This is a genomic window from Mycobacterium sp. IDUB_37 (genome assembly GCF_055419245.1).
Genome location: NZ_JBVAXG010000015.1, coordinates 57,672 through 115,342, shown reverse-complemented (window position 1 = coordinate 115,342; position 57,671 = coordinate 57,672). Strand labels below are relative to the sequence as shown.

Here is a 57,671-nt window from a genome sequence, read left to right as displayed (position 1 = left end):
AATCGGTCGATGAAACGCTTCACAGTGACGGGTTGAACCCGCTCGGCACCGCTGATGATGGCGTGGATGCCGCTGAGATCCAGGCCTTCGAGATCCTCGTCCTTAGTCTTGCGCAGCGCCAAGTCGAAAGCGAAATTCGGGGCGGCGGAAAAGGCGAGTTCATTGCTTGCCAACATCTCTATCCACCGGGCCGGGCGCTGCATGAACCCGACAGGGCTGGTCAGCGTGGCCGGGATGCCTGCCAGAACCGGCAAGATGAGCCCCAGGATGAAGCCCATATCGTGGTAAAACGGCAGCCACGACACCACGGTTGATCCGGGCGGGGCAAGCTTGCCGTATACCCCGTAGTAGCTGGTCATGACCTGTTCGAAATTGGTGAACATGTTCTGATTCGAGATCATGACGCCGGCAGGCGTACGGGTGGACCCCGACGTGTACTGCAAGTACAGCGGGTCAGCCATTTCGTAGCTGGCCCGACCGGCCGCCCCAGGCCGCGCATCCAGGTCCAGCCGATCGACCTCGATGATTGCGGTGTCGCTCAGGCCGGGCCGCGGCGTCACATAGTCGCCGACGTTGCCCACCACCGACGACGCCGTGAGAACGACGGCAGGCCGGGTGTCGGCCATCACCGACGTGGTGCGCTCGTCGTGGGCGCCGCCTTGGGGAACCGAAAGCGGCACTGCGACAAACCCGGCGTGCAATGAGGCGAGAAACGCGACGACGTAGTCCAGGCTCTGCGGCGCCAGAATCAACGCCCGGTCGCCGGTCGTTCCGTGCTGCGCGATCTCCGCGGCGAGGTTGATCATTCGGCGGTACAACTGCGACCACGTCAGCGTGATTTCAACGCCATCCCAGGATTGCTCGTAGTCCAGGAAGGTGAGCGCAATATCGTTGGGCTGCAAACTCGCACGCTCGCGCACCACATTGGGAAGTGAGGTTTCAAGCACAGCAATCAGATTACCTTCACAATGGATTTTTCATTCGCGAAAACCCATGAATCGCTGCGGCTTTGGATCAGAACCGGTTCGCAGCATCACCCGCATTCGCGCCACGGTCGGCGCGGTTGGAACGGGTTAGATCGCAAGCATCCGAGAGGCCGGAGCTCAGAGGTGCGTGATGCCCTGGTACAGGAAGGAAACTGCCATGAAGATCATCATTCCGAGCATGATCTGACGGCGATAGGTGGTCAGCCACGCGTTCACTCGCGCCAGCAACGCTTCGGTCTCACGTGGCTTCACCAGCAGAGCGATCAGCGGGACCTCGATGACGGTCAGCACCAGCAGGATGAACACCACGAACGCGCTGACCTGAGTACCGAGCGCTGCTCCCGAAGCCATGATGACGGTCATCGCGGTGACGGTCTCGATGGGCGGTGCCGACGAGGTGAGGCCGACGATGAAGGCGGGCCAGACGAAGCCGGGGCGCTCGAGGATGCTCTTGCTGAAATCGCCCAGCTTGTAGATGAACCCTGAGAAGCGACCCATCGGCGCCGGTTCGAGCACGGCAACGCCACCGCCGGAATCGCCGGCACTCGAACCACCACTGGCGACGAGAGCCAATTCTCGGTTCATCGCGCGTGACCGGGCCCGCTGCTTGGTGATCATGTGGATCACGCTTCCCAGCGCAATCAGTCCGATAGTGACCTGGAGACGGGGGCCTTCGAGGATGATGACAGTGGAACGGAACTCAGTGATTGCCGCAGTGGACGTCTTGATGGCTACCAGGGCGAGGTCGCGCAGTACGACCAGCACCACGAACGCGAGACCGAGCGCCGCGACCATGCCTCCGAGCCAGAAGGCAAACAAGTTCACCAAGGGGCGACGCCGCGTCACGCATACCAGCGCGAGGCCGAGTCGAATAGGGTCGGTTGCCATAACCAATCCCAGGAATATCACCGTGTTCCACATCAAGATGGACGCTACCGGGCAGTGTTGTATTTCGTGGCGTTACTGGCGAATTGGTTAATTTTGGCCGCTGACCAGGCATTCGAATGCTGTTTCCAGCGCCCGGAGGCCCGCCACCGGCCATGCGATCATCGGGTGACCGCTGGCCGCAGGCTTTTGAACTGTGAGCTTCCTCGCAATATATCGATCCGTGATCGGCGACACCGAGCCCGGCCGGCGCGGGCTGCGCGACAGCTATGCTGGGGCGGCTTCGCCCAGCGGCAGAAAAGGTTGACGATTTGCCCTCGCCAATGGTTTCGGTGTGCGTCCCCATGTACAACAACAGTGGCTCGATCGCCCGTTGCCTGCAAAGCATCCTCGATCAGCAGGACATCGACTACGAGATCGTCGTCGTCGATGACGATTCTTCGGATGACTGCGCGGCCATCGCGGCAATCCTGCTGCGGGACCGCGACCGCCTGATCCGAAACGAGACCCGGCTGGGTCTCATCGGCAATCACAACAAGTGCATCGAACTGGCCCGCGGCAGCTACATCCAGTTCGTGCACGGTGACGACTGGCTGTTGCCCGGCGCGCTGCAGACGTTGGCGTCCCGTCTTGCCGATCCCGACGTCGGACTCGCCTTCGCGCCCCGACGCGTGCTGAACGCCGATATCCCCTGGTGGCTGCGGACGCTGAGCAAGCCGCACACCTTCTTTCTGAAACTCCGACCGCACAACTCAGGAACATCGCTGGTCACCCAGCTGATGCTGATGGGCGCCGGCAGTAACTGGATCGGCGAACCGACGTCGGTGATGTTCCGCCGCGAGCTGGCCGTGCAGGTGGGCTGCCTGCGCGACGACATCTATCAGCTCGTCGACCTGGATTTCTGGTTGCGGCTGATGCTGCGCTCGTCCGTCGACTTCGTTCCCCAAGAGCTCTCGGTGCGCAATCAAACCGCGGACACCGAATCAGCGCGCAACACCAGGAGCCGGCGCAGTTGGCTCGACCAACTACACGTACTCACCTGGTTGATCGTGGATCCGGCGTCAACTCCGGTGATCCGGATCAGCGCTTCGGCATGGTGGTTCGTTATTTGGCAGGTTCAGACGCTGATTGCCACGTTGTTCGGACCGGACCGGGCTTCGCGTCTGAAAATCCTTGCTCAGGCACCGGTTCGAGAATTCGCCCACGCCCGGCGATTACGTGCCGGATTGCCGTGACCGCCTGCGACCGCCCAGCCGCTTCTTGAAGTAGAGAATCTCGTCGACGATCCGATCCTGCAGGACGATCGTCCGCGACGGCGCTGACCAGGCGGGCTCGCCGCAGCCCAGCCTCTCCACGTTCGACTGGATGAGCTCATAGGGATAAGTGGTGTGCTGCTTGATGAATTCCGGCAGGTCAGCCATCGAGTGGTGCCACGGCGTGTTGTAGCGCGGCAGGATCGTCTTCAGCAGTGGGAACCGCAAATGCTCGATCAGCCCATCCCAGAAGTAGATGGTGTTGTTCAGTGGCGGCCCGGTGAACCTGATGGCCCACTGATGCTCCGGCGACAGCCCGTAGCTTTCGTTGATGTCGGCAGTGGAGATGAACGGTTTGAGGCGCAGGCCGGCCTTGCGGGCTCGCCTCGATATGCCTATCTCGTAACGCAGGATCAGGATCCGTTTGGGAATGATGTATTGGAACCGACCCCAGAAGTCATTGAGGAAGGGGCGGGTTCGCGCATTGAGATCCCACACCAGGAAAAACGACTGCAGGTGCGTACTCAGTTGCTCCTTGCTTTCGATGGCGCCGTACATGTCGGCACCCTGGAAGGAGCTCCACATCTCCTCGATCGGGAACAGCGGACCGTAGACGCTGTCGTTGGCAATGACGAAGCGGTCGAACTGATCCAATGACCAGCCGCGCTGCCGGAGGATGCTCCACGCCAGGTGCCACGAGCCGAAATCCAGCGAAAGCGTCTCGCGGGTGTAGATGCCGGCACAGTATTCGCGGATCGGTTCCACCGAATCCGGCGTCAGGCTGGGCGAACCGGACACAAAGATGGTGGTTGCGCCCAAGCCGTACAGTGCCTTGAGGTAGTAGACGACGTAGGGATCCACGATGCCCTGCGGATCGAAGTGCGCGAACAGGACCAGCGTGCGGCGACCTTCCGGCGGCTGCGCCGGCAACTCCTGGTGCGTCTCGCAGATGAATCCCAGCGCATCGCGGTCGCGGCGGTAACGCAGTGCTGCCCGCCAGCGGTCAGCATCGCTGTTCAAGCGCAACGTTGTACTCACGATGTCCTCATCACACTTGGTGGGCTTCGAGCCAGTTGCGGATTCGCAGCGTGGTGTCACCTGGCCTGGCCCAGCTGGCCGCACCGAGGCCGAGCCGGTCGACATTTCCCTGGATGAGACCGTACGGGTACGACGTGTGCTTCTCGATGAACTCCTGCATCTGCGGTACCGACTCCCGCCACGGGTTGTTGTGCCGCGGCAGACTCGCTTTCACGAACGGGAAGCGATGGTGCTCAATCAGGCCGTCCCAGAAGTAAATTGGATTGTTGATACCGCGACGCCTGGCGTAGTTCTTGGCCAGTTGCTTGGGCAGTGACAGCGCATACGTCGGTTTGACGGCGTCGACCGAGATGAACGGCTTGATACTCAGCCCGGCGGCCCGAGCTCGCACGGAGATCCCGACCTCACATCGCCGGACCAGTAGGGCCTTGTCGACGGTGTATTGGAAGCCGTCCCAGAAGTCGTTGAGGAAGGGCCGGGTCCGGGCGTTGAGATCCCAGGCCACGAAGAATGACTGCAGGTGGGAATGCTGGTGTGTGCTCTCGATGGCGCCGTACATGTCGGCGCCCTGGAACGTGTCCCACATCTCCTCGAGAGGAAACAACGGTCCGAACACACTGTCGTTGGCGATCACCAGGCGGTCGAACTGATCCAGTGACCAGCCGCGCCGGCGGAGAATGCTCCATGCCAGATGCCACGACCCGAAATCCAGCGAAAGCGTCTCCCGGGTGTAGATGCCGGCGCAGTATTCGCGGATCGGGGCGACCGAGTCCGGCGTCAGGCTCGGCGAGCCCGACACGAACACGATGGTTGCACCCAAGCCGTGCAGCGCCTTCAGGTAATAGACGACGTAGGGATCCACGATGCCCTGGGCATCGAAGTGCGCAAACAGAATCAGCGTCCGCCGATCCTGCGGCGGTTCGGCAGGCAGCTCCTGGTGGGTTTCGCAGATGAAGTCCAGCGCATCGCCACCATCGCGGTAACGCGCAGCTGTCCGGTAGTTGGCCCGTTCGGATTCGCTGCGCAACCGGGCGCGTAGCGCCCGGGTGATCTCGGACGCGCGGTCCGTGATCATTCGGAAGTGAGGCCGTTCTTGGCGTTCTTCGTCGCTAGTGCGAAGAAGTCGGACACCGTGGTCGTCAGATCCACCAGGTCGAAGCCGACATGATCCAACATCCTCTCGATCACCGGCTCATCGAACACGTGGTGGTGCAGACATCTGTTGTCGACGTTCTTCAGGCTCCGCGCCCGGAACTGCTCCAAAGTGCCCGACGCCGGATCCATCGATCTGTCGTGGAATTCCAGGATCTCGTCGAGGTGGGTGAGATCGTCCTCCCCCACATCCTTGGCATAGTCGTCGAGCAGGTGCTCGAACGCGGTGACAGCGCGTTTGTGGTCGAAGTTGCTCTCTTTCTTGGGCAGCACCAGCACGAACGCCCCGCCAGGTTTGATCACCCGCCGCCACTCGGTGAGCGCCTTCAGCGCGTTGGCGCAGTGCTCGAGGCAGTTTGACGAGAGCAGGAAGTCGTACTGGCCAGTCTGTACGCCACTCAGATCGGTGGCTTCGGAAATGTACTGGCGCCCATTGCGCCTGAAGTAGTAGGCGAAATTGTTGCCGTCCTCGATGCGGCCTTCCCAGACGGTGTCGGTACCGAAGTTCACTCCATCCAGTCCGCCGACCAGCGGGTAGACGGGCAGCTGTCGCTTGAAGATTGCACTCGGCCCACCGATCTCGATGCCATACCGATTCTTCAACAGCGGTTCGTACTTTTCGCGAAGCGGCAACTGCCACCGCGAATACTTCAGCATTCGATGCAGGTCAATCGGTGTCCTAGGGACAAATTCTTTCAACGCGTGCGGCATCTTCTTCCTTTTCGATCAGCAAGATAATGAGGGCGGTCACCTGGATATTGGCTGCACGGTCCTGAAACAATTTTGGTACGCACGCCGCTCCGGATACGCCCCCGAGACTCGTGAGGGGGCGCCAACGCATGCACCCCGACTCTCCCTGCCGCTCGATTTTTCCAGATTTCGCCGGTGATGTGGCCCAAATCCGGTGATTCGCGGTCACCACCTCGACGGGCGGCGGCCTCGGCCGGCATCGAACCTTCGAAGTCCCGGTGGGCTACACGTGAACCGTCTAGCATGACCCGTAGCCTCGCCGGGGGGCAGATCAACGGCATTTGATAGGGAGACAAGTGTTTCTGAGCGGTCCCTGCCCACATCGCGGCGCGGCATGATTTTTCGTGAGGCCCAGGAAGCAATCGGCTGGAAGCGGGCCAAGCTGCGACTGGGATTGAACGCCGTGTTGTCCCGGACCTACGCCCAGGACGGCCTGGTCAGCGTCCACACACACGGATTCATGGACGATCCGGCGTTCCTTGCCGCCTATGCCCGAGGCGTCAAGGCCATCGGCGGTGTCGACCACTATCGGATCCACTGGCGTGTTCACACCGCCCTGTGGGCCGCCTCGGTTGCCTCGCGTCTGGACGGCGATTTCGTCGAATGTGGTGTCAACAGAGGGTTCAACAGCAGCGCCATCATGCACTATCTGGACTGGAACTCACTCGATCGCGACTTCTATTTGCTGGACACTTTTGCCGGGATGGATGAGCGATTCGTGGCCGCCGACGAGCGTGAAGTCGCGCTGCAGCACAACACCGACAACCTGGCCACCGGCTTCTACGTCAGGGGCGCAGATTCGGTGCGGGCGAATTTCGCGGAATGGCCTCGGGCGCACATCGTCGAGGGCACGGTGCCAGAAACTCTGGCCGAGGTGCCGTCGGAGAAAGTCGCCTACCTGCACCTCGACATGAATTGCGCGCCACCCGAGATAGCGGCGCTCGAATACTTCTGGGATCGATTGGTTCCGGGTGCAACCATCCTGCTGGACGACTACGCCTACCGCGGCTATGAGCCCCAAGGTCTTGCGACGGACGAATTCGTGCGGACCCATGACGTCACCGTTCTTGCCCTGCCAACCGGCCAGGGCTTGATCCTCAAACCACCCACGTCGCGCGCGTAGGCAGGTTCTAAAGGCAGTGTCCGCACAACCGTTTCGGATCCTTGTCGCGATCACCTTCCATTTCCGGGAGTCGCGACTGCCCAATCTTTTTCAGATTATTCGGGCTTTATCGGAATTTCCGGTGGAGGCACTCGACGTCGTCATCGTCACCAATGTTGACGACGAGAGCGCGTTCGCAAAGGTGCGCGACCTCGCCGAGCCGGTGCTCAAGCCACTGCCATCGAACCCGTCATCGCAGAAGACGATAAGTTTTTACAGTGCAACCGATTTGGAAGACCCGTGGCTGCTGCCCTGGGCCCACAAGCCACTTATCGTCGACAAGTTCCTCGCCGATGACTCGGAATATACGCACTTCCTCTACGTCGAGGAAGACATCCTCGTCTCCTTTGATAATTTCCGCTACTTCGTGCATTACCGTGAAAAGCTGCAACCGATGGGCCTGCTGCCGTCGTTCCAACGCATCGAGTACAACGACGAAGATAACCACCTGTATTTGCTCGACCAGATCGGCCTCAGCGATTTCGGCACCCGGAAAAGCGTTGACATCGACGGCTATTCGTTCGTGAACCTGGACTGGCCTTACACAGCGATGTTCATCCTGGATCGCGAACTGGGCGAGGAATATGTCCGAACGCGCTCATTCGATCTCAAGCAGAGCAAGGAGAGCAACCCGGACTGGGCTGTCGCCGAGCGGGCCGCGATGGGGTTGGGCTTCGAAAGCATCCCGGAAGGCTTCTCGGTTCGGTACGTGTCACCGGTCGATCCCGCGACCCGCACCACGCCGCGCTGGTCCTGGGTCTATCACGTCGCGAACAACTACTCGAAGAATCGCATGCTCCCGTATGCGAAGGTCCGCGTCGAGCACTTGTTTGCTGTCGACAGCGGCATCGAAGTCTGGCGGCCGACTTGGAAAACCTACTGGCATGGGTTGCGGCAAAAAAGGAAAGTGGCATCGCAGTGGCGCCTGTAGTCATAGGAGAACGCAGATGAAGCGACCCCCCGAGTTGCTACGCGGTGCCGTCACGGCCACCCGGGAGCGGCGCAAGGCGGTCGCCGCACAATCCGAGCGCAACATCATGCTCAGCACCATCTTGATCGGGTCATTCGTATCGGCGGCAACCGGCTACATCCTCACGCAGTGTTACTCGGTCGACGTTCTCTCCTCGCTTCTGTATACGCCGCAGGACTGCTGGGGAGATTGGGGCATGAGCATTGGCCGGCACTGCTTCAGCGATTACACAGTTGTTGTAACTGCCGGCCTCCAACCAAACCCTTGGCTTTATCCTTTCTTCCTGCCTCCGAATTACCAACCAACTACAGTCGCTTACCCGGCCGCGGGGTGGATACCGCAGCTTCTTTTCGGGCTCCCCGCTCACTGGCTAGGTGTTCCACGACTAGGCCTAATTGCGTATCTGGCTGCACTAATGGCGGCAGTTTTGACGCCTGCTTTCTGGGCGGCTAGAGGCGCACAGGGGTTAGAGCGCGCCGTGGTCTTTGCAGCTCTCGGGGCTGCCGCCGTCCCAGCGTGGGCGGTGATTGACCGAGGTAATTCGGCCGGATTCCTGGTGCCCGTCGCGCTCGTATTCCTCATTTGTTTGCTCCGGCAGAGATGGGGGGTCGTCGTCATAATGGTGATCTTGGCCGCAATGGTGAAACCCCAATTCGCAGTCCTAGCGATCGTGCTCTTGGCCGCCCGACAGTACCGCTATACTGCCATAGCGGTCGCCGGTATAGGGGTCTCGAATCTTGGCGCATACTTGCTGTGGCCGCGCGATTTCCCGGGGACGATTTTTAAGTCGATCAGTGACATCTTGGTCTACAACCGGACGTTCGGCGGACTCCTCGACGCGCGCAACGTCTCATACGGTAGAGCGCTCTTACTTCTTCCCGACAGCATTAAGAGCAGTCAGACCGGCAAGGTTCCCGATGACTTTTTAGCTGGTCCACGTTCGATGATCGGCTATGTGGCAGTAGTGGTCATCGCCGTTGCCATTGTCGCACTCGGAAAGCGTATTCCACCCATAATGGCAGGATTTACACTTCTTGCAACTGCTACACTTTTTCCAGCTTATACAAGCTTCTACTACTTGGTTTTTGCATTACCCGTTGCGGCGTTAATCGTGCGCACTCCTAACGCGCGATCCGGCGCTGGATTATTCGACGAATTAGCAAACCGGGGGGACCCCCGTCGCGTGGTCGGAATCGCGGTCAGCCTCGCCGCAGCGTTTAGTATAGTGCAAATCGCGATACCCAAGCCGCCCGTACCAGTGCAAATCTTCGGACAATTTGGGACCCGGGGGGTAGTAGACACCGTCTTAACGGTGCCCACCACAGTTAGCTATTCTGGCTTGCTCTGGCTGATTGCATGCATTGTCATCATCGTCTCATATGCACGAAAGCCGTCTCAACTAGATGGAAACGGCTGCGACACGCATAACATTACTGACCCTGATCCTGCCCCCGAGACGACGGTGAAGGACCAAAAGGCAAGCAGTGAGGCTTAGCCCACATTCCCTTTTTGCCCGCACAAAATCTAGCCACAGACAAACGCGCCTAGGACAGTCCCGACTCCACCGAAACGCAGTCATAGTTAAAACCACCGATGATACCATAGTTGAACCGAGCTTGAGACAAATCCCGCGCGCTGGTATACCACTTGGGCAGGAATGTTCCGCCCCTGCGTGACGACTTGGGCGATAGTCAGCTCCTCGCTATGGAACCAGTCAACTGCCGAACGGACTAAAGCCAGACCCAGCCCGGCACCTCTGGCCGATTCACTCACCCCGAGCAAACCTATTTGACCAGTCGTCGCATCCACCTTTTCACATGTCACATACCCGGCCGGCCGCCCCTGCCATTCTGCAACCAACACCACACCAGCTTCATTCGAAAAACTCTTTTCCAGCCAGGTTTCGTATAACAGGTCGCATTTGTCGACATCAAATCCACCGTCAAAGTAGAACCGAGAATCGAGATAACTACTGCGCGCAATCGACCGCAGATGTTCGAAGTCAGGTAATTGACCAGAACGCACTTTGGGATCGGTCAGAGCTTGTGATGCACCTGCGCCGGAGGCAATCCGATTGGACAACGTCACACGGATATCCACGCAATTAAAGCCTGACTTCTCAGCTTGACGAATACTTTGGCGATCATTCGCATCAGCCAAGAAGTAAAGGCAATCGATCCTGTTGTCGTGACACCAGCGATCTGCCGCATCCATAATGTCCGTTGACAGGTGACTAGGCAGCAGTCTGGCTATCGCAACTCCAAAAAAATTGGAGTCCCATACCAGCCTCTCGCAGTTAGCGACTCTCGCTTGCTTCACTAACCCTCCTACCGGCGGACAGGCTCACCGCCTCGCAATATTGTGGTCCACTACTGGTGGCCGTTCACCTACCTACTGACGCTACACGGTTATCGCATCACTTCTTACTCACGTCGGACCCCACGACGATAGGTGGTTATGGCAGAATACAATTCGATGGGGAGGGTGCCGTGGTGTCTGTAAGTGTCGTTATACCGGTCTATCGTGGCGCGTTGACGCTGCGAACGCTACATGAGCAGCTTCGATCTGTGATGCCCAGCATCGCTCCCACATTCGAGATCATCTTTGTCGAGGATTGTGGTGGCGATGAGTCTTGGGATGTCATCGGTGAACTCGCTGCTTCCGACAGTCACGTGCGCGGAATTCGCATGAGCCGAAATTATGGTCAGCACAATGCTTTGCTCTGCGGCATTCGCGCAGCTCGCAACGATGTCATTGTCACGATGGACGATGATTTGCAGCATCCACCCGCCGAAATTGCGAAACTCTTGTCAGCACTTGGCGAAGATGTAGACGTAGTGTATGGCTCACCGCAAGATGAACAGCACGGTTTCCTGCGCAATGCCGCCTCCCGCCTGACGAAACTAGCGCTGACTAGCGCTATGGGTGCTGAGACAGCTCGAAGCGTGAGCGCGTTTCGCACGTTTCGCACGCGCTTGCGAGAGGGCTTCGATGACTATAAGAGCCCTACAGTGTCCATCGACGTTTTGCTCACCTGGTCGACATCACGGTTCACCGTGGTCAAGGTTCGCCACGAACCGCGAGCGGCGGGCGTCAGCGGCTATACAATCACGCGACTTATGCGGCACGCTATTGATCTGATGACTGGATTCAGTACCCTCCCGCTACAAATCTCCAGCTTCATCGGCTTCGCCCTAGTATTTTTCGGATTCGCAGTTCTCGCTTTTGTTGGAAGTAACCTTTTGATCAACGGAAGTGAGGTGCCTGGATTTGCATTTCTTGCGTCGATTATCGCGATCTTTGCGGGGGCACAGCTTTTCGCTCTAGGAGTGATTGGCGAGTACCTTGCTCGGATGCATTTCCGCACAATGGATCGACCGTCCTACTTGGTACGGGAGATAGCTGTAAGCGATGACGAAAGTGCTTAGGTTCCCTAATGCTGGCCGGCGACACAAAGTAGAAGTCGCTAACGTTCCGTTCGACCGTCACCGCGCAACTGAATTTGGATACATTCAACAATGAAAGCGCATTTAGTATCGCGCTTCGACAATGTCGCAAATTTGCAATTTATGCGCTATGTTTTCGTCGGGGCATGTTTGAACGCCATTTCTTATGCCGCGTACCTGCTGCTGACCTGGCGTCTTCTGAGTAGCGAGGCGGCTATGACAATCACGTTCAGTGTAGGCACTCTGCTCAGTTTCATCGCGAATCGTCGCCTCACTTTTCGGCATCGCGGCAAAAGCTCAGGCGCGCTTTTCCGATTCGTGGCGTCATATGCGATCCTTTACTTGTTCAACTTCACTGCTTTATGGTTTTTTGGCGACAAGCTGCAGATCCGGCACCAGTTCGTGCAGGCTGGCGCCATCTTAGTGATGACCGTGGCAGCTTTTCTTATGCAGAAGTTTTGGGTGTTTTCCGGCTCTGACGATACCTCTGAAAAGGATGATTTGAGGATTACTCGATGACTGTGCGCATACCGTTCAATAAGCCTGCTGTCGTGGGTCAGGAATTGACTTACGTCAGCCAGGCAGTCGCCGGCGGGCATGCTAGCGGTGACGGGCCATTTACGAAGCGCGCTCAGAAAATGCTTGAAGCGAGCTTCGAAACGCAACGTGTACTTCTAACCACGTCCTGCACCTCCGCCCTAGAACTCGCAGCTTTACTCTGCGATCTGCGGCCAGGTGACGAGGTGATCGTACCTTCTTATACCTTCGTCTCGACAGTTAACGCATTCGTACTTCGCGGTGCCGTACCGGTCTTTGTAGATGTGAGGCCCGACACGCTGAATATCGACGAGCGCTTGATCGAGCAAGCAATTACTCCCAAGACCCGCGCCATATTTCCCATACATTATGCCGGTGTTGCGTGCGAGATGGACGCGATTATGGAGATCGCTAATCGCCACAATTTGCTGGTCGTCGAGGACGCAGCGCAAGCCGTTTATTCGCGCTATCGTGGTCGCTGGCTAGGCACCATCGGCCACCTCGGCTGCTATAGCTTTCATGAAACGAAGAACTTCTCGTGCGGTGAGGGCGGTGCGCTTGTGATCAACGAACCGAACATGGAACGCCGAGCGGAGATTTTACGCGAGAAAGGAACCAACCGGAGTCAATTCATCCGCGGCCAGGCGGATAAATACACCTGGGTGGACTTGGGCTCCTCTTTTCTCCCCTCCGATATGTTGGCCGCTTTTTTAGTGGGTCAGTTAGAGAATATGGATAAGATTACTAAGCGTCGTGGTGAGATATTCTTTCGCTACACGGAGTTGCTGGCTCCGCTGGCGGACCGCGGCGTAATCCGGTTGCCCGTAATTCCCCCCCATTGCTCTGCGAACTACCATATGTTTTATCTATTGACAGCCAACATCGAAGAACGTACTGCACTTATCACACATCTCCGCACAGCCGGAGTCCTAGCGGTTTTTCATTACGTACCCCTACACAACGCCCCGTTTGCAGAAACGCTTGGTTTGCCCTCGCGCGCGTTGCCAAATACGGAAGAAATCAGTGCCCGCCTGGTGAGGTTACCGATGTATTTCGACCTAACAAACCATGAGGTCGAGGAAGTATCCCGTGCGGTCTTAGATTTCTATAGACACGTATAGATCAAACGCGTTTGATGTTTTATCCGCACGAGTAGATCATATCCGCCTATCTAGTGTGTCTCGCGCCATTGAGCCGAGGTCCGTCGGTTACTTGCCTACCGGAGTCCGCTAGAACGACGCGACCGTGGCGCTTCGAACCGCACTTCCAATATCTGAGACTCTGCTAGATTCGGGCACACTGCTACCAGGGCGGGCGAGCGAGCGCGCCACGCACTTGGCACGCCGCGTGGGGACTTAAGGTGTCCCGCCACGTTTTGGATCGATGACCAGCACAAAGGAAGAGCTTTGATGGCGGAACGCAGACGCGGCCTGTATGGCATCCTTCGCAATCCAGCCATGTACGAGAGTGTGCAACGCGTCATGGGTGCAGAGAAGCTGAGACGCGACTTCCAGTTGCACTTTGTTCGAGCACAATCAGGGGATCGCGTGCTTGACATTGGCTGCGGACCTGCGCAGTTGCGGGCTTACCTACCAGACGTAGAGTACATCGGCTTTGAGCCCAACGCAGACTACGTCGCGCAGGCTCGGACCACGTACGGCGCCAGCGCAACATTCCATGTCGGCTATTTCGGCCCCGAAGAGGCCGCCACGTTGCCTTTGGTTGATATAGCTATCGTTTCAGGCGTCTTGCATCATATGGACGACAGGCAGGCGAACGAATTATTTGGGCTGCTGCGCCGCGTCCTGAATCCTGGTGGTCGGGTCATTACGGTTGACCCCGTGTTGGCCAGAGGGCAAAACTCGATCGCACGGGCACTGATTAGGCTAGATCGGGGGAAGCACGTGCGCTCTCCGGAAACCTATCTTGCTCTCGCGCGAAGCACGTTCGCTCATGTCGACGGCGCGGTGCTTCCTCAGAAGTTTCCGCCCTACACTCGTTTCTACATGACCGCAAAGATCAGCTAGGCGCGCCGGCAACCTCCGCCGCAACTTACCTGGTGAAGGCCGAACATGGGTGAGAATGCGCTCGCTCTTCAGCAGGTTTACGGATGCAGCGCCGAGATTAGAGCATGCCGTCATCGGGGCTTCGCATCCACGGGAATCACCCCAGTAATCTTCGGCTGATAGAGATAAATATGATCTTGCTGATGGCTCGGCACCCAGTCTGTATTCAGGACCATATCGAAATCAATAATCAAACCATAATGCTCGCGATAAAAAGTCTGCAGCGGCTTAATCCATCGACTTTCCATAAGGAAGTATGTACCAGGGCGGGTTACTACCGACAGAGAATAAGGCTCCAGCTTATAGCGAGCGATAATTTGTTGAAATACCGGAGAATGAGTGATGAATCCGTAGGGCACTATGCCGAAAGGGATATTATCAGCGAACGGATGAAAAAACAATGATTGTTCTAGAACTGAGTCTGTAGGCAGTGGTATGAGTAGAGGTCGATGTCGCCCATCAAGAAGTGGCCGAATTGGTTCAAATATACTTTTGCTTATCTGTTTCATGTGTTCTTGACTGTCGTTGGCCTCCGATAGTCGGTTAGCCAATAATGACAAATTGAATATATACGATATCCCCCACAGTAATAGTGCAGCGACTTGCGCAGCCTGCCGGGCAGTCGGCACTACGCTACGCGGGGATGCAGAAACTTCTTGTTTTTCCATAAATTTGGAACTAAGTATACGCGGTGCAGACAAAGACGATGCTGACCAGTATAGAAAAACAACGTGCATAAAGAGCGGAAAATTATAGGCAACCCTCTCAGGTAGGCGTGCTGTTGAGAACAAATAATAACCGACTGAGAAGAATAGGACAAAATACACGATAATTGTCATCGCGATCCGCAATCGCAATGTGCCGGCGCAAGCCAAGCATAGTAGTGCGTTTAGTATGGCAATATTCATCAATATCCCGGAATCGCCGGCGAACATAATTCGGAAGAACTGGGTTACGGTCGGTACATCATGGCGAGATGCGTTTACCCGTTGTCGTTCCTTAAGCTCTAACAGGAACTGTTTCATGCGGGCCGTTCCCCCATAAACTTCGACATCAGCGAAATAGAAATCCGAAAACATTTGGCCGTCGTTGACGGACCAACCAACCGCAGGCGCAGCTTGAGGAATAAAGTCCGCGAGCGGCGTAATATGGATCTCTCCGCGCATGGAGTTATATTCGGCAAACTGCGCCCAGGCGACATCTCGCTGATATTCCCATTGGTTGACGATGTGAAAAGATACCAGTATCGCTCCGCAGCAAGCCGCTACTGCGGCAATCCGCCGCCATAGCCTTAAACCCAATCGTTCGAAGGCAAATGGAATCGAAAAGATAGCGAAGAGCAACGCGACCTGTTCTCGAATTAGACACATCAGGCTTATGAATGTCAGGCCGACGATGACTTGGCTCCATAGGAGCTTTTCGCGCGCGAGTCCGTCGATCAACAACAATAAACCCGCTGATCCAGCTACGAACGCGGTCGTAGTGAATTGCAGATGTAGCAGCACTCGTACTTCAACAATCAAGAAGAAACCAACGTAGATCAGCATAAATTTCGGATGGGGGCGGCGCCTTATAACCACGAAGGTTATCGCAGTCATTGCAGCGATGTGAGTAAAGATAAGGTACGTCAGATACCAATTAATACCGTTGTAATTCGTGTAGAGAAACGAAAGCAGCTTCCCGATCAACACGTTTGTGAATATCAGATGCGCTTCGGGTTTCCCTGTGTAGAAACCCGATGCGACGGACTGCAACATCAGATCATCGTTAGTCTCATACATCGGTGTTGCGATTGCGAAGAATGTTCCAAAAACGGTCGTATTTAGCGCCATCGCTCGAGCCAGCGATCGCACTGCAGATATCCGCGGCTTCGAAGGCCTCACCGTTGGTGCGACATAACTACCCAGACGCGACCGAAGGCAGTTGAATCGCCTTTTTCGTCGGGTTAGCATACGCATAAAACTCCCTCGGCAATGTCATGTGAATCAGAGACGCATGTATATCCACAACGTAAACCTGATGTCGCTGTTGGATCACGACCTACCCTCGTAGCGGCCCAGCGGCGCTTAGGTCTTGCCGCAAGGGGCCCGGGATCGCTGCTGACATCTGTAGGGCACAAGCGTATGAGATGCGGGTCCGATAACGCGCAATTTCGCAGAGATTTCCTTGACTGCCTGAGAGATGGCACAGTGCGACCGTGCGGGTGACCGTTACCAACGGAAGCACGACGACAATGCAAACATTGAGACATCGTCTCAGCGCCAAACCAGCGCCGTAGCATGGTATGCACGGGTATCCATCAGGTTTAGGACTCGGGCTGTTATGCGGGAGCGGACTATTGGGGCACTTCGAATTCCCCGGAAGCCCGCGTCGGTCCCAGGATTTCGATGGTCGGAGGCTAACCGTGCACTTTCTGGTCACCGGCCATACCGGTTTCAAGGGGCCCTGGCTCACGTTGCTCCTGCTCAGTCGCGGGCACCAGGTGTCAGGGCTGGCTCTCGACCCGCAACGAGGCAGCCTGTTCGAGCAGGCGGACCTGGCGCGACTGTTGGTTTCCGACCTGCGGGTAGATATTCGCGACGCCAAGGCCACAGCCGACGCGGTGCATTCGATCGCACCGGACGTCGTGGTGCACATGGCCGCTCAGTCGCTGGTCCGCGAGTCCTATCGCGCGCCGCGCTACACCTACGAGTCCAACGCCATGGGCACCCTGAACGTGCTGGAGGCAGTCGCGACCACGCCGTCGGTACGCGCGCATGTCGTCCTCACCACGGACAAGGTCTACCGCAATGTGAACCAGGAGGCCGGCTATGTCGAATCCGACCCGCTGGGCGGCGACGACCCCTACAGCGCGTCGAAGGCAATGGCCGACCTGCTGACCCAGTCCTGGATCCGTAGTTTTCCCGGCTCTCCCACCGCCATCGCCCGCGCCGGCAACGTGATCGGTGGCGGTGACGTCAGCTGTGACCGCCTGATGCCAGATCTGGTGTCCGCCTACGCCGCCGGGCGGGCTCCCCTGTTGCGGTTCCCCGGCGCGGTGCGGCCGTGGCAACACGTGCTCGACTGTCTCAACGGCTACCTCACCCTCGCCGATGCCCTGCTGGACGGTTCCGGCCTGGGCGAATGGAACTTCGGGCCGGGTCGCGACGCCTTCGTCGAGGTCAGCGAGGTGGCGACCATGTCGGCTGAACTGTGGGGCGGCGGCGCCCACTGGGACCGCCTACCCGGCGAACATCCGCACGAGGCGAACCTGCTGGCCCTCGACAGCACGAAGGCCCAGCGCGAATTGGGCTGGCGGAACCGACTCGGCTTCGGAGATGCTGTGACTTGGACTATCGACTGGGCCCGACGGGTACACGACGGTGCCGACCCACTCACGGTGACGCAGGAACAGATCGACGCCTTCGAAAACCTCTAACCGAAAGGCAATGCGATGAGCAATCACACCTATCGCGTGATCGAGATTGTCGGAACCTCACCTGACGGAGTCGACGCGGCCATCCGCAGCGGCTTGGATCGAGCGTCGCAGACCATGCGCAACCTGGACTGGTTCGAGGTGCAGTCCGTTCGGGGCCACCTGACGGACGGTGCTATCGCGCACTATCAGGTGACTTTGAAGGTCGGATTTCGACTGGATGAGTCGTAACCTTTACTTGTCCGACACGGCTTTCCAGCGGAAATCGGCCGGCGGGTGGCTGACCTTGCGCGCCAGAATCGTGCTGTTCAGGTAGCTGGGCGACGCGGCGCGGTGCAGCCTGCCGGCAGCGTTCGACAGGATCGAGGCGCGGTAGCCGTGCTCGCTGTTGATGAACTCGAAGCCGACCTGCTTGCCGAACAAGGTCTCCAGCCCTTCCTTGCTGAACCGCCAGTAGTCGTGCGGGTAGGCGTGCAGCGGAAACGTGTGATGTGTCTGGACGAACAGCAGTCCTCCGGTCTTGAGTGTTCGAGCGATCTCGACGGCAGCGACCCAGGGATATTGAATGTGCTCGAACGTCGAGCACGAAATGATGGCGTCGAAGCGTTCTTCGCCGAACACGCTGGATAGCTCTGATACGTCGGCAACGACGTCGACATCCAGGCCGTCAAAGAAATCGGTTCCCACGTATTCGGCGGCGTGCGGTACCCAGTCCCGGTGAATCGACGGACTCGCGTCGACCGACCGCTTCGTGCCGAGTTCGAGCACGGACGGCCGTTCGTAATCCCTGATCAGCTCCTGGAACTTAATGTGAGACACGACGAGCCATCCTAGTTGGCGCGGGCGGTCACACCCCTCCAGCTCAACCCACTGCGGCCCCGGGCTCGGAGAACGGCGCCCCGATGCCGTGCACTGGCCGGTACCCACGCTTGCGAGCCTTGACGGCGGCGTCGCGGATCAGCTTGTAGACACCCACGAATGCGGCGTGGTCGGTCAGTACCAACGGCGTCAGCAATCGGTTGTGCACCAAGGCGAATGCCACACCGGTCTCGGGATCGTTCCAGCCGACCGAGCCGCCCATGCCGACGTGGCCGAATCCGGGCATCACGTTGCCGAATGGCAGGCTGTGGTAGCCGAGGTGGAAAGGCAACGGCACGCCCAGATTTCGGTCCGGCCGGAAGAACCGCTCGCCGGTGAGTCCGGCCGTCAGACCGCGGGACAGGAATCGGGTTCCGTCGATCTCGCCTCCGTTGGCCAGCGCGCCGTACATCCGCGCCAGTGCGCGTGCCGTCACCACGCCGTTGGCGGCGGGAATCTCGCCATCCAGCAACGCATTTCGGCCCTGGACCGCGGCCAGGATGCCCGGGAAGTACATCGACCGGTACCCGCCGGAGAATTGATTGGCGACCTTTTGGACGGCGAAGGCCAGCACCGGATTGGCCGTGATGTCCTGCGGCATGATGATCTCGGTTTCCCGAGTCGGCGACTCGACGGGCGGGCGGCCCAGATGAAAGCCGTCGGTGCCCAGTGGTTCGGCGAGTTCCTCTCGGAACAGCGTCCGCATGTCTTTCCCGGTGACCGCCCGGGCGAGTCCGGACATCAGCCAGCCGAACGTCAACGCGTGGTACGCGGATTTGCCGAGCAGCCGTCCGGGTGACGCTGCGGCCAGCCGCTGCTCCATCAGCACGTGATCCAGCAAATTTTCCTGGGTCGCGCCACGCAGACCTGACAGCCCGGCCGTGTGCCTCATGACGTCACGAACCGTCATGTCGCCTTTGCCGTTGGCACCGAAGGCATGCCAGTACTCGGCCACCGGCGCGTCGTACTGGATCAGGCCCCGATCGGCCAACCGGTGGATGACCGTGGCGGCCATGCCCTTGGTGGCCGAGAAGACCATCGGTGCGTGGTTTTCCGACCACGGCACCTTTCCCTCGCGGTCAGCCCACCCCTTCCACACGTCGACGACTGGTTGGCCGTCGAGATAGACCGACAGCGCCCCGCCGCCGAGGCGACTGCCCCGGAACATGGAGGAGAAGGCGCGAACAACGCATGCGAATTGGGAGTCCGCGGCACCGAACACACCATGCCCTGCGTTGGGGGCATCGTGGGATGGAACAGCGCGGCGATTGACTCCGATGTCTACCGTCACGGGGAATGAATTTACTTCCTCTTCAAAGGGACAAGCTGGCAATGCAAAATTTATTTACCTAACCGTTAGGATGACGTGATCTCGAGGATTTGCTGAGCGGCTAGGGCGGGGGTCAGCTCGCCGTCCCGAACCTGACGCTCCACGTCTTTACGGACCCTGCGCACTTCCGGGTTCGACAGCACCTTGTCCAGCACCGCGTCGCGCACCATCTGCCAGGTCCAGTCAACCTGCTGGTCACGCCGGCGCGCCTCGAACTGTCCGGCCTCGGTGAGCACGTCGCGGTGTTTCTCGACGGTCTCCCACAGCTCGGATAGACCGGTGCCCTCCACCGCGCTCATGGTGAGAACCGGTGGCCGCCAGAGCGTTTCCCGTGGATAGATCAATCTGATCGCCCCGGACAGCTCGCGGGCGGCCATTTTCGCGTCCTTGAGATGCGGTCCATCGGCCTTGTTCACCACCACGATGTCGGCCAGTTCCAGCACACCTTTTTTGATGCCCTGCAACTGATCCCCGGTGCGCGCGAGAGTCAACAGAACGAACGTGTCGACCATGTTGGAAACCGCCACCTCGGACTGGCCTACGCCGACCGTCTCGATCAAAATCACGTCGAATCCAGCGGCCTCCAATAGGACAACAGTTTCCCGGGTGGCTTTTGCCACCCCGCCCAAAGTCCCCGAGGTGGGAGACGGCCGGATGTAGGCATCGGGGTGCACTGCCAGCCGTGCCATCCGGGTTTTGTCGCCCAGAATCGAGCCGCCGGTGCGGGTCGACGACGGGTCGACGGCCAGCACCGCCACCTTGTGTCCCTGGTCGATCAGGTGCATTCCCAGGGCCTCGATGCTGGTCGACTTGCCCACGCCCGGCACCCCGGTGATTCCCACCCGGTGGGCATTACCGGCATCCGGCAGCAGCGCCAGCAGCAGTTCCTGCGCCTGCTCGCGATGGTCCTTGCGGGTGGATTCGAGCATGGTGATGGCGCGCGGCAGCGCCGCGCGGTCACCCCCCCGGATGGCGTCAGCCAGGCTCGTCGATGTCATTTGACTCTGCGCTCAGGGCGCGATGCACCCGCACTTTGACGCCGTAGCCGCAGAATCAACGCTGTCCCCGTGCTCAGCACTAGTCCAGCGTGTATCCGAGCCGCTCGGCGAGCTTATTCAGCAAGCCGATCGCGGCGTCGGCGATCACAGTGCCGGGCGGGAAGATGGCGGCGGCGCCCGCCTCGTATAACTCGTCGAAGTCACCGGGCGGAATCACCCCGCCGACCACGACCATGATGTCGGACCGACCGACCTCGCCCAGGGCATCACGCAACGCGGGCACCAACGTCAAGTGGCCGGCGGCCAGCGAGGACACCCCGACAACATGGACGTCGTTGTCGGCGGCCTGACGGGCGACCTCTTCGGGCGTGGAGAACAGCGACCCGACGTCGACGTCGAAGCCGATGTCGGCGAACGCGGTCGCGATCACCTTCTGGCCGCGATCATGGCCGTCCTGACCCATCTTGGCGACCAGGATCCTGGGCCGGCGGCCGTCCGCCTCGGCGAACTTCTCGACCAACTCGGTGGCTTTGGAGAGCGCGGTGATGTTGTCGCCTCCCTGGATCTCGTCACGGTAGACGCCGGCGATCGTACGGATCTCGGCCTGGTGGCGTCCGTAGACCTTCTCCAACGCATCGGAGATCTCCCCGACGGTGGCCTTATGCCGGGCCGCGTTGATCGCCAACGCCATCAGGTTGTTGCCCAGCCCGTCCTCACCAGCCGGGCCCTTGGCTTCGGCCGCTCGGGTCAACTCGGCCAGCGCGGCTTCCACAGCGTCCTTGTCCCGGCTTTCCCGCAGGTCTTTGAGCTTGGCCAGTTGCTCGGCGCGCACCCGGCTGTTCTCGACCTTGAGCACCTCGATCTCTTGGTCCTCTTCAACCTGGTACTTGTTCACGCCGATCACGGGCTGCTGGCCGGAGTCGATGCGGGCCTGAGTGCGGGCAGCCGCCTCCTCGATGCGCAGCTTGGGGATGCCTTCGCCGATGGCCTGGGCCATGCCGCCGTGCTCGGCGACCTCGTCGATGTGCGCGCGAGCCTGCTGAGCGAGCTGATGGGTCAGCCACTCGACGTAGTACGAACCGGCCCACGGGTCGATCGGTCTGGTGGTGCCGGACTCCTGCTGCAGCACCAACTGGGTGTTGCGGGCGATGCGGGCCGAGAAGTCGGTGGGCAGCGCCAGCGCCTCGTCGAGAGCGTTGGTGTGCAACGACTGGGTGTGGCCTTGCGTCGCGGCCATCGCCTCGATGCAGGTGCGGGCGACGTTGTTGAAGACGTCCTGCGCTGTCAGCGACCAGCCCGAAGTCTGCGAATGTGTGCGCAGCGATAGCGATTTCGCACTCTTGGGATCGAACTTGGCCACCAACTCACTCCACAGCAGCCGACCGGCCCGCAGTTTGGCGACCTCCATGAAGAAGTTCATGCCGATCCCCCAGAAGAACGAAAGTCGGGGGGCGAACTTGTCGATGTCGAGGCCGGCGTCCAGACCCGCCTTGATGTACTCCACCCCGTCGGCCAGGGTGTAAGCCAATTCCAAATCGGCTGTGGCACCGGCTTCTTGGATGTGGTAACCGGAGATGGAGATGGAATTGAACTTCGGCATCTTGGCGCTGGTGTAGGCGAAGATGTCGGAGATGATCCGCATGGACGGCTTCGGCGGATAGATGTAGGTGTTGCGCACCATGAACTCTTTGAGGATGTCGTTCTGGATGGTGCCGGCCAGCTTCTCCGGCGGCACCCCCTGCTCCTCGGCCGCGACGACATACAAAGCGAGGATGGGCAGCACCGCGCCGTTCATCGTCATCGAGACCGACACCGTCGACAGGTCGATACCGTCGAACAGCTGGCGCATATCGAGAATGGAATCGATTGCCACACCGGCCATTCCGACGTCACCCGACACCCGGGGATGGTCAGAGTCGTAGCCGCGGTGAGTGGCCAGGTCGAAGGCCACCGACAGGCCCTTCTGGCCGGCGGCCAGATTACGACGGTAGAAGGCGTTGGACTCGGCGGCGGTGGAGAAACCGGCGTACTGCCGAATTGTCCACGGCTGGTTGACATACATCGTCGGGTAGGGACCGCGCACGAACGGCGGCTCACCGGGGAAGCTGTTGAGCGGGTAGCCGTCCTCCCCCGCGGCACGGCGGTCTTCGGCGATGTAGACCGGCTTGACGTCGATACCTTCCGGCGTCTGCCACTGCAGCTGCTCGGGGGTGTACCAGTGCGCCTTCGCAGCGGCGGCGACGTGCTCGTCGACCTGAGCCTCGGTGGGCGGCGCGGTGGTCTTGTCACCGCGCAATGGAACGTCGGCAAAACTCTCAACCGAGGGCTTAGTGGCCGTCATCTAGGCTCCCAACCTGGTGAGCAGATCCGAAAGCGCTTCGACTGCATTAATTTTGGCATTCAGATAGTCGTCGGGGCGGTCCTGTGCGTCGCCGAGCGCCTTCTCTGAACCCGCCAGATACACCCGCTCAATTCCCGCGGCACGGGCTTCGCGCACGATGTCGGGGACCTCGTCCGGATAGCGCTTGTCGATGCCACAGATCACCGCCACCTTCAACGATCCCGCGTCAGTTACGGCCTGACCTACACCGGCGGCAGCGACCGTCCCGGGGTTGACTGCCTCGATACCTCCCGAGGCCAATAGGTTCGTGGTGAAAGTGGTGCGAATGTTGTGCTCGGACAACGGGCCTAAGGGCAGCAGTAGCACCTGCGGACGCTTGTCGTTGTCGGCCAGGTAGACGTCGGAGCGATCGCGCAGTGCTTCGAACTCCGCGGCATAACGCACCACATTTCCAGCCCTGACCAGCGAATCACCTTGCGGTAGTGGAGGTTCGCCGAGGTTGGGAAACTCGTTGATGCCGGTGATCGCAATGCGTCGATGCGCGATGTCGTCTGCGCGCTTGGCGGCCAGGTCACCGATCTGACCGGCCAGGTATTCGTGGGCGTCGACGAATCCGCCATGGGATTCGATGGACTGGAAATGCTGCCATGCCCGTTCGGCCAGCTGGCTGGTGAGGTCCTCGACAAACCACGAGCCGCCGGCGGGGTCCAGTACACGGCCGACGTGCGACTCCTCCAGCAACAGCAGTTGGGTGTTGCGGGCGATCCGGCGGGCGAAGCTGGTTGCCGTGCCCGGCCAACCACCGGGGATCGACACGTCGAAGGCGTAAACCAGCACGGTGTCGGCGCCGCCGACGCCGGCGCCGAACGCGGCAAGTGTGCAGCGCAGCATGTTCACCCAGGGGTCGCGCTGGGTCATCATCGCCAGGGAGGTCTCCGCGTGCACGACGGCGGCGCCGCCGTCGGGATCGCCGGCGACCTCGGCGATCCGCGCCCACAGCTGACGCACCGCGCGCATCTTGGCCATGGTCATGAACTGGTCGTCGTCGGCGGCGAGCCGAAAGCTAATCTGCCGTAGCGCATCAGCCACCGGCATCCCGGACTCAGTGAGCACCCGAAGGTAGGAAACCGCCGCCGCGACCGTGGCCGCGAGTTCCCAGGCGGCGGTGGCACCGAGGTTATGGAAGGCGGGTCCGTCAACAGTGATCGCACGAACTCCGGGTTTTTCCGCCGCGCGTGCCGCGACCGAGACGACGTCCTCGACCGTTGGCGCCTTGCGTTCACTCAGCGTCGCGGTCAGCGGATCAGCACCGAGGTCGATCGATACCAGGGCACGCTGGTCGGCTTCGACTGTGTCGGCCAGCGCCAGCATCACGTCAGCGGCCTCGGCAAAGTCGGCACCAGCGTCGAGGACAACCGGGGCCATGCTCAGGTAGACGCCGTCGAGCAGCGCTCGCAGGTGCTCGACGGGTACGCCGGAATCCCCGACCCGGACCAACAGCGCGCTGACGCCGTCGCCGAGTGCGGCCAGCAACGCGGCGTTCGCCTCGCCCGGATCCGCACCGGGAGCGGGGAACGCCTCGGCGACCTTCCAGCCGGACTTGACGTCACGTACGGCGTCGCCGCCACGGACGAACGGCCACTGACCCGGTAGCGGGGGCTCCGGCAATTCATCAAAGGCGGTATACAGCGGGCGGATGGCGAATCCGTCATAAGTCTGCGCGTCCAGCCGCTGCTCAGGGTGATCGCCGAGCTCGGCGGGATCGCTTCGGGTGCTCTTGGACAACACACCGGCAACCGCACTGCGCCAGCGCCCACGAACCTGTTCTAGGTCCGCGCGTTCGGGTACGTCAATGGACACCGACTGCTCCTGTTTTCCCTGTACTTCGCAACGACGCCGGGGTTGGTTTCGGGATGCAACTTGCTAATCAGGCTAATTGATCAGGGCTTCGAGTCAGGCATCGAGGTGCGGTGCCGAGCCATCAGCTGTGAGGAATCGCCAGCCCGGAGAAACTCGATATTCACCTTCGACCCGTACCCTTAGCAGTCGTGCCTACTGCCGCGATCAGCAAAACCACCGATACGGTCCGTGGTATCGCGGCCGCGGTGGCCTCGGCCGCGCGTCAGACTTCGGTGCCGCGCTTGGTGGCCACCGTGGCGGGAATCACAGTGCTGGTAGCCGTCGCGATGCTGGTTCCGCTGCCCACTGCGATCGAAATGCGCGACTGGGCGCGATCGCTGGGGCCCTGGTTCCCGTTGGCGTTCTGGCTGGTGCACACCCTCGTCACCGTGCCGCCGTTTCCGCGGACGGCGTTCACTCTGGCCGCCGGACTGTTGTTCGGACCGATACTGGGCGTATTCATCGCGGTGACCGCCAGCACGGCCAGCGCGGTGATCGCGATGCTGCTGATCCGTGCGACCGGGTGGCGGCTGCACCGAATGAACAGTCGTGGCGCGATCGCGCGTCTCGACGAACGACTGCGTGAGCGGGGATGGCTTGCCATCCTGTCGCTGCGCTTCATCCCCGCCGTTCCGTTCTCTGCGATCAACTACGCCGCCGGCGCCTCCGCGGTTCGGGTCGTGCCCTACATGTGGGCCACGGTCGCCGGCCTGCTACCCGGTACCGCCTCCGTAGTGATTCTGGGCAACGCGTTCGCCGGCGACGGCAATCCGCTGATGATCGCGGTTTCGCTGAGTACCGCCGCGCTGGGTTTCGCTGGGCTGGTGTACGAGATTCGCCACTACCGGCTGGATCAGCGGGAGGCCGCCCAGCCCGAAGTAGTGGTCGAACCCGTCGCCGAGCCGGCCGTCACGCATTGACCGCTAGCTAACCGCGCGGCAGCTTGTAGACGTGACGTCCGCGCGAACCATCTTGCTGATGCTGGGCGCACTGCTGTGTCTGGCCGTGGCGGCCTGGCCACTGGTGGCAGCCCGGCGTGCGCCCGACAGCGCCTACCCGCCCGCATACAGCTGGCGGCTGTCGGCGTTCGCGCTGGTGAGTGCGGCAACGTTCGTGATAGTCGCGATCACGCCCGGCCCCCGCAAGGCGCCCGCGCCGCCACCCATCGCGTTGCCGGCAGCGGTTGCCATCGGCCCGGGCACTGCAATCGCCGTGAGCTACGCCGACGGTAGCGGCGGGATGGCCTGCACAGCAGGATTTTTGGTGCGAGATGCCAGCGGGAAGAGCGGAATACTCACTGCCGGGCACTGCAACAAGCCCGGCGAGGCGAGCAAAGTGAGCATGAACTCCGGTTCCGGCCCCTACCTGACTGTGGGCACATTCGCCCAGACGGTCAGCGAGGGTGCGCGGGGCGAGGCGCGCGACATCGGACTGATCAACCTTGATTCCGACAAGGTCCCGCGGACGCCGTCGATCACAGCGTCGATGCCAGTCAGCGGCGTTGCCGAGGATCTGCAGATCGGCCAGCAGCTGTGCAAGTTCGGCATGAAGTCCGCCCGGGTGGAGTGTGGGCAGATCACCGATATCACTGAGACCAAAGTGGTGTTCCTGGCCGTCAGCCAATGTGGTGATTCCGGCGGGCCGGTCTATCTGATCCGTCGCGACGGCGCGGCAGCGGTCGGGATCCACATCCGCGGCGGCAGGCAGAACGATCCCAACCCCGGCTGCTCAATCCCGGCAACGTTCTCGGTTGCCGAACTGGTGCGGCCGTGGCTGACTCAGTGGGGCTTGACGGTCGAGACCAGCTGAATCGCGGGCAGAGTCAACCGAAATTGCGCACCCCCGTCGTGCTGGACACATACCAGCTCACCGCCATGTGCGCGGGCAAGCGCCCGGGCGATCGGTAAGCCCAGTCCGGCACCGCCATGATCGCGGGCGCGCCCGGCATCCAGGCGCACCAGGCGCTCGAAGATGCGGAACCGCTCGTCGTCGGGAATGCCCGGGCCGGTGTCGGTGACGGTCACGACAGCTGCGGAACCCTCGGCGACCAGGTCGATGGTGATGGTCCCACCAACCGGCGTATACCTGCGGGCGTTGTCGAGCAGATTGGAAAGAACCTGCGCAATCCGCGTCGGGTCCGCGAGCACCCGCAGCTCGCTGCTTCCCGTCCTCGCGATCGACAGTTGCGGTGCGAGCATGGCGGCCCGCTGCGCCTCGGCATCGACAATCGCGGCCAGATCGGTGTCGTGCTGGTCCAGCGCCAGACCGGCGTCGATGCGACTCAGATCCAGCATGTCGGCGACCAGTCGGCCGGCGCGGCGGGCGTCGGACTGCAACAGGCTGGCTCGCCGATACTGTGCGCGGGCTTCCGGGTCGGCGTCCTGCTTGCCGGCGCTGGCGGCGAGTTGTTCGGCCGCGACCTGGATGCCCGCGATCGGGGTGCGCAACTCGTGTGCCGCATCCACCAGGAATTGACGGGTCGCGGCCTCGGCGCGCAGCGCGGCGTCGGCGGCCTGCTGAGCGCGCGACTCCGACTCCTCGAGCGCATCCAGCATCCCGTCGAAAGCGCTTGCTGCACGGCCTAACTCGGTATTGCTGCGCGACGGGCGCAGTCGTCGGCCCCGACCGCCGGTGGTGATGTCCCGTGCCAGCGCGGTCAGCCGGTCCAACGGCCGCAGCGCAGCCCGGCTCACCGCCAGCAGTAGAAGCGCCGCCGCCACCAGCGTCGCCAGCCCGGCGCCGATCATCAGCTGCCTCAGCTGGCGGGTCACCTGGGTGGTCTGGGTGGTATCGGCAACCAGAATGACGCGGGCGCCGTCGGGCAGTGGGTGCACGATCACCGTCGCGGTGCCGTCGGGCGGAATGCCGGGCGGCGGCGGTGGCGGCGGCGGCATCATCGGACCGACGGGCGGGCCCGACGGCGGGTTCGGCATCGAGCCCGGCGGATGACCGTGCCGCAGCGGAAACCTGGGCGGCGACACCATGGGACCCGCTTTGGTGTCGGGACTGATGCCCGGATCCCCGTAGGTTGCTCCGTCGGCGGTTACGACGAGTGCCCGGACGCTGCCGCCATTGAGTTGCGCGGCCAGCAGATCAGGCGCGGTATGTGCGGCGGCCAGGGCGTTGGCCCGGGATATCGACGCCACCAGCCGATCGTTCAGGTTGTGCCGTGCTTGCCTGCCGAGGGTGAAGTCGATTGTCACGCCGAGCACCACCAGCAGCACGGCCAACAGCGCGAGTACCAGCAACAGCACCCGACGCTGTAGCGACGGCGTCGCGGTGACCGGGTCGGGGGTCATGATCGCTGCGGTTGCAGTCGGTACCCGATACCTCGCACGGTGTGCAGGATTCGCGGCCCGTGCACCTCGAGCTTGCGCCGTAACCCACTGACGTGCACCTGCACCAGGTTGGGATCGTAAGAGTCGTAGCCCCACACCGCGTTGAGGATCTGACCCGCGCTGACAATCCGGCCGCGCTGTTCCACCAGGAACTCCAGCAGCCGCAGTTCGGTGGCGGTCAGGTCCAAGGCGCGCCCGTTTCGCGCAGCCACCCCGGCATCGACGTCCAGGATCACGTCGCCGATCTGCACCACCTTGGGCAACCGTCCCCGCCGTCGCATCACCGCGCCCACCCGCGACACCAGTTCGGCCAGTTCGAACGGCTTGACCACGTAGTCGTCGGCTCCGCCGTCCAGGCCGCGCAATCGGTCCGGTAGCCCGTCGCGGGCGGTGATCAACACGATGCCAATGTCGCCCCACTCACGGATGACGTCGATGAGCTCGAATCCGTCCCGGCCCGGCAACATCACGTCGAGCACCACCAGATCGGGCCGGACACCGTCCAGCACCGCTTCCAATCCGTCTCCGTCACAACGGGTATCGGTGTGATATCCCACATCGGTCAGCGCCTCGCTGACCATCTCACGAATGGTCTCGGAGTCCTCGACGACCAGCACCCGCGGAGTGCCCACACTGAAGCGAGGACCATCCGTCATAGCCCCATTGTTCACGCGCCATGAAAGAAGCCGTCCGTCCATGCACCGTGTCAGCGAATTCCCGGTTCGATCCTCGGGCCGGCGTTACGCTCGGCGCGCAGATCTCGACGACTTGGAGGCGACATGACCGCCGACCGCAGCAACCGGCATTCCACCGCAGTAGTGATCGGCACCGGTGTGGCAGGTCTGCTAATCGGTGCCGCTGCCGCTTTCGCGATCACGGGCTTGGTCTTCACAGTTCGCGTCGAGCTACCTCCGCCTCCGTATCCACAGCTTTCGTCGGTGCCGTCGGTGAGTGTTCCGGCACCACCCTCGCCCATCGCGACGACATCAGCGACGACACCGACCCGCTTCACGCCTTTACCGCCACCTCCGGAACCCGTGCCGCCCCCACCGGGCTGACTTCTTCAGATTCACTTCAAGTTCGGCTCCTACCGTCGCGAACACCACCAGTTCCGACGACATGAGGAGCGGCATGACCTCCGACGATCTTCCGAAAGCGGCCGACCAGACAGCCGCATTGCCCGTTGCACCCGTCGCAGCCGCTGATTCCGCAGCGCCGGTAGCGCCCGTTGCGCCCGTCGCGGCGAAGAAGCGCCAGCACTCCACCGGCGTCGTGCTCGGCGCCGGGTTGCTGGGCGGGCTCTTCGGCGCCGTATTCACCGGTGGCGCCGCTGCCGCGCTGATTGCGTTCGCGCCTCCCCCGCCGCCTCCCGGATTCGGCCCCCCGGGGACCTCGCATTTTGGGTTCCACCACCCCGGTGGCCCGGGTGGACCCGGCGGGCCGGGTGGACCCATGGCGGGACCCAGAGGACCGTTGGGCATGGCGCCGCCGCCGATGGGACCCCCGGGAATGCGGCCGCCGTTCCCCGGCGGCCCGCCTCCGATGGGCCCGGGCGGCCCCGGCGGCCCCGGTGCCCAGGGCGGCCCCGGCGCCCAGGGCGGTCCCGGCGCCCAGGGCGGCCCAGGCGGCCAGCAACTGCCCGGCCCCGGTCAGCCGCCTGCCGCTCCGCCGTCGGCAGGGCCAAGCGCGTCGCCGACTCCCCCGCGATAAAACCTGGCGGTCGCGAGGGTCGAATGTGCCCTCGCGACCGGCTAGGCGGATTCAGCCGGGTCTGGCCCCTTGGCCGTCATCACCGCGAACAGCGCCAGGAATAACACCGACGGCAGTGCATTGGTTACCTTGTCCCGCACCCGGACGTGCGCACCGACGGCCAGCACGAAATACACCGTCAGCATCGCCGTAGTCAGTCTTGCCAATGCGGGAAACCGGGTGACGGACGCCAACCCGACTGCTGACGCGGCCTTGACCACGGGCAGGACCGGTCGGATGTTTTCCGGAAGTCCCACCGTGTCCAGCGCCTGGGTGATGGGTGGCAACGGAATCGCGCACGCGACCGCGTCGCCGGCCTGCAGAGCCGCCAGCGCCGCATAGGCTCTTGGTGATGTCAAGCTGCTCATCCGGCCATCCTATTGACGCAATTCGGGGGGAGCACCGCGTGGCCGTTCCACCGCGGGCTTGGGAATGAAGTCCGTCTTGGCCGGCTGGGGTATCGCCGGATCGGCGGGGTTGGAAAACCACCCGGCCACCTCGGCGTCGTCATCGTCTGCCGCGTGCCTGGCCGCCTCATCGACTGGTGACGGCTCGAACCGGAACACCCCGTCCTCGCCCTGCTTACCCAGCAGCCGGGTGAACCCTTGCAGGGCCGCATTGAAATCGCTGGGCACCACCCATACCTTGTTCGCGTCGCCGCGAGCCATCTCCGGCAGGGTCTGCAAGTACTGGTAGGCCAGCATCTCCGGAGTCGGCCTGCCGGCCTTGATCGCGGCGAACGTCTTCTCGATGGCCTTAGCCTCGCCTTGGGCTCGCAAGTAGGCGGCCGCCCGTTCACCCTGAGCGCGCAGCACCCGGGACTGCCGGTCGGCTTCGGCGGCGAGAATCACCGCTTGCTTCGCCCCTTCGGCCGCCAGGATCTGGGACGTCTTCTGACCCTCGGCCTGCATGATCGCGGCTTGCCGGGTGCCCTCGGCGGTCAGGATCATCGCGCGCTTTTCGCGGTCGGCCTTCATCTGCTTCTCCATGGAAGCCTGAATCGACGGCGGCGGGTCGATGCTGCGCAACTCCACCCGGGCCACCCGCAAACCCCAGCGGCCGGTCGCCTCGTCCAGCACGCCGCGCAACTGCGCATTGATCTGGTCCCGCGAGGTCAACGTCTGCTCGAGCGTCATGCCGCCGACGACATTGCGCAGCGTGGTGGTGGCCAACTGCTCGACACCGACTATGTAGTTGCTGATCTCGTAGACCGCGGCTTGGGGCACCGTGACCTGGAAGTAGACGACCGTGTCGATGTTCAGCGTCAGGTTGTCCTCGGTGATGACGGGCTGCGGCGGGAACGACACCACCCGCTCGCGCAGATCGATCCGGGCCCGGATGCGGTCGATGAACGGCACCAACAATGTGAGCTGCCCGCTGACCGTGCGGCTATACCGACCCAGCCGCTCGATCACCGCCGCTTCGGCCTGCGGTATCAGGGCGACCGACTTGGCCACGATGATCACCGCGAATATCACCAGAACGGCCAGGAGCACCAGGCCGGTAACCGCACCTTCCACAAGCTTCCTTTCTCGAAGCGCTATCCGTTCTTGAAGACCACCGCGGTCGCACCGTCGATGTGCACGACGGTGACTGATTGGCCGGGTTCGTAGACGTCGCCGTCGTTGAGCGGGCGCGCGGTCCACACCTGACCGTCGAGCTTCACCTGTCCGGCATCGTGGGCCACCCGGTCGAGCACCAGGGCGTTCTTGCCTTCCAGCGCCTTGATACCCATCACTTGGCCTTTGGCGGGCGTCAGCCGACGCCGCAAGGTCGGCCGAACCACCGCCAGCAGCAGGATCGAGACGATCATGAACACCAGTCCGTCGACCCACACGGGCCAGTCGGCCAGCCAACTGGTGCCGGACGCCGCCAACGCGCCGCCGCCGAGCATCAGCAGGAACATGTCTCCGGTGAGCGCTTCCGCACCGACCAGCACCAGGGCTGCGATCAGCCAAATCAGTGCCATCGACATGGGCACAGAATACGCGTGATCTCCGACAATCCACCCTGACGGCGACGAACAACTACACTGCCAGATCATGTGGTGCCCCAGTGTTTCGCTGTCGATGTGGGCCAATGCCTGGCTCGCAGGCAAGGCCGCGCCCGACGATGTCCTGGATGCGTTATCACTATGGGCGCCAAGACAATCGGTGGCGGCATATGACGCCGTCGCTGCGGGCCACACCGGATTGTCGTGGCCCGATGTGAACGATGCAGGCACCGTCTGCCTGCTGCAGACGCTGCGTGCCGCGGTGGGCCGTCGGGCACCGGGGGCACCTGACCGCCTGCACGGGACGATCAACGTGGTCTTGCCAGTGCCGGGTGACGTGCGCGGACTGGCCCCGGGAACCCAGTTCGAGCGTGACGCGATGGCCGTTGGCGAGGCGGTTATCATCACTAATCCCGAGGGCCGGGGAACCACGATAGGCCTCGTCCCCGAATACACCTATACCGATCTCGATGATTGCTCCGACGACTCGGCGGAGTCGAGTCCCGAATTGGGCGCGCTGACATGGATGGTCTACTCGCTGCCCGGTGCACCGGTGTTCGAACAACACGACCTCGGTGATGCCGAATACGCGCTCCGGTCAGCGGTGCGATCGGCCGCCGATGCGTTGAGCACCATGGGCCTGGGGTCGGCCAATAGTGACATCGAAAATCCGCGCGGCCTCGTCGAGCAGTTGTTGGAATCCGGTCGGCAGCATCGGGTTCCGGAGCACGCCCCGACCCGCGCGTTACGAGTGCTGGAGAATGCGGCGCACGTCGATGCCATCATCGCGGTCAGCGCGGGCCTGAGCCGCCCTGCTGCGGACCGGATGGCGCCACGGCTGTCCTCTGTGCCGGAACCGCTTGGGACACAATCCTCGTCAGAAGGTCAGATCGCGACGAATGCGTTGCGACCGTTGACCGCCGTGGTGCGTTCGGCGCGCATGGCAGCGGTCAACGCGATCCTGCACTCGGCGTGGACTGACTAATTCATCAGTCGGCGGCGCAGTGCGGCGGACGGCACGGCTCACCGTTGTTACTGGCCAAACACCCCAGGATAGGTTCGGGGCCGCTAACGCGGGTCGGCTCGCGCCCGCACCGAAGTTCATCGATCAAATCCGCTGCCAGCCGGGCGAATCGGCGATCGGAATTGGGCGTTCCGGCACGCGCGAGCGCCACACCGAGTGCGTCGGCTTGCAAGAGCAACTCGTTGTCGAGATCCCAGACCACCTCTATGTGGTCGGCGACAAAGCCGATGGGACAGACGATTACGGCCTTGGTGCCGCTATTCGCCAGCGTCGCAAGATGGTCGCCGACGTCGGGCTCGAGCCACGGAACCTGCGGCGGGCCCGAGCGGGACTGCCAGACCAGGTCGTACTCGTCGTAACCCGCGGCGGAGGCGACAAGCCTTGCGGCATAAGCGACCTGACGGCTGTACAGGTTGGGCCCGCAGCGCTGGTCGGCAGCGATCGGAACGGAGTGCGCGGTGAAAACCAGTCGTGCGCCGGATGGCACCGTGCCGGCAGCCTTTGCGATTGCCTCGGCGAACATTTCGACAAACAGCGGGTGGTCGAAATAGGTTCGCAGCTTGATCAATTCGGGCGCCTCGGGACCGGCCGCAAGGCGCGCGCGGGCTATGTCTTCGACATACTGCGTGCAGCCGGAATAGCCACTCCACGCTGACGTGGTGAATACGGCTGCGCGCCCAACACCGTTGTCGCGCATGGCTTCAACGGTGTCTTCTATGTACGGTTCCCAGTTGCGGTTGCCGAAGTAGACAGGCAAGGGCTGCTCGTCTTGCAACTCGCGGATCAGTGCACGGTTGATGCCGTTGATCGGTGATACGCCACCGAAATGCAGGTAGTGTTCGGCGACGACGTCGAGGCGTTCGGGGGGCACATTCCTGCCCCTTGTGACGTTTTCCAGGAACGGCCGTACCTGCTCGGGGCCTTCCGGCCCGCCGAAGGACAGCAGCAGGACAGCGTCAAACTCCATTTGCTTCGCCGAACATTTCTAGAGTAATTGCGTGCTGGCGCCGCCGTCGGCGTAGATGATGGTGCCGGTCGTGGCAGGCAGCCACTCGGACAGCAGAGCGCATACCGTCTTGGCAACGGGCGTCGGGTCCTTCATGTTCCAGCCGAGCGGGGCACGCTGGTCCCAACCGTCTTCGAGTAACTGGATCTGAGCACCGGCCTCGTCACCGAGCGCGCCACCGACGATGGCGCTCATCGCGAGCGTCCGGATCGGCCCGGCGGCAACGAGATTGGAACGGACGCCGACCTTACCGGCCTCGCGCGCCACGAACCGGTTCACCGATTCCAGTGCGCTCTTGGCGACCGTCATCCAGTTGTAGGCGGGCATCGCGCGGGTAGGGTCGAAGTCCATGCCGACGATGCCGCCACCGGAGTTCATGATCGGCAGTAGCGCTTTGGCCAGCGAGGCATACGAGTACGCGGAGATGTGGATGCCCTTGGCGATGTCCTCGTAGGGGGCATCGAAGAACGGGTTGATGCCCATTCCGGTCTGCGGCATGAAACCGATCGAGTGCACCACGCCATCGAGCCTGTTGCCCTCGCCGATCACCTCGGTCACCCGGCCGGCCAGGCTGGCCAGGTGCTCCTCGTTCTGCACGTCGAGCTCGATCAGCGGAGCCTTCTCCGGCAGTCGGTCTGCGATGCGCTGAATCAGCCGCAACCGGTCGAAGCCGGTGAGCACCAGCTGAGCGCCTTGCTCCTGGGCGACTTTGGCGATGTGGAACGCGATCGACGAGTCAGTGATGATGCCGCTGACCAGAATCCGTTTGCCTTCGAGCAGTCCTGTCATACTTCGTCCGTTCTCGTCCGTCTTGATCTTCGTGGCTGTCTCAGTGACCCATACCCATGCCGCCGTCGACCGGGATGACCGCGCCGGCGATATAGCTCGCGTCCTCCGACGCGAGGAAGCTGACCGCGCCGGCCACCTCTTCGGCCGTGCCGACCCGTTTGGCCGGGATGAAATCGAGTGCGCCGGCCTGGATCCGCTCATCTAGTGAGCGGGTCATCTCGGTGTCGATGTAGCCGGGGGCGACAACGTTGGCGGTGACGCCGGCCTTGGACAGTTCCCGGGAGATCGAGCGAGCCATGCCGATCAGGCCGGCTTTGGCGGCCGCGTAGTTGGACTGGTTGCCGATGCCCCAGCTACCGGAGACAGAGCCGATGTAGATGATCCGGCCGAACCGCTTTTTCTGCATGCTGCGCGCCGCGCGCTGGGTCACCCGGAAGGCCCCGGTGAGGTTAGCGTTGATGACTTCTTCGAACCGCTCCTCGGTCATCCGGATCAGGAACGCGTCCTTGGAAATGCCGGCGTTGGACACCAGCACCTCGACGGCACCCTGGTGCGCCTCGACCTCTTTGAACGCGCGATCGACGGCGTCGCTGTCGGTGACGTCACACTCGACGCCGAACAACCCCTCGGGCGCGCCGGACCCGCGGTGGGTGACGGCCACCTTGTGGCCGTCGGCGGCCAGTCGCTGTGCGATCGCCAGCCCGATCCCCCGGTTTCCGCCGGTGACCAGGACTGAACGGGACACGAATGATGGCTTGCCGGCGCGCGGAGCGGCCTCGTTTTCTGTATCGGTGGCTGTGTCAGTCACCCCGTCAACCTATCGCCTCACCGTGGTTGGGCCGAAATTGGGCCAGCGACACACAGTTCGACCACGGACAAGTGGACTGATGAACCACAAGATCAGAATTGTATTGATAATTCACTAATGAACTAATAATTCAGTAGCGTACTGTTTGAACTGTGCACCCCTGTCCCGCCGACTTCGAGGTACGACGATGATTCGCGAGAAACTGAGCCTGGGACATCAAGCCGATGAGATCGATACTCGGTATCACCCCTCGGCGGCGGTGCGGCGCCAGCTGAACAAGGTCTTTCCGACGCACTGGTCGTTTCTGCTCGGCGAGGTAGCGCTCTACAGCTTCATCGTGCTGCTGATCACCGGAGTGTGGCTGACGCTGTTCTTCGACCCATCGATGGCCGAGGTCACCTACAACGGTGTCTACCAGCCGTTGCGGGGCATCGAGATGTCGCGCGCCTACGAAACGGCGCTGAACATCTCGTTCGAGGTGCGGGGCGGGTTATTCGTCCGCCAGATCCACCATTGGGCCGCGTTGATGTTTGCCGCTTCGATCATGGTGCACATGGCTCGGGTGTTCTTCACCGGCGCGTTCCGCCGGCCCCGGGAAGCCAACTGGGTGATCGGGGCACTGCTGCTGATCCTGGCCATGTTCGAGGGCTTTTTCGGATACTCCCTGCCCGACGACCTGCTGTCTGGCACAGGTGTGCGGGCCGCGTTGTCCTCGATCACCCTGGGAATCCCGGTGATGGGCACTTGGCTGCACTGGCTGTTGTTCGGTGGGGATTTTCCCGGCGACATCCTCATCCCCCGCCTGTACGCCATCCACATTCTGATCTTCCCGGGCATCATGCTGGCACTCATCGGGGTGCACCTTGCTTTGGTTTGGTTCCAGAAGCACACCCAGTTCCCCGGGCCCGGACGTACCGAACACAATGTCGTCGGCGTGCGGGTGATGCCGGTGTTCGCCGTGAAATCCGGCGCCTTCTTCGCTGCGATCGTCGGAGTGCTCGGCCTGATGGGTGGGCTGCTGCAGATCAACCCGATCTGGAATCTGGGTCCCTACAAGCCTTCTCAGGTCGCCGCGGGCTCGCAACCTGACTTCTACATGATGTGGACCGACGGACTGGTCCGGCTGTGGCCGGCGTGGGAGTTCTACATCGGGCACCACACGATTCCGGCCGCCGTTGCCGTCGCGCTGCTGATGGGCCTGATCTTGGGCCTTCTGGTCGTGTATCCATTCCTGGAGAGGCGGGTCACCGGCGATCGCGCCCACCACAACCTTTTGCAGCGGCCCCGTGACGTCCCGGTACGCACGTCAATCGGGGCGATGGCGATCGCGTTCTATATCGTGCTCACCTTCTCGTCGTTCAACGACATCATCGCCTATCTGTTCCATATTTCCCTGAACGCGACGACGTGGATAGGCCGCATCGGGATGGTGGTGCTCCCACCGTTCGTCTACTTCGTCACCTACCGCTGGTGTGTCAGTTTGCAGCGCAGTGACCGTGCTGTGCTGGAACACGGCGTCGAAACCGGCATCATCCGACGACTGCCGCATGGCGCCTACATCGAAATGCACCAACCGCTGGGTTCGGTCGACGACGACGGCCACGCCATCCCATTGCGGTACCAGGGCACCCCGGTTCCCAAGCGGGCTAACAAACTTGGCCTGGGTGGGCGCCCCGGCCTGGGCAGCTTCCTGTCGGCCGATCCGCCGTCAGAAGCGGCAGAGCTGCGCGAGGCGGCCCACGCCAGCGAACAGCGCGCGCTGACGGCGATACGCGAACGCCAGAACGGCAACGGAGCCGAGCGCTAAGTAGGCAACCGGCGGTTGATCAGCAGCGCGGCGATCCCGGCGATCGCCAGCACCAACGCACCCAGGCGGAGCCAGCCCACGCTCGCGTCACCCTTGATGGTCTCGTAGCCGATCTGCTGCTGCAGTGAGGAGTAGACCGCCTTCAACTCGGCCAGAGTGGCGGCGCTGTAGAAGTTTCCGCCGGAGAGTTGTGCGACCTTTTTCATCGTCTCGTCATCGACGGGCACCGGCTGACGCTGGTCGTTGATCTCCACGAATCCGTACGGGGTGCCGAACGAGATCGTCGAGATCGGTACGCCCTGGTCCTTGGCGGTACGCGCGGCGGTGAAGGCGCCCTTGGGGTTGTCCGGGTTGGTCGGCATCGTCTCTTTGCCGTCGGAGAACAACACGACGCGCGCCGGCGGAGGCGTGTCACCGCCGCCGATTACCGCGCCGACGGTGGCGATGGCCTGCAGGGCGGTGAAGATCGCCTCCCCGGTGGCGGTGCGGTCGGCGAACTGCAGCTTGTCCAGGGCCGCCTTGGTCGCGTCGCGGTTGGTCGTCGGCGACACCAGCACGGTCGCGGTGCCTGCATAGGCGATCAGGCCGAGGTTGATCCCGGGGGTGAGTTCGTCGGCGAACTGCTTGGCGGCTTCCTGCGCGGCCGCCATCCGGTTGGGTTCGACGTCGGTGGCGCGCATCGACTGCGACACGTCGATCACCAGCATCACCACCGCGCGGTTACGCGGAATCCGCACATCGTTGGTCGGCCCGGCCATCGCGATGGTGAACAACACCAGCGCGGAAACCAATAGGATCGCCGGGATGTGCCGCCATTTCGAAGGCCGTTTGGGCGCAACGCTTTCCAGCAACTCCATGTTGGCGAATCGCAGCATCCGCCGCTGGCGCGCGAGCTGCAGCACCACGTACAGCGCGATCAGGGCCGCGACGACGAGCAAGAACAGGAAGAACCACGAATGTTCGAAGCCGGACAGCGTCATCGGCCCGAGTAAGGGCAGCGTCATATCAAACCTGTCTTGAAAATATGAGCGTTGGTGTCATCGCGTGAGTGCCGGTCACCGACGCCCCATTGCCCCACGCCGGCGAGACGCGACAAAACGGACGATGTCGGCAATCCAGTCGCGGTCGGTGCGAAGACACATGAGTTGGGCGCCGCAACCACGAACGGTGCGGGCCACTTCGGCACGATGAGCCGCCGCCGCCCTCGCGAAGTCGGTTTGCAGCTGGGCATCGATGGTGAACTCGCGGGTCCGTCCGGATTCAGCGTCCTGCAGAATGACGTCACCGATGTCCGGCAGTTCGACGTCGCGGGGATCGAGTACCTCGATGGCCAGCACCTCATGACGAGCCGCGATCGCGCGCATCTGACGCATCCAGTTGATCGGACCCAGGAAGTCGCTGATGATCACCGCCATCCCGCGGCGGCGCTCCGGCCGGCGCAGCGCGTCGATGGTTTCGGCCAGGTCCCCGCGGACGCCGGCGGGAGCCTTGGGCGTGGTTGCAATCGAGCGCAGCATCGTGTGCACGTGCTCCCGGCCGGAGCGCGCGGGTACGCGAATCGTGTTGCTGCCGTTGGAAACCAGCGCACCGAGCCGGTTACCGCCACCGACGTTGAGATACGAGATGGCCGCCGCGGCCGCCACGGCGAGATCTCGCTTCTCGCAGACGGCCGTGCCGAAGTCGAGGCTGGCAGAAAGGTCGATGACCAGCCAAGTCTCCAGTTCACGGTCGGCGATCATCTGCCGCACGTGCGGATGCGTGGTCCGCGCCGTGACCGCCCAGTCCATCCGGCGCACGTCGTCGCCCGGCTGGTACATCCGCGACTCGCCCGGCTCGGATCCCGGCCCCGGGATCAGACCCAAGTGGTCACCGTGCAAGATGCCGTCGAGCTTCCGGCTGACGGTCAGCTCGAGGGTACGCAGCGCCGCCGACAGCTTCGGGTCGTCGAGGTTGCCGCGCTGGAATGACGGCGGATGGACGACCGCCGGCGTTTTAGAGTCGGTCACCGACCGCCCGCCGCGGCACCCTGCATCACCGGGCCCACCGAATGTCCTTGCTGAGGAACGGCATTGACTTGCGGCAACGCGACGGTCTGCATGATGCGGTTGATCACGATCTCCGACGTGATCTCGTCGGCGAGGGCGTCGTAGGTGAGAACCAACCGGTGCCGGAGCACGTCGGGAATGACGTCGATGATGTCCTGCGGGATCACGTAGTCACGTCCGCGCACCAGGCCCAGAGCCCGGGACGCGGCGATGATGCCGAGCGAGGCACGAGGCGAAGCGCCGAATGCGATCCAGGTCTTGACGTCGTTCATCCCCAACTGCTCGGGGTGCCGGGTGGCGGTCACGATCCGGACCACATAGTCGACCAGCGCGTGGTGGACGAAGCTGTTGGCCGCGACGCCCTGCAGTCGCAGCAGGTCGCCGGTGTTGAGGATCTGCTTGGCCTGCGGCGGCGTGACACCCATCCGGTAGATGATCTCGCGTTCTTCTTCGGGCGTCGGGTAGCCGACGTTGATCTTGAACAGGAAGCGGTCGCGCTGCGCTTCAGGCAGCGGGTAGACGCCCTCTTGCTCGATCGGGTTCTGGGTCGCCATCACCAGGAAGGGGTTGGGCAGCGGGAACCGCTTGCCACCGATCGACACCTGACGTTCGGCCATGACCTCCAGTAGGGCGGACTGGACCTTCGCCGGCGCACGGTTGATCTCGTCAGCGAGCAGGAAGTTGACCACCACCGGGCCGAGTTCGGTGTCGAACTCTTCCTTGCCCTGCCGATAGATGCGGGTACCGACGATGTCGGTGGGCACCAGGTCAGGTGTGAACTGAATACGCGCGAACGTCCCGCCCACAACCCGGGCAAAGGTCTCGACGGCCAGCGTCTTGGCGACGCCGGGAACACCTTCCAGCAGCACGTGGCCCTTGGCCAGCAGGCCGACCAGCATCCGCTCCACCAGCTGGTCCTGGCCGACAATGATCCGCTTGACCTCGAAAATGGCCCGCTCGAGGGTGTGCACCTCGGCGGCCAGCCCATCGGCTCCACCGTGCGCACTCAACGGCGCCTCCTGGGTGGGTGGGGCCGAATGCCCACCGTGACCCGGGTAACCGCCACCTGCCGTTGTCATCAATAACCCTCCACAGCTCGTTCGGACACGACTGCTGTCGCGACCATCGTCACGGGGCCGCGACGTGCCCGCGTTCAACTATTCCAGGCGTCTGGAACTCCGTCGACATCGCCGGTTCGCTATCAGGCGACTCTCAGGCGCGCCCTACCGGCTCAGTACTCGATGATCCTAGTCAGATATTGAGTCATGCCGGGTTTGCGTACCGGGCTGATGGTGACTTTGCCCGCGAGGCTGGAGGCCTCGAGCATCTGGCCGTTACCGAGGTACATGGTGACGTGCTGGCGTCCGTTGGGGCCGTAGAAGATCAGGTCTCCGCGCCTGGCTTCGTTTTGCGGGATGTGCCGCCCGGCCGTGTACTGGTCGCCGGAGAAGCGTGGAATCAGCACGCCGACACCGGCGAATGCGTACCGCATCAGGCCCGAGCAGTCGAAGCCATTGATGTTTGCCCCGTCGTCGACCCCGTGGCTGGGCCCGTCCAGACTCCCGCCACCCCACGAGTACGGCACACCCATCTGCGACCCGGCGCGCTGGATCACGTGCTCGATGGCCTGCCTGCCGTTGGCCCGCGGAATTTTGCTTCCGCTGGTGTTGGCACCGGCTGGAGTGGAACCACCCAGGTTGATGCCGAGGCCGCTGAGGAACTGCTGACCCAGATTGAGGGTGGTCTGCGTGGCCTGGGCGGTGACTTGCAATCCCGCGTTGGCGGCGGCGACCGGGTCCCCCGGCGCACCGGCGCTGACCGCAGCCGGCAGCGTGGGATCCCACTCTCCCGGCTCGGCCGCGGCCGGCGCTGCCAAAGCGATCACAAGCCCGGCTACCAGCCCCATGATCAGGGGCGGTAGCCAGGCTATGGAACGACGAAATCGTTTGTGGCGCATAGGACCTCGTTAATATTCGATATAGCGGATCACGAAGGGCGTCATGCCGCTGGTACGCACCGGAGCAGTACGCACCTTCAAACCGATGTCGGGAGCCTCGAGCATCTGGCCCTGGCCGAGGTAGATCGTCACGTGCTGGCTTCCACCCGGTCCGTAGAAGATGACGTCGCCGCGGCGCATCTGAGAGGTCGGGATTTTGCGGCCCATGTTGTACTGCGAACCCGAGTAGTGCGGCAGCTTGATGCCGACCCCGGCGAACGAGTAGAGGACCAGGCCCGAACAGTCGAAGCCGGTAATGCTGGCGCCCGAGTCGATGCCGTGACTGGGGCCGGCCGCGTTGCCGCCGCCCCAGGAGTAGGGCACGCCGATCTGCGACATCCCGCGGCGGATGGCGTACTCGGAAGCCTGCCGCCCATAGACCCGTGGGATCCGACCGGACGTGGCGCCCGCGGGGGCGTTCGTAATGCCCGTGTCGTCAGGCTTGAGGATGCCCAGCCCCTGCAGGAATTGCTTGCCCATGCTGGCAGTGACCTGCGCCGACGTCGCCGAATAACCCAACACCTGGTTAACCACAGCGATCGGGTCGCCGGGGATGTTGGCGCTCGGAACCTGCGGCAGCGACGGGTCCCACCCGTCCCAACGACGGCCTCCGCCCGGCCCGTTGGCGGAGTCCCACATTCCTGCTGGTGGTTCACCCTGACTGCCGGACGCCTTCCACGCGACCAGTTGTGCCGTCTGCAGCTTGGCTTCAGCGGCCTCCCGCTCGGCGAAGACGCGGTTGACTTCCTCGCGTTGTTCTTCGAACTTGCGGTGGGTCTCTCCAAGCGCTGCCGCCGCGGCTTCCTGACTGGTCTTGGCATCGGCGACAGCCTGATCCGCCTTCTGCTTGGCTTGGCGGGCAGTCGATTCCTTGTTGACCTGTTCGGTGCGCGCCCGCTGCAGCTTGGCGATCACCGCCTGAGAGCTGGCGGTCATGGCTTGCGTCGCTGCCGCAGCCGCGATGAGATCCTCCGGGCTGCGGGCGGTCAGGTACCCGTCCGACGGACCCCTCATGTAGGTGGCCGCCGCAAAGTTGTTGAACCGGTGTTGCGCAGTGGCGATAGCAGCGTTGGCGTCCTTTACCGCCTGCTCGCTGGCGTCGACTTCGTGCCCGGCGTCCTCGGCTGCCTCGCGCGCATCCGCGACAGCAACCAGCGCCTTATTGACGCTCTCCTCTTCCATTTCGACCGTGGCGCTCAGGTCCTCCAGTCGCTGGTTGGCCTTGGCCACGTTGGCGATCAGCACCGCCATCGAGTCAGCAGCGGGATCGGCTTTCGCCGTGCCGCATGCCAAATCCTGCGCGCCGAATAGCAATGCCACACTCAGCACCGCCGGTACGGCAGGCCGCACCAACCTGGCGGCGGTTCGCGAAGCACAGCCACGGCGTGTCCGTCTCATTAGACTTGGTTCTCCTATGGCCTAAATCTGCTGAACGGCGCCGGTTTTCACGGAAAGCGCCTTCCAGGAATCACACGGATTCACAAGAGTGATCACAAGCATCAAACGCACCGTACGTCACGCTTGTCGCTAAAGAAACGTAAGTCACAAACTGCACTCTGGAAGTGCGTTTACTGTGACCGAACAGTGACCTCTGGGGTTTGCCGTATGCGCCTTTCGGCGGGCTGGATCACTGCGGGAACAGGTCGTTGACCAGGCGCGATAGGTTAGTCGTCGCCCTCTTGGGCGCCTTCGGCCGCAACGGCGGGCGTTGCTGACTGCCTGCTGCGCAGCTGCCTGAACCGAGTGCCTACCGCGGCCCCAAACACTCCGATCAGCAAAACAATCGTGAACGCCGTCCACGGAAACTCGGGGGTGTTCAGTTCGTTGAGGAAGTTCTGCGCGGACTGCACCGGATTGCCGGTCTTCGAATGGTCCTCGCCCGCCTCGAGGGTGACCCGCGGGTAGTGCGAGCTATAGCTGCCGACGTAGCTGGGACTGAGCACCAACACGGTCGCGTCCGGGTAGTCGGCGCCGACGACGGTGGCGATGTCGCGGAGCGGGGTGTCGTTCGGCGGGTTGTGGTCGAGCAGGACGATCTTGAGGTTGATGCCGTCACCGCGGGCTTGACTGACCACGTCCTGCAGACCCTGTTCCGCTGCCGGCGCGGCGGCGACGCCGTCCGCGGCGATCTGCGCCTTGACCGAGTTGATGTCGACGTCCTGCGGAATGTATTCGGGCAAGAACGGAATCGTCTGCGGCAATGGCAGCTCGGCGAATAGTTCACGCCCGGTCATTGGTATCGCTCCTCCCGCGGTGCTAGGTGCACCGTACCCGGCGCCGCGCCCCGGCAGTGGTAACTGGGGTCTTCCGCCAGGAACCTCACTGGACAAGACTGGTCAACTGGGGTGCCACTTCTTGTAGGACAAGCGTACTGTTAAAGTAGCACCGCACCGTCGACACGGCCCGTCGGCGGATAGAACTTAATCCTCGGGAGTTGATGTGACTAGCAAAGGTTCGGTGAATTCGTTCGAAGCCCGCGACACCCTCAAGGTCGGCGATAACAGTTACGAGATCTACCGCCTCGACGCTGTAGAGGGCGCCAAGAAACTCCCCTACAGCCTTAAGGTTCTTGCCGAAAATCTGCTCCGCACCGAAGACGGCGCCAACATCACCAAGGACCACATCGAGGCGATTGCCAACTGGGATCCCGAGGCAGATCCCAGCATCGAGATTCAGTTCACTCCCGCCCGGGTGATCATGCAGGACTTCACCGGCGTGCCGTGCGTGGTCGACCTGGCCACCATGCGCGAGGCCGTCGCCGATCTCGGCGGCGACCCGGAGAAGGTCAACCCCCTGGCACCCGCCGAGCTGGTGATCGACCACTCGGTGATTCTGGACGTATTCGGCACCGCCGACGCCTTCGAGCGCAACGTCGAACTCGAGTACGAGCGCAACGGCGAGCGCTACCAGTTCTTACGTTGGGGCCAAGGCGCTTTCGATGATTTCAAGGCCGTCCCGCCGGGCACCGGGATCGTGCACCAGGTCAACATCGAGTACCTGGCCCGCACCGTGATGGTCCGCGATGGCGTGGCCTACCCGGACACCTGTGTGGGCACCGACAGCCACACCACCATGGTCAACGGCCTCGGCGTCCTCGGCTGGGGCGTCGGCGGCATCGAGGCCGAGGCCGCCATGCTCGGCCAGCCCGTTTCGATGCTCATCCCGCGGGTCGTCGGATTCAAGCTGACCGGTGAGATCAAGCCCGGCGTCACCGCCACCGACGTTGTGTTGACCGTCACCGAGATGCTTCGCAAGCACGGCGTGGTCGGCAAGTTCGTCGAGTTCTACGGCAAGGGTGTGGCCGAGGTACCGCTGGCCAACCGCGCCACTTTGGGCAACATGAGCCCCGAATTCGGTTCGACCGCAGCGATTTTCCCGATCGACGAAGAGACGATCAAGTACCTGACGCTGACCGGCCGGTCCGAGGAGCAGCTCGCGCTGGTCGAGGCGTACGCCAAAGCTCAGGGCATGTGGCACGACCCCGACCACGAGGCGAAGTACTCCGAGTACCTCGAACTCGATCTGTCCACGGTGGTGCCCTCGATCGCCGGCCCGAAGCGTCCGCAGGACCGAATCCTGTTGTCGGAGGCCAAGGTCGCGTTCCGCAAGGACATCCACAACTACGTCGAGGAGAATCACCCGGCACCCGAGACGAAACTCGACGAAGCAGTCGGAGAGTCGTTCCCGGCCAGCGATTCGGTGAGTCTGTCGTTCGCCGACGACGGGGCTGTCGACGCGACACCTAGCGCCGCCAACGGCCACTCCGGCCGGCCGTCCAAGGCCGTCAAGGTGCGCTCGGCGGAGCGAGGTGACTTCGTGCTCGACCATGGCGCCGTCGTCGTCGCGGGAATCACCTCGTGCACCAACACTTCCAACCCGTCGGTGATGCTCGGAGCGGCCCTGCTGGCCCGCAACGCCGTCGAGAAGGGCCTGACCTCCAAGCCGTGGGTTAAGACCAACATGGCCCCGGGCTCGCAGGTGGTGACCGACTACTACAACAAGGCGGGCCTCTGGCCGTACCTGGAGAAGCTGGGCTACTACCTGGGTGGCTACGGCTGCACCACCTGCATCGGCAACACCGGACCGCTGCCCGACGAGATCTCCAAGGCGATCAACGACAACGACCTGTCGGTGACCGCGGTGCTCTCGGGCAACCGCAACTTCGAGGGCCGCATCTCCCCCGACGTCAAGATGAACTACCTGGCCTCACCGCCACTGGTGATCGCCTACGGCATCGCGGGCACCATGGACTTCGACTTCGAGTCGGACTCGTTGGGCAAGGACCACGACGGTAATGACGTGTTCCTGAAGGACATCTGGCCGAAGACCGAAGAGATCGAGGAGGTTATCGCCTCTTCCATCAACCGCGAGATGTTCGTCGATTCCTACGCCGACGTCTTCAAGGGCGACGATCGGTGGCGGTCGCTACCCACCCCGGAAGGCAATACCTTCGAGTGGGACGACAATTCCACCTACGTGCGCAAGGCACCGTACTTCGACGGGATGCCGGCCGAGCCGGAGCCGGTCGCAGACATCAAGGGCGCCAGAGTGCTTGCCCTGCTGGGCGATTCGGTGACCACCGACCACATCTCGCCAGCCGGCGCCATCAAGAAGGGCACCCCCGCCGCGCAGTACCTGGAAGAACACGGCGTCGAGCCAAAGGATTTCAACTCGCTCGGCTCGCGACGCGGCAACCACGAGGTGATGATTCGCGGCACCTTCGCCAACATCCGGTTGAAGAACCAGCTACTCGACGACGTTTCCGGCGGCTACACCCGCGACTTCACTCAGGACGGTGGGCCGCAGGCATTCATCTTCGACGCATCGAAAAACTATGCGGAGCAGAACATTCCGCTGGTGGTGTTGGGTGGTAAGGAATACGGCTCCGGCTCCTCGCGGGACTGGGCGGCCAAGGGCACGCTGCTGCTGGGCGTGCGCGCGGTGATCACCGAATCCTTCGAGCGCATCCACCGGTCAAACCTGATCGGTATGGGCGTCATCCCGTTGCAATTCCCGGAGGGTGAGTCGGCCAAGTCGCTCAAGCTGGACGGCACCGAGGTCTTCGACATCACCGGCATCGAGGCACTCAACGACGGGAAGACCCCGAAGACAGTCAAGGTGACAGCCACCAAGAGTGACGACTCGAAGGTCGAATTCGACGCGGTGGTGCGCATCGACACGCCTGGGGAAGCCGACTACTACCGAAACGGCGGCATCCTGCAATACGTGCTGCGCAACATGTTGAAGTCTGGCTAATCGGCACCAGGCTCGCAGGTGCCGAAAGTCAGCGAGGACCATCTGGAGGCCCGGCGCCGTCAGATCCTCGACGGTGCACGCCGCTGTTTCGCCGAATATGGCTACGACCAGGCCACGGTGCGACGGTTGGAACAAGAGATCGGCTTGTCGCGCGGCGCGATCTTCCACCACTTCCGGGATAAGGACGCCCTGTTCTTCGCGCTGGCGCGCGAGGACACCCAGAAGATGGCGGAAGTCGCGTCGCGCTCGGGGCTTATTCAGGTGATGCGTGACATGCTCGCCGCGCCTGACCAGTTCGATTGGCTGGCTACTCGCCTGGAGATCGCGCGCAAGCTGCGCCAGGACCCCGAGTTCAGCCGCGGCTGGGAGGAGCGTTCAGCGGAGTTGGCGGCGGCGACCACCGAGCGCCTGCGCCGCCAGAAGGAGGCGCACCGCGTCCGCGACGATGTGCCCAACGATGTGCTGCACTGCTATCTGGATCTGGTGCTGGACGGCCTGGTGGCCCGGCTGGCATCCGGCGAAGACCCCCAACGGCTAGCCGCGGTGCTGGACCTGGTGGAGAACTCGGTGCGGCGGCGCTAGAGCCGCTCGTCAGGCCAGCTCGATGAGGTCGCGGTAGTCCTCGGACCAGTAGTCCTCGGTACCGTCGGGCAGCAGCAGGACCCGCTGTGGGTCGAGTGCCTCTGCCGCGCCGGGGTCGTGCGTCACCAACACCACCGAACCCTTGTAGCTGCGCAAGGCGTCGAGTACCTGTTCGCGCGACGCCGGGTCCAGGTTGTTGGTCGGTTCATCGAGAAGCAACACATTGGCGGTCGATGCCACCAGGCCGGCGAGCGCCAGCCGAGTCTTCTCGCCGCCGGACAGGGTGCCGGCGGCCTGATCGAGTTGCGGGCCGCTGAACATGAAGGCCCCGAGCAGCCCGCGCAGGTCCTGTTCCCCGGTTTCCGGTGCGGCGTGCCGGATGTTCTCCCACACGGTCGCATCGTTGTCGAGCGTGTCGTGCTCCTGGGCGAAGTAACCCGTCCGCAAGCCGTAACCGGGCTCGAGACCGCCGGTATCGGGCGTCTCAACCCCGGCCAGTAGCCGAAGCAGCGTGGTCTTGCCGGCACCGTTGAGTCCGAGCACCACGACACGCGAGCCGCGGTCTATGGCCAGATCCAGTCCGGTGAATATCTCGAGTGACCCGTAGGTCTTGCTCAGTCCCTTGGCAATCAGCGGCGTACGGCCGCACGGGGCCGGGGTCGGGAACTTGATGCGGGCCACCTTGTCGGCGACGCGTTCGTCGTCCAGGGCAGCCATCATCCGATCCGCGCGACGCAACATATTCTGCGCAGCAACGGCTTTGGTGGCTTTGGCGCCCAGCTTGGCGGCCTGCGTCCGGAGTGCGGCGGCCTTGCGTTCGGCGTTGGAACGCTCGCGGCGACGACGCTGCTCGTCGGTGGCGCGGGCATCAAGATACTTCTGCCAGCCCATGTTGTAGACGTCGACTTCGCCGCGCACGGCGTCGAGGAACCACACCCGGTTGACGACGTCGGCCAGCAACTCGACGTTGTGGCTGATGATCACCAGTCCCCCGTTGTGGGACCGCAGGAAATCCCGAAGCCAGCCAACAGAATCCGCGTCCAGGTGGTTGGTCGGCTCGTCCAGCAGCAATGTCGTTGAGGATCCGGCGCCGCTGTCGGATGCGGCGAACAGAATGCGGGACAGTTCGACCCGGCGCCGCTGGCCCCCGGACAGCGTGCGCAGTTGCTGAGTCAGCACCCGGTCGGGCAGTCCGAGGCTGGCGCAGATTCGTCCCGCCTCGCTCTCGGCGCCGTAGCCACCGAGCGCGACGAAACGCTCCTCCAGCTGGCCGTATTTGCGGATCGCGCGATCGCGCTCTTTTTCATCCGCGACCTCAGCCATCAGAGCCTGCTGCTTCTCCAGATCGGTGAGCAGCGCGTCCAGGCCGCGGGCCGACAGCACCCGGTCGCGGGCCAGCACGTCGAGGTCACCCTCTCGAGGATCCTGTGGCAGGTAACCGATTTCACCTTTTCGGGCGAGCGACCCGGCATAGGGTTGACTCTCACCCGCCAGGATGCGCAGGGTGGTCGTCTTGCCCGCTCCATTGCGCCCGACCAGTCCGATCCGGTCGCCGGGCTGCACCCGCAGGTCGGGACCGTCGGGCGACAGCAGGATGCGCGCACCAGCGCGGACCTCGAGGCCCGTAGCCGTGATCACATTCGCTCCTTGCTCAAGTCGTCCGAAATGGAGGGTGTTTGCTACTTGTCGTCGGTGAAGACCGCCGGCCGCTTCTCTGCGCGCGCGGCAACTGCTTCTTCGAAGTTGGAGGTGAGCAAACGGACGTACAGCTGTCCCAGACCCTCGGCGTGCATGTGCCCCTCGAGGCTGCCAGCGTCTAGTCCACTCCACAACGTGCGTTTGGTCAACTCGATACCCGGCCTCGAGAAGGCGGCCATGCGCGCGGCGATCGCGTAGCAGGTGTCGAGCAACTGCGCGTCGGGCACCTGGCAGGACACCAGCCCGATCCGCTCTGCTTCCTCTGCGGTGACGTCGCGACCGGTCAGCATGATTTCGAACGCCCGCGACGCCCCGATGGCCCGCGGCAACAGGTAGCTCAGGCCGAGTTCGCTGGCTGTCAGGCCGTTGTTGATGCCGGCTGCCCGGAAGTACGCGCTGGTCGAGGCCACCCGGATGTCGGCGGCGAGCGCGAGGCACAGTCCCCCGCCGATGGCCGCGCCGTTGACCGCGGCGATCACCGGTTGGTGCAGCCGGCGCAGCGTCAGAATCACCTCGTCGAGAATCTCCATGGACCGCAGCGCGTAGGTCGGCCGGGTGAGGTCTTCGACGTGCGGCACGCTGCCCGCCGACTTGTGATCAGCACCCGAAGAGAACCCCCGGCCAGCCCCGGTCAGCACGACGACACGCACAGAGTTGTCGTAGTTGACCTGCTCTAACGCTTCTTTCAGCGGGATCATGACGTCGAACGCCATGGAGTTCATCCGCTCCGGACGGTTGAGGGTAACCAGAGCAATCTCGGGCCGCGGATATTCCAGGAGGACCAAACTCACCAAAGAACGGTAACGCAGAAGAAGACCTGCCAGCCCCAGCTAGCCGCCCGACCAGAACTCAGACTTCGGTGGCCTCTTCGAATTCGTAGGCTTTGAGCTGCTGCACGAGATCCTCCAATGCCGCCGGCGGGAGTGCACCCGGCTGGTTGAACAGCAACTTGCCCTTCTTGAAGGCCATCAGCGTGGGGATGGACCGGATCTGGGCCGCGGCTGCCAACTCCTGTTCGGCCTCGGTGTCGACCTTGCCGAACACCACGTCAGGGTGATTTTCCGACGCCGCCTTGAATGTCGGCGCGAACGCGCGACACGGCCCGCACCACGAGGCCCAGAAATCGACAAGAACCAGGTCATTGCCATTGATGGTCTCGTTGAACTGCGCACCAGTGAGGTCTTGGGTAGTCACGTCAGTCCTAACGTCGGCGTCAAAGTAGTTGTTCCCTAGTCGAATGTCACAGCAAGCTGGGCGTGGAGGCAAGCCGGTATTCCCGGAGATGCTGGATTAGATCGGCCATCACCATCGGATTGGCGATACCGGGCTGCTCGAACACCAGCTTGCCTTTTGTCATTGCCGAACACCGCCCGCTTGAAATCAGCGGCGGTGCGGTCCCGCGTCGCCACTTCGCCCGTTGGCTGAGCGTACGACCCTGAGCGGACGACTAACAGGATGAGCCGCAGCCCGCCAGCTGCGGTTGGTCAACAGACGCATGCCGTTGAGGGCGACCAGCAGCGTGGATCCTTCGTGACCGGCCACCCCGAGTGGCAGCGGGAGTTGGCCGAACAAGTCCCAAAGCACCAGCACCGTGATGAAGCTGCCGGCGATGGCCAGGTTGACGGTCACCACCCGGCGAGCGTGCCGGGCCAATCCGATGATGGTCGGAATGGTGTGCAATTCGTCGCGCACGGTGACGCCATCGGCGGTTTGCAAGGTGAGGTCGGCGCCGGCACCCATCGCCACCGACGTGCGAGCCGCCGCCATCGCCGGGGCATCGTTGACACCGTCACCGACCACGAGCACCCGGTGACCACCGGCCTGCAGTGCGCGCACCGCTTCGACCTTCTGCTCCGGCAACAATCCGGCGCGCACGTCGGTGATGCCGGCGTCCTGCGCGACACGTCGTGCGGCGCGGCCGTTGTCCCCGGTCAACAGCACCGGCGGCGCCGAGGTCAACGCGGTCAGTGCGGCGACGGATTCCGCGGCGTCGGAACGAATCTGGTCGGTGAGCCCGAGCACTCCAATGGCCACCCCGTTCACTACTACGACGGCAGCTGTTGCGCCGGCTTCCACGATGGCCTCGAGTTCGGGTAACGGCTCACCGCGGTAACTGTGCGGACTGCAGACCTCGACGAAATCGGACCCCACCGTCGCACGCACACCGCGCCCCGGAATGGCACGGAAGTCTTCGGCCGCCAAAACCGTGACACCGCGCCGGCGAGCCTCCGCGACGATGGCCCTACCCAGCGGGTGTTCGCTGGATTGTTCTGCAGCAGCTGCCAATTGGAGCAATCGCCGCTCATCCGCCAGGCCGGGGCACAGCGCCTCGACCGCGGTCAGCTGCGGTGTGCCACACGTCAGCGTCCCGGTCTTATCCAGCGCGACAATGCTGGTGTCGGCGAGATGTTCCACCACCACAGCGGATTTCACCAACACACCGTGCCGGCCCGCGTTGGCAATCGCCGACAGCAGTGGCGGCATGGTAGCCAGGACCACCGCACAAGGGGATGCCACGATCATGAATGTCATGGCGCGCAACAAAACCGACTGCAACGGGCACCCCAGTATCAGCGGAATCACGATGAGCGCCAAGGTGGCTGCGACCACTGTGACCGAGTAACGCTGTTCGATCTTCTCAATGAAAAGTTGAGTTTTGGCCTTTGTGGCCGACGCCTCGGCGACCAACTCGACAATGCGTGCGACAACGCTTTGCGACGGATCCCGGGTGACTACGAGATGCAGCACACCCGAACCGTTGACAGTGCCCGCGAACACCTCGTCACCGGCAGCCTTGGGCACCGGCATCGATTCGCCGGTGATGGAACACTGGTCGACCTCGGACGCCCCGGACCGCACCGCGCCGTCCGCCGGAATCCGCTCCCCCGGTCGCACCAACACTCGGTCGCCCACCACCAATTCTCCGGCCGGCACCACCCGCTCGTTGCCCTGCCGGTCGACCACAACGGCCTCTTCGGGTGCGAGGTCCAGCAAGCCTTTGACGGAGTCCGCGGTGTGTCTGGTGGCGACGTCGTCGAGCGCGCCCGACGTCGCAAAAATAACTATCAGCAGCGCTCCATCGAAGATTTGCCCGATCGCGACCGCGCCGATCGCGGCGACGATCATCAGCAGGTCCACGTCGAGCGCCTTGTTCCGCAACGCTTGTGCCCCGGCCCACGCCGAGCCCCAGCCACCGGCCAGGTAGCAAGCCAGATAGAACGTCCACCAGATGGCCTGCGGTGCCCCGTTGAGCTGGGCTACTGAACCGATCAGAAACAGCACCAGCGCGACGGCCGCCCAGCGGACGGACACCACAGACCACAGCGCGTCGCGCCAACTCATCTGGCGGGCAACTGTGCTGGGAACGCGGTCGAAAGATACTTGCGCGGTCGTTAATTCGATGGCGGTCAAGCTCATTCCGGCGGCCTCACAAGGGGTGGGAGTTCGTCAGGATGCACCGAGTGTATTGACGCAGGCATTGCCGGAGGTCTCGGTTCGATTTCGGTATGTCATTGAATTGGCCTATGGCACAACGTATGCGGTGGTGTGCGGCAGCAGTGACGTATAACGGCGCAGCAGTTTTGACGCGTCCTGCCCGCTGACCGAATCAAGCCGAATTCGACACCTGTGCAACCAAATTCATCGCTCAGCCGGTGGCATTCGGCAGGTGCATTGTTACCGAATCGCGATACAATTCTTGCTTCTCTGGTGCTCTTGGGAGGTGCGGGATGTCCTACGTCATCGCTAACGCGGAGTGGATATCGGGGGCGGCCAGCAATCTGGCCGGCATCGGATCGGCGATCACCGAAGCAAACTCGTCCATAGCCGCCCAGACGACAGCCGTGGCAGCCGCGGGAGCCGATGAGGTGTCGGCCGCCATTTCCGCCGTCTTCGCCGAGCACGGCCAGGGTTATCAAGCCCTCAGCGCCCAGGCAACCGCGTTTCACGAACAATTCGTGAGGTCTCTGTCCGGCGGTGCCCAGTCTTACGCCCTGGCCGAGGCCACCAATATCGGGCCGCTTCAACCGATACTCAACCTGATCAATACGCCTACCAATCTGCTGTTGAACCGTCCGCTGCTCGGCAACGGCGCCGATGGGACTGCGGCCAGCCCCAACGGACAAAACGGTGGGTTGCTCTTCGGCAACGGCGGCAACGGCTACTCGCATCCGAGTTCGGCCATTCTGGCGAATGGCGGCACCGGCGGTGCCGCGGGATTGCTCGGAAACGGCGGCGCTGGCGGAGCGGCCGGTGTCTTCGGGGTGGGCGGCAGCGGCGGCACCGGTGGCCTGCTATTCGGCAACGGCGGCGCCGGCGGTGCCGGTGGTGGCACGCTCAGTGGCCCGGGAGGGCGAGGTGGCTCTGCTCTGCTGTTCGGCTCAGGTGGGGCCGGCGGCGCCGGCGTTGCGGGGCGTGCCGGCAGCGGAGGCGATGGAGGGTTGTTGTACGGCAATGGCGGTCCCGGCGGACACGGCCCCTTGGGCGGCGGCAACGGTGGCAGGGCTCACTTCCTGGGTGACGGCGGCGCCGGCGGGACCTCGAGTGTTGACCACAGCGGAGGCAGCGGTGGCGACGCAGGTTTTCTCTACGGCAACGGTGGGGCCGGCGGCAGCGGCTTCGCAGATGCCAACGGCGGCGCGGGCGGGCACGCAGGGTTGATCGGAAATGGTGGCCGCGGCGGCGATGCTGGCGGCGGCGGCGACACTCCTGCTCCGGGCCCCGGCGGTGACGCGGGATTGATCGGCAACGGCGGGGCCGGTGGCGGCGGTACCGGCGGCACCTACAGTGTCGGCGGAAGGGGCGGACTACTCTTCGGCCAGCCCGGCGCAAACGGATAGCTCGGTCTGCACGAACACACCCTTCGCCACGATGCCAAGGGTTTTACCGGAGCCGAATAAATCGTCGAGCCCGAAAACGAAAATTGGACCGACCAATGAGTGCCAAAGCGCGAATTCTCATCGCCCAACCAGGTTACGATCCTTGCGTTGCTGACGCCTATGGGGAGGCCAGATGTCATACATAGTCGCTAACACGGATTTTGTTTCGCAGGCAGCGGGGAGTCTTTCTCGCGTCGGCACTCTGATCAGCGAGGCCAACTCGGCCGCGGCAGCTCAGACGACCGCTCTCTCCGCCGCCGGCGCTGACGAGATTTCGGCTGCGGTCGCGGCGCTCTTCGGCGCGCACGCCCAGTCCTACCAGGCGCTCGGCGCCCAGGCCTCTGAGTTTCACCAGCAATTCGTGCAACTGCTCTCCGGCGGCGCGCAGTCGTACGCCACAGCGGAAACGGCCAACAACGGCCCCTTGCAGCCATTCCTCGACGTGATCAACGCGCCGACCAGGGCGTTGTTCGACCGTCCCCTGATCGGCAATGGAAACAATGGAACGTCAATAAAGCCAAATGGTGAGGCCGGCGGGATCATCTTCGGCAACGGCGGCAACGGATTCTCGCAGCCCGTCACTGGGGCGACCCTCGGCGGCAACGGCGGCGCGGGCGGACTGCTGTTCGGCAACGGCGGCAACGGCGGCCAGGGCGGCGGCGCGGCCGGTGGTATCGGCGGCGTGGGCGGCTCTGCCGTACTGCTCGGCTCGGGCGGCGCAGGCGGCGCGGGCGGTATCGCTGGGTTCGGCAGTGCGGGCGGTAATGCCGGCTTGATACTCGGTACCGGGGGCCAGGGTGGCGGAGGCTTCTTTGGCGGCGGCAACGGCGGTAGGTCCTTCCTACTGGGCGACGGCGGTGCGGGTGGTCTCGCCCAATCGGCAGGTAACGCCGGAAATGGCGGCTCTGCTGGCATCCTCTTCGGCAACGGTGCCGCCGGCGGCAACGGCGGGTCAAATGGCAACGGCGGCAACGGCGGCGACGGGTCGTTCCTGTTCGGCAACGGTGGCGACGGCGGCAACGGCGGAGTTGGCGGCACCGACGGATTGGGCGGCAAGGGCGGATTGCTGGGTCAACCTGGCAAGAACGGTGTCGCGTAGCTTCCTCGCAGGTAAGCGCTTCCTGCCCCTGGTTACGGTTGCGTACGTTTTCCCCACTCAGACAGACTGTGCCCGTAAAACGGCCAATCAGCCTGAGTGGAAGGAACCGCATTGGGGCACTACATCGCCAACGTCCGCGATCTCGAGTTCAACCTGTTCGAGGTTCTTGACGTAGGTGCCGTGCTGGGTGAGGGCAAGTACAGCGACCTCGACGTCGACACCGCCCGCACGATCCTGTCGGAAGCGGCACGTCTGGCCGAAGGTCCCATAGCCGAAACCTTCGCCCTCGGCGACCGCAATCCCCCGGTGTTCGACCCGAACACACACAGCATCAGCATCGCGCCAGGGTTGGCCAAGACGGTGCAGACGATCAAAGACGCCGAGTGGTGGCGGTTGGGCCTGGACGAGGAGATCGGCGGCATGGCCGCGCCGCCGCCGCTCGCTTGGGCGGTCAACGAGATGATCTACTGCGCCAATCCGGCGGCCAGCTTCCTGATCTTTGGCCCGGTACTCTCCCAGCCGCTCTTCCTGGAGGGTAACGAGCAGCAAAAGCAGTGGGCAGCAATGGGAATCGAGCGCGGGTGGCAGGCGACCATGGTGCTCACCGAACCGGACGCCGGATCCGACGTGGGTGCGGGCCGCGCAAAGGCGATCGAACAGGCCGACGGCACGTGGCACATCGAGGGTGTCAAGCGGTTCATCTCCGGCGGCGACGTCGGCGACACCGCTGAGAACATCTTCCATCTCGTGTTGGCCCGACCCGAGGGCGCCGGCCCCGGCACCAAGGGACTGAGCCTGTTCTACGTGCCCAACATCCTGTTCGACCACGAGACCGGTGAACTCGGCGAACGCAACGGGGTGTACGTCACCGGCGTGGAACACAAGATGGGCCTGAAGTCCTCCCCCACTTGCGAATTGACCTTCGGTGCCACCGACGTGCCTGCCGTCGGATACCTGGTCGGCGACAAGCACAACGGGATCGCCCAGATGTTCACGGTGATCGAGCACGCTCGCATGACGATCGGCGTGAAGTCCGCGGGCACCCTGTCCACCGGCTACCTCAATGCCCTGGCCTATGCCAAAGAACGCATCCAGGGCGCGGACTTGACTCAGATGACGGACAAGACCGCGCCGCGGGTCTCGATCATGCATCACCCCGATGTGCGCCGCAGCCTGATGACCCAGAAGGCCTACGCCGAGGGATTGCGGGCGCTTTATCTATATGCCGCCGCACACCAAGATGATGTTGTCGCACAACATGTTTCGGGTGCGGATCCTGATCTGGCGCACCGCGTCGACGATCTGCTGCTGCCCATCGTCAAAGGCGTCGGCTCAGAGCGTGCATACGAGGTGCTGACCGAGTCGCTGCAGACGCTGGGCGGTTCGGGCTTCCTGAACGACTACCCCATCGAGCAGTACATCCGCGACGCGAAGATCGATTCGCTCTACGAGGGCACCACTGCCATCCAGGCGCTGGACTTCTTCTTCCGCAAGATCGTTCGCGACCACGGCCAGTCGCTGCAACACGTGACGACTCAGATCAACAAGACCATCGAGAACACCGATGAGTCGTTGAAGGATCAGGCCGAACTCCTGCAGGCCGCGATCGAGGACGTCACCGGCATGACCGGCGCGATGATGGGCTACCTGATGTCGGCCGCCCTGAACCCGACCGACATCTACAAGGTGGGCCTCGGATCGGTGCGCTACCTCCTCGCCGTGGGTGATCTGCTGATCGGCTGGCGGTTGCTGGCACAGGCCAACAAGGCCGCTGCGGCGTTGGCCGGCGAGCCGTCCGACAGCGACAAGGCCTTCTACCAAGGCAAGGTCGGGGTCTCGGCATTCTTCGCCAAGAACATGCTGCCGAAGCTGGCCGGAGTGCGCAGCGTCATCGAGAACCTCGACGACGAAATCATGCGCGTCTCCGAAGACGCGTTCTGATACACAGATTCCGCACAGCTCGAGCGGGTAGACCCGATCGTCGGGGACCACCGACGATTGGGAGAAAGCATGTCTACTCGCTTCGCGACATTCGCGATCACAGGCACCACCGCGCTGTTGGTCGCGGCTTGCGGCTCGTCCAATAACTCAGGCACGGCGTCGCCTTCTCCGGCGGCGTCGGCGCCACCGTCATCGAGCGTCGTGGCGTCCCCGACGACCACCGCGCCGACGCCACCCAAAGGTGAGGCCCAAGTCCGCGGACTGATCGCGTCTGTCGCGGGCAACACGGTTCAGGTGACGCAGCAATCCGGCACGGCCACGGTGGATTTCACCACTTCCACCAAAGTCACCGAGTTGACCCCGGCTGCGTTGACCGACGTCACCGCGGGCACCTGTATCAGCGTCCGTTCCAAGGGTGACGGCCAGCCGGTTACCGCGGCGGCGGTGCGGGTCAGCCCTGCCGCCGACGGCAAATGCCCGGAGGGGAAGGAACCCGCGCCCACCACGCCGGCCCCGTCCGGGACACCCACGACTGGGCCGGCGCCACACGCGGCGCTGCGGGGCACGGTGGCCTCTG

At 63.0% G+C, this 57,671-nt stretch carries 52 protein-coding genes (2 of these 52 cut by a window edge); 22 read left to right on the top strand and 30 right to left on the bottom strand.

Annotated elements, in window-relative coordinates; all coding sequences use genetic code 11:
- Both ACZY1I_RS31095 and ACZY1I_RS31090 read right to left on the bottom strand, forming a co-directional pair.
- On the bottom strand, positions 1-953 hold the 5' portion of the coding sequence (locus ACZY1I_RS31095) for an AMP-binding protein (RefSeq protein ID WP_463761418.1). It extends 802 nt beyond the left edge of the window; only the first 953 of its 1,755 coding nucleotides appear in the window; its start codon is at positions 951-953; its stop codon lies beyond the left edge, outside the window.
- A 150-nt stretch (positions 954-1,103) separates the two neighbouring features.
- The gene (locus ACZY1I_RS31090) at positions 1,104-1,907 is read right to left on the bottom strand and encodes a GAP family protein (protein WP_463761398.1); all 804 of its coding nucleotides are present in this window, start codon (positions 1,905-1,907) and stop codon (positions 1,104-1,106) included.
- A 233-nt stretch (positions 1,908-2,140) separates the two neighbouring features.
- Between ACZY1I_RS31090 and ACZY1I_RS31085 the strand changes: the two genes are divergently transcribed.
- Positions 2,141-3,106, top strand: a complete 966-nt coding sequence (locus ACZY1I_RS31085; RefSeq protein ID WP_463761396.1) for a glycosyltransferase family 2 protein — start codon at positions 2,141-2,143, stop codon at positions 3,104-3,106.
- Here the strand turns inward: ACZY1I_RS31085 and ACZY1I_RS31080 are convergent.
- The 3 genes from ACZY1I_RS31080 to ACZY1I_RS31070 are packed head-to-tail and all read right to left on the bottom strand — an operon-like array spanning position 3,086 to position 5,971.
- The gene (locus tag ACZY1I_RS31080; protein WP_463761394.1) at positions 3,086-4,162 is read right to left on the bottom strand and encodes a rhamnan synthesis F family protein; all 1,077 of its coding nucleotides are present in this window, start codon (positions 4,160-4,162) and stop codon (positions 3,086-3,088) included. The two genes, ACZY1I_RS31085 and ACZY1I_RS31080, sit on opposite strands and share 21 nt — an antisense overlap.
- Positions 4,163-4,172: 10 nt before the next feature.
- Positions 4,173-5,237, bottom strand: coding sequence for a rhamnan synthesis F family protein (locus ACZY1I_RS31075; protein WP_463761392.1), 1,065 nt, complete (start codon positions 5,235-5,237; stop codon positions 4,173-4,175).
- Complete coding sequence (locus ACZY1I_RS31070) at positions 5,234-5,971, bottom strand: methyltransferase domain-containing protein (protein ID WP_463761391.1); 738 nt, start codon at positions 5,969-5,971, stop codon at positions 5,234-5,236. Before ACZY1I_RS31070 ends, ACZY1I_RS31075 begins: the two co-directional genes overlap by 4 nt.
- A gap of 427 nt (positions 5,972-6,398) precedes the next feature.
- Between ACZY1I_RS31070 and ACZY1I_RS31065 the strand changes: the two genes are divergently transcribed.
- The 3 genes from ACZY1I_RS31065 to ACZY1I_RS31055 are packed head-to-tail and all read left to right on the top strand — an operon-like array spanning position 6,399 to position 9,691.
- On the top strand, positions 6,399-7,187 hold the full coding sequence (locus ACZY1I_RS31065; protein ID WP_463761389.1) for a TylF/MycF/NovP-related O-methyltransferase: 789 nt from the start codon (positions 6,399-6,401) through the stop codon (positions 7,185-7,187).
- A gap of 16 nt (positions 7,188-7,203) precedes the next feature.
- A complete protein-coding gene (locus ACZY1I_RS31060; protein ID WP_463761387.1) occupies positions 7,204-8,157 on the top strand; it encodes a hypothetical protein in 954 nt (317 codons plus the stop codon).
- Between the two features lie 16 nt (positions 8,158-8,173).
- Positions 8,174-9,691, top strand: coding sequence for a hypothetical protein (locus ACZY1I_RS31055; protein ID WP_463761385.1), 1,518 nt, complete (start codon positions 8,174-8,176; stop codon positions 9,689-9,691).
- A gap of 86 nt (positions 9,692-9,777) precedes the next feature.
- Here ACZY1I_RS31055 and ACZY1I_RS31050 read toward each other — a convergent pair whose 3' ends face one another.
- On the bottom strand, positions 9,778-10,515 hold the full coding sequence (locus tag ACZY1I_RS31050; protein ID WP_463761383.1) for a GNAT family N-acetyltransferase: 738 nt from the start codon (positions 10,513-10,515) through the stop codon (positions 9,778-9,780).
- Between the two features lie 56 nt (positions 10,516-10,571).
- Between ACZY1I_RS31050 and ACZY1I_RS31045 the strand changes: the two genes are divergently transcribed.
- The 4 genes from ACZY1I_RS31045 (at position 10,572) to ACZY1I_RS31030 (ending at position 14,206) form a co-directional block, all read left to right on the top strand.
- On the top strand, positions 10,572-11,624 hold the full coding sequence (locus ACZY1I_RS31045) for a glycosyltransferase family 2 protein (RefSeq protein ID WP_463761381.1): 1,053 nt from the start codon (positions 10,572-10,574) through the stop codon (positions 11,622-11,624).
- A 90-nt stretch (positions 11,625-11,714) separates the two neighbouring features.
- Positions 11,715-12,161 (top strand): GtrA family protein, encoded by a 447-nt coding sequence (locus ACZY1I_RS31040; protein ID WP_463761380.1) that lies wholly within the window; start codon positions 11,715-11,717, stop codon positions 12,159-12,161.
- Complete coding sequence (gene rffA, locus ACZY1I_RS31035) at positions 12,158-13,300, top strand: dTDP-4-amino-4,6-dideoxygalactose transaminase (RefSeq protein WP_463761378.1); 1,143 nt, start codon at positions 12,158-12,160, stop codon at positions 13,298-13,300. Before ACZY1I_RS31040 ends, rffA begins: the two co-directional genes overlap by 4 nt.
- Positions 13,301-13,588: 288 nt before the next feature.
- Entirely contained in the window at positions 13,589-14,206 is a 618-nt protein-coding gene (locus ACZY1I_RS31030; RefSeq protein WP_463761377.1) for a class I SAM-dependent methyltransferase, read from the top strand.
- A gap of 110 nt (positions 14,207-14,316) precedes the next feature.
- On the opposite strand, the gene ACZY1I_RS31025 is transcribed toward ACZY1I_RS31030, so the two are convergent.
- A complete protein-coding gene (locus ACZY1I_RS31025) occupies positions 14,317-16,098 on the bottom strand; it encodes a hypothetical protein (protein ID WP_463761375.1) in 1,782 nt (593 codons plus the stop codon).
- Between the two features lie 551 nt (positions 16,099-16,649).
- Here ACZY1I_RS31025 and rfbG point away from each other — a divergent pair.
- Positions 16,650-17,663, top strand: a complete 1,014-nt coding sequence (rfbG, locus tag ACZY1I_RS31020; RefSeq protein ID WP_463761373.1) for a CDP-glucose 4,6-dehydratase — start codon at positions 16,650-16,652, stop codon at positions 17,661-17,663.
- 15 nt (positions 17,664-17,678) lie between these two features.
- Positions 17,679-17,891, top strand: coding sequence for a dodecin (locus ACZY1I_RS31015; protein WP_463761371.1), 213 nt, complete (start codon positions 17,679-17,681; stop codon positions 17,889-17,891).
- A gap of 3 nt (positions 17,892-17,894) precedes the next feature.
- Here ACZY1I_RS31015 and ACZY1I_RS31010 read toward each other — a convergent pair whose 3' ends face one another.
- The 5 genes from ACZY1I_RS31010 to mutA form a co-directional block, all read right to left on the bottom strand.
- Positions 17,895-18,479 carry a class I SAM-dependent methyltransferase gene (locus ACZY1I_RS31010; protein WP_463761370.1) on the bottom strand — a complete coding sequence of 195 codons (585 nt, stop codon included), beginning with the start codon at positions 18,477-18,479 and terminating at the stop codon, positions 17,895-17,897.
- A gap of 43 nt (positions 18,480-18,522) precedes the next feature.
- Positions 18,523-19,809, bottom strand: a complete 1,287-nt coding sequence (gene lipL, locus ACZY1I_RS31005) for an esterase/beta-lactamase LipL (protein WP_463761369.1) — start codon at positions 19,807-19,809, stop codon at positions 18,523-18,525.
- A 65-nt stretch (positions 19,810-19,874) separates the two neighbouring features.
- Entirely contained in the window at positions 19,875-20,846 is a 972-nt protein-coding gene (gene meaB, locus ACZY1I_RS31000; protein WP_463761368.1) for a methylmalonyl Co-A mutase-associated GTPase MeaB, read from the bottom strand.
- 79 nt (positions 20,847-20,925) lie between these two features.
- Positions 20,926-23,187 carry a methylmalonyl-CoA mutase gene (gene scpA, locus ACZY1I_RS30995; protein ID WP_463761367.1) on the bottom strand — a complete coding sequence of 754 codons (2,262 nt, stop codon included), beginning with the start codon at positions 23,185-23,187 and terminating at the stop codon, positions 20,926-20,928.
- Positions 23,188-25,047, bottom strand: a complete 1,860-nt coding sequence (gene mutA, locus ACZY1I_RS30990) for a methylmalonyl-CoA mutase small subunit (protein ID WP_463761365.1) — start codon at positions 25,045-25,047, stop codon at positions 23,188-23,190.
- 188 nt (positions 25,048-25,235) lie between these two features.
- Between mutA and ACZY1I_RS30985 the strand changes: the two genes are divergently transcribed.
- Both ACZY1I_RS30985 and ACZY1I_RS30980 read left to right on the top strand, forming a co-directional pair.
- On the top strand, positions 25,236-26,006 hold the full coding sequence (locus tag ACZY1I_RS30985; protein ID WP_463761364.1) for a TVP38/TMEM64 family protein: 771 nt from the start codon (positions 25,236-25,238) through the stop codon (positions 26,004-26,006).
- A gap of 31 nt (positions 26,007-26,037) precedes the next feature.
- Positions 26,038-26,895 carry a S1 family peptidase gene (locus ACZY1I_RS30980; RefSeq protein ID WP_463761362.1) on the top strand — a complete coding sequence of 286 codons (858 nt, stop codon included), beginning with the start codon at positions 26,038-26,040 and terminating at the stop codon, positions 26,893-26,895.
- Here the strand turns inward: ACZY1I_RS30980 and ACZY1I_RS30975 are convergent.
- Together ACZY1I_RS30975 and ACZY1I_RS30970 are read right to left on the bottom strand one after the other, a co-directional pair.
- A complete protein-coding gene (locus ACZY1I_RS30975) occupies positions 26,865-28,385 on the bottom strand; it encodes a HAMP domain-containing sensor histidine kinase (RefSeq protein ID WP_463761360.1) in 1,521 nt (506 codons plus the stop codon). The two genes, ACZY1I_RS30980 and ACZY1I_RS30975, sit on opposite strands and share 31 nt — an antisense overlap.
- On the bottom strand, positions 28,382-29,080 hold the full coding sequence (locus ACZY1I_RS30970; protein WP_463761358.1) for a response regulator transcription factor: 699 nt from the start codon (positions 29,078-29,080) through the stop codon (positions 28,382-28,384). Before ACZY1I_RS30970 ends, ACZY1I_RS30975 begins: the two co-directional genes overlap by 4 nt.
- Positions 29,081-29,203: 123 nt before the next feature.
- Here ACZY1I_RS30970 and ACZY1I_RS30965 point away from each other — a divergent pair, with 123 nt between their 5' ends.
- Entirely contained in the window at positions 29,204-29,482 is a 279-nt protein-coding gene (locus ACZY1I_RS30965) for a hypothetical protein (RefSeq protein ID WP_463761357.1), read from the top strand.
- Between the two features lie 73 nt (positions 29,483-29,555).
- Positions 29,556-30,134 carry a hypothetical protein gene (locus tag ACZY1I_RS30960; RefSeq protein WP_463761356.1) on the top strand — a complete coding sequence of 193 codons (579 nt, stop codon included), beginning with the start codon at positions 29,556-29,558 and terminating at the stop codon, positions 30,132-30,134.
- A 41-nt stretch (positions 30,135-30,175) separates the two neighbouring features.
- Here the strand turns inward: ACZY1I_RS30960 and ACZY1I_RS30955 are convergent, their stop codons facing one another.
- From ACZY1I_RS30955 to ACZY1I_RS30945, 3 genes are read right to left on the bottom strand one after another with little or no spacing between them, the layout of a single operon-like run.
- A complete protein-coding gene (locus tag ACZY1I_RS30955; RefSeq protein WP_463761355.1) occupies positions 30,176-30,541 on the bottom strand; it encodes a DoxX family protein in 366 nt (121 codons plus the stop codon).
- A 9-nt stretch (positions 30,542-30,550) separates the two neighbouring features.
- A complete protein-coding gene (locus ACZY1I_RS30950) occupies positions 30,551-31,693 on the bottom strand; it encodes an SPFH domain-containing protein (RefSeq protein ID WP_463761354.1) in 1,143 nt (380 codons plus the stop codon).
- Positions 31,694-31,713: 20 nt separating this feature from the next.
- Positions 31,714-32,148: an NfeD family protein gene (locus ACZY1I_RS30945; RefSeq protein ID WP_463761353.1), complete on the bottom strand. Its 435-nt coding sequence runs from the start codon at positions 32,146-32,148 to the stop codon at positions 31,714-31,716.
- 67 nt (positions 32,149-32,215) lie between these two features.
- Between ACZY1I_RS30945 and ACZY1I_RS30940 the strand changes: the two genes are divergently transcribed.
- Positions 32,216-33,151, top strand: a complete 936-nt coding sequence (locus ACZY1I_RS30940; protein WP_463761351.1) for a hypothetical protein — start codon at positions 32,216-32,218, stop codon at positions 33,149-33,151.
- Positions 33,152-33,155: 4 nt separating this feature from the next.
- On the opposite strand, the gene ACZY1I_RS30935 is transcribed toward ACZY1I_RS30940, so the two are convergent.
- Genes ACZY1I_RS30935 through fabG1 form a run of 3 tightly spaced genes read right to left on the bottom strand, consistent with a single transcriptional unit; the run spans position 33,156 to position 35,793 of the window.
- Complete coding sequence (locus ACZY1I_RS30935; protein WP_463761349.1) at positions 33,156-34,157, bottom strand: ferrochelatase; 1,002 nt, start codon at positions 34,155-34,157, stop codon at positions 33,156-33,158.
- A gap of 18 nt (positions 34,158-34,175) precedes the next feature.
- Positions 34,176-34,985, bottom strand: a complete 810-nt coding sequence (inhA, locus tag ACZY1I_RS30930) for an NADH-dependent enoyl-ACP reductase InhA (RefSeq protein WP_463761348.1) — start codon at positions 34,983-34,985, stop codon at positions 34,176-34,178.
- 40 nt (positions 34,986-35,025) lie between these two features.
- Positions 35,026-35,793: a 3-oxoacyl-ACP reductase FabG1 gene (gene fabG1, locus ACZY1I_RS30925; protein WP_463761346.1), complete on the bottom strand. Its 768-nt coding sequence runs from the start codon at positions 35,791-35,793 to the stop codon at positions 35,026-35,028.
- Between the two features lie 187 nt (positions 35,794-35,980).
- On the opposite strand from fabG1, the gene qcrB reads away from it, so the two are divergent.
- On the top strand, positions 35,981-37,600 hold the full coding sequence (gene qcrB / locus ACZY1I_RS30920; RefSeq protein WP_463761345.1) for a cytochrome bc1 complex cytochrome b subunit: 1,620 nt from the start codon (positions 35,981-35,983) through the stop codon (positions 37,598-37,600).
- Here the strand turns inward: qcrB and ACZY1I_RS30915 are convergent.
- From ACZY1I_RS30915 to ACZY1I_RS30890, 6 genes are all read right to left on the bottom strand, one after another.
- The gene (locus ACZY1I_RS30915) at positions 37,597-38,604 is read right to left on the bottom strand and encodes a VWA domain-containing protein (RefSeq protein ID WP_463761343.1); all 1,008 of its coding nucleotides are present in this window, start codon (positions 38,602-38,604) and stop codon (positions 37,597-37,599) included. The genes qcrB and ACZY1I_RS30915 overlap by 4 nt on opposite strands.
- Positions 38,605-38,655: 51 nt before the next feature.
- Positions 38,656-39,606, bottom strand: a complete 951-nt coding sequence (locus ACZY1I_RS30910; protein WP_463761342.1) for a DUF58 domain-containing protein — start codon at positions 39,604-39,606, stop codon at positions 38,656-38,658.
- The gene (gene moxR1 / locus ACZY1I_RS30905) at positions 39,603-40,724 is read right to left on the bottom strand and encodes a chaperone MoxR1 (protein ID WP_463761340.1); all 1,122 of its coding nucleotides are present in this window, start codon (positions 40,722-40,724) and stop codon (positions 39,603-39,605) included. The genes ACZY1I_RS30910 and moxR1 overlap by 4 nt, the downstream gene beginning before the upstream one ends.
- Before the next feature lie 152 nt (positions 40,725-40,876).
- On the bottom strand, positions 40,877-41,602 hold the full coding sequence (ripB, locus tag ACZY1I_RS30900; RefSeq protein WP_463761339.1) for an NlpC/P60 family peptidoglycan endopeptidase RipB: 726 nt from the start codon (positions 41,600-41,602) through the stop codon (positions 40,877-40,879).
- Positions 41,603-41,611: 9 nt separating this feature from the next.
- Positions 41,612-43,039, bottom strand: a complete 1,428-nt coding sequence (gene ripA / locus ACZY1I_RS30895) for an NlpC/P60 family peptidoglycan endopeptidase RipA (RefSeq protein WP_463761338.1) — start codon at positions 43,037-43,039, stop codon at positions 41,612-41,614.
- Between the two features lie 266 nt (positions 43,040-43,305).
- Entirely contained in the window at positions 43,306-43,875 is a 570-nt protein-coding gene (locus ACZY1I_RS30890) for an Rv1476 family membrane protein (RefSeq protein WP_463761337.1), read from the bottom strand.
- 205 nt (positions 43,876-44,080) lie between these two features.
- Between ACZY1I_RS30890 and acnA the strand changes: the two genes are divergently transcribed.
- Positions 44,081-46,897, top strand: coding sequence for an aconitate hydratase AcnA (gene acnA, locus ACZY1I_RS30885; RefSeq protein ID WP_463761335.1), 2,817 nt, complete (start codon positions 44,081-44,083; stop codon positions 46,895-46,897).
- An 18-nt stretch (positions 46,898-46,915) separates the two neighbouring features.
- Complete coding sequence (locus ACZY1I_RS30880; RefSeq protein ID WP_463761333.1) at positions 46,916-47,479, top strand: TetR/AcrR family transcriptional regulator; 564 nt, start codon at positions 46,916-46,918, stop codon at positions 47,477-47,479.
- Positions 47,480-47,488: 9 nt separating this feature from the next.
- On the opposite strand, the gene ACZY1I_RS30875 is transcribed toward ACZY1I_RS30880, so the two are convergent.
- From ACZY1I_RS30875 to ACZY1I_RS30860, 4 genes are all read right to left on the bottom strand, one after another.
- Positions 47,489-49,117 (bottom strand): ABC-F family ATP-binding cassette domain-containing protein, encoded by a 1,629-nt coding sequence (locus ACZY1I_RS30875; protein WP_463761332.1) that lies wholly within the window; start codon positions 49,115-49,117, stop codon positions 47,489-47,491.
- A gap of 41 nt (positions 49,118-49,158) precedes the next feature.
- Positions 49,159-50,007: an enoyl-CoA hydratase gene (locus ACZY1I_RS30870; RefSeq protein ID WP_463761415.1), complete on the bottom strand. Its 849-nt coding sequence runs from the start codon at positions 50,005-50,007 to the stop codon at positions 49,159-49,161.
- A gap of 19 nt (positions 50,008-50,026) precedes the next feature.
- Entirely contained in the window at positions 50,027-50,371 is a 345-nt protein-coding gene (trxA, locus tag ACZY1I_RS30865) for a thioredoxin (RefSeq protein ID WP_463761330.1), read from the bottom strand.
- Positions 50,372-50,557: 186 nt separating this feature from the next.
- Positions 50,558-52,594 carry a heavy metal translocating P-type ATPase gene (locus ACZY1I_RS30860; RefSeq protein WP_463761329.1) on the bottom strand — a complete coding sequence of 679 codons (2,037 nt, stop codon included), beginning with the start codon at positions 52,592-52,594 and terminating at the stop codon, positions 50,558-50,560.
- A 311-nt stretch (positions 52,595-52,905) separates the two neighbouring features.
- Here ACZY1I_RS30860 and ACZY1I_RS30855 point away from each other — a divergent pair, with 311 nt between their 5' ends.
- The 4 genes from ACZY1I_RS30855 to ACZY1I_RS30840 all read left to right on the top strand — a co-directional run.
- On the top strand, positions 52,906-54,015 hold the full coding sequence (locus ACZY1I_RS30855; protein ID WP_463761327.1) for a PE family protein: 1,110 nt from the start codon (positions 52,906-52,908) through the stop codon (positions 54,013-54,015).
- Between the two features lie 172 nt (positions 54,016-54,187).
- On the top strand, positions 54,188-55,153 hold the full coding sequence (locus ACZY1I_RS30850; protein ID WP_463761325.1) for a PE family protein: 966 nt from the start codon (positions 54,188-54,190) through the stop codon (positions 55,151-55,153).
- Positions 55,154-55,264: 111 nt separating this feature from the next.
- On the top strand, positions 55,265-57,094 hold the full coding sequence (locus ACZY1I_RS30845; RefSeq protein ID WP_463761413.1) for an acyl-CoA dehydrogenase: 1,830 nt from the start codon (positions 55,265-55,267) through the stop codon (positions 57,092-57,094).
- A gap of 69 nt (positions 57,095-57,163) precedes the next feature.
- Positions 57,164-57,671, top strand: the 5' portion of a protein-coding gene (locus ACZY1I_RS30840) for a DUF5666 domain-containing protein (RefSeq protein ID WP_463761323.1). Its footprint extends 233 nt past the window's final position; the window shows 508 of its 741 coding nt (coding positions 1-508); its start codon is at positions 57,164-57,166; its stop codon lies off the right edge, out of view.

Excerpts from the sequence above, each read along its gene's own strand:
- ACZY1I_RS30940 (WP_463761351.1), top strand. The coding sequence starts at position 32,216 with ATGTGGTGCCCCAGTGTTTCGCTGTCGATGTGGGCCAATGCCTGGCTC.
- ACZY1I_RS31030 (WP_463761377.1), top strand. The coding sequence starts at position 13,589 with ATGGCGGAACGCAGACGCGGCCTGTATGGCATCCTTCGCAATCCAGCC.
- ACZY1I_RS31040 (WP_463761380.1), top strand. The coding sequence starts at position 11,715 with ATGAAAGCGCATTTAGTATCGCGCTTCGACAATGTCGCAAATTTGCAA.
- meaB (WP_463761368.1), bottom strand. The coding sequence starts at position 20,846 with ATGACATCGACGAGCCTGGCTGACGCCATCCGGGGGGGTGACCGCGCG.
- ACZY1I_RS30935 (WP_463761349.1), bottom strand. The coding sequence starts at position 34,157 with ATGGAGTTTGACGCTGTCCTGCTGCTGTCCTTCGGCGGGCCGGAAGGC.
- ACZY1I_RS31075 (WP_463761392.1), bottom strand. The coding sequence starts at position 5,237 with ATGATCACGGACCGCGCGTCCGAGATCACCCGGGCGCTACGCGCCCGG.
- ACZY1I_RS31055 (WP_463761385.1), top strand. The coding sequence starts at position 8,174 with ATGAAGCGACCCCCCGAGTTGCTACGCGGTGCCGTCACGGCCACCCGG.
- ACZY1I_RS30960 (WP_463761356.1), top strand. The coding sequence starts at position 29,556 with ATGACCTCCGACGATCTTCCGAAAGCGGCCGACCAGACAGCCGCATTG.
- ACZY1I_RS30855 (WP_463761327.1), top strand. The coding sequence starts at position 52,906 with ATGTCCTACGTCATCGCTAACGCGGAGTGGATATCGGGGGCGGCCAGC.
- inhA (WP_463761348.1), bottom strand. The coding sequence starts at position 34,985 with ATGACAGGACTGCTCGAAGGCAAACGGATTCTGGTCAGCGGCATCATC.
- ACZY1I_RS30850 (WP_463761325.1), top strand. The coding sequence starts at position 54,188 with ATGTCATACATAGTCGCTAACACGGATTTTGTTTCGCAGGCAGCGGGG.
- ACZY1I_RS30915 (WP_463761343.1), bottom strand. The coding sequence starts at position 38,604 with ATGACGCTGCCCTTACTCGGGCCGATGACGCTGTCCGGCTTCGAACAT.
- ACZY1I_RS30975 (WP_463761360.1), bottom strand. The coding sequence starts at position 28,385 with ATGACCCCCGACCCGGTCACCGCGACGCCGTCGCTACAGCGTCGGGTG.
- ACZY1I_RS30890 (WP_463761337.1), bottom strand. The coding sequence starts at position 43,875 with ATGACCGGGCGTGAACTATTCGCCGAGCTGCCATTGCCGCAGACGATT.
- ACZY1I_RS31070 (WP_463761391.1), bottom strand. The coding sequence starts at position 5,971 with ATGCTGAAGTATTCGCGGTGGCAGTTGCCGCTTCGCGAAAAGTACGAA.
- ACZY1I_RS30945 (WP_463761353.1), bottom strand. The coding sequence starts at position 32,148 with ATGTCGATGGCACTGATTTGGCTGATCGCAGCCCTGGTGCTGGTCGGT.
- qcrB (WP_463761345.1), top strand. The coding sequence starts at position 35,981 with ATGATTCGCGAGAAACTGAGCCTGGGACATCAAGCCGATGAGATCGAT.
- moxR1 (WP_463761340.1), bottom strand. The coding sequence starts at position 40,724 with ATGACAACGGCAGGTGGCGGTTACCCGGGTCACGGTGGGCATTCGGCC.
- ripB (WP_463761339.1), bottom strand. The coding sequence starts at position 41,602 with ATGCGCCACAAACGATTTCGTCGTTCCATAGCCTGGCTACCGCCCCTG.
- ripA (WP_463761338.1), bottom strand. The coding sequence starts at position 43,039 with ATGAGACGGACACGCCGTGGCTGTGCTTCGCGAACCGCCGCCAGGTTG.
- ACZY1I_RS30970 (WP_463761358.1), bottom strand. The coding sequence starts at position 29,080 with ATGACGGATGGTCCTCGCTTCAGTGTGGGCACTCCGCGGGTGCTGGTC.
- ACZY1I_RS31085 (WP_463761396.1), top strand. The coding sequence starts at position 2,141 with ATGCTGGGGCGGCTTCGCCCAGCGGCAGAAAAGGTTGACGATTTGCCC.
- ACZY1I_RS30955 (WP_463761355.1), bottom strand. The coding sequence starts at position 30,541 with ATGAGCAGCTTGACATCACCAAGAGCCTATGCGGCGCTGGCGGCTCTG.
- rffA (WP_463761378.1), top strand. The coding sequence starts at position 12,158 with ATGACTGTGCGCATACCGTTCAATAAGCCTGCTGTCGTGGGTCAGGAA.
- scpA (WP_463761367.1), bottom strand. The coding sequence starts at position 23,187 with ATGACGGCCACTAAGCCCTCGGTTGAGAGTTTTGCCGACGTTCCATTG.
- ACZY1I_RS31065 (WP_463761389.1), top strand. The coding sequence starts at position 6,399 with ATGATTTTTCGTGAGGCCCAGGAAGCAATCGGCTGGAAGCGGGCCAAG.
- ACZY1I_RS30860 (WP_463761329.1), bottom strand. The coding sequence starts at position 52,594 with ATGAGCTTGACCGCCATCGAATTAACGACCGCGCAAGTATCTTTCGAC.
- ACZY1I_RS31015 (WP_463761371.1), top strand. The coding sequence starts at position 17,679 with ATGAGCAATCACACCTATCGCGTGATCGAGATTGTCGGAACCTCACCT.
- ACZY1I_RS30965 (WP_463761357.1), top strand. The coding sequence starts at position 29,204 with ATGACCGCCGACCGCAGCAACCGGCATTCCACCGCAGTAGTGATCGGC.
- ACZY1I_RS31090 (WP_463761398.1), bottom strand. The coding sequence starts at position 1,907 with ATGTGGAACACGGTGATATTCCTGGGATTGGTTATGGCAACCGACCCT.